Annotated in this window: 54 protein-coding genes (2 of these 54 only partly in view); 25 read left to right on the top strand and 29 right to left on the bottom strand. The window is 65.1% G+C overall.

What is annotated here, in order from left to right; genetic code table 11:
* The 4 genes from VGR99_RS34650 to VGR99_RS34635 form a co-directional block, all read right to left on the bottom strand.
* A protein-coding gene (locus tag VGR99_RS34650) for an SDR family oxidoreductase (RefSeq protein ID WP_326904443.1) crosses the window boundary here: on the bottom strand, positions 1 to 796 show its 5' portion. The gene continues 44 nt to the left of window position 1, outside the view; only the first 796 of its 840 coding nucleotides appear in the window; it begins with the start codon at positions 794 to 796; its stop codon lies beyond the left edge, outside the window.
* 57 nt (positions 797 to 853) lie between these two features.
* A complete protein-coding gene (locus VGR99_RS34645) occupies positions 854 to 1,273 on the bottom strand; it encodes an ester cyclase (RefSeq protein WP_326904442.1) in 420 nt (139 codons plus the stop codon).
* A gap of 67 nt (positions 1,274 to 1,340) precedes the next feature.
* Positions 1,341 to 3,584, bottom strand: a complete 2,244-nt coding sequence (locus VGR99_RS34640) for a xanthine dehydrogenase family protein molybdopterin-binding subunit (RefSeq protein ID WP_326904441.1) — start codon at positions 3,582 to 3,584, stop codon at positions 1,341 to 1,343.
* A 10-nt stretch (positions 3,585 to 3,594) separates the two neighbouring features.
* Entirely contained in the window at positions 3,595 to 4,065 is a 471-nt protein-coding gene (locus VGR99_RS34635; protein ID WP_326904440.1) for a (2Fe-2S)-binding protein, read from the bottom strand.
* 117 nt (positions 4,066 to 4,182) lie between these two features.
* Between VGR99_RS34635 and VGR99_RS34630 the strand changes: the two genes are divergently transcribed.
* Positions 4,183 to 5,076: a LysR family transcriptional regulator gene (locus VGR99_RS34630; protein WP_326904439.1), complete on the top strand. Its 894-nt coding sequence runs from the start codon at positions 4,183 to 4,185 to the stop codon at positions 5,074 to 5,076.
* A gap of 159 nt (positions 5,077 to 5,235) precedes the next feature.
* Here the strand turns inward: VGR99_RS34630 and VGR99_RS34625 are convergent, their stop codons facing one another.
* The 3 genes from VGR99_RS34625 to VGR99_RS34615 form a co-directional block, all read right to left on the bottom strand.
* Complete coding sequence (locus tag VGR99_RS34625) at positions 5,236 to 6,459, bottom strand: GGDEF domain-containing protein (RefSeq protein WP_326904438.1); 1,224 nt, start codon at positions 6,457 to 6,459, stop codon at positions 5,236 to 5,238.
* Positions 6,460 to 6,544: 85 nt separating this feature from the next.
* Positions 6,545 to 8,047, bottom strand: coding sequence for a class I adenylate-forming enzyme family protein (locus VGR99_RS34620; RefSeq protein WP_326904437.1), 1,503 nt, complete (start codon positions 8,045 to 8,047; stop codon positions 6,545 to 6,547).
* Between the two features lie 4 nt (positions 8,048 to 8,051).
* The gene (locus VGR99_RS34615) at positions 8,052 to 9,911 is read right to left on the bottom strand and encodes an extracellular solute-binding protein (protein ID WP_326904436.1); all 1,860 of its coding nucleotides are present in this window, start codon (positions 9,909 to 9,911) and stop codon (positions 8,052 to 8,054) included.
* Between the two features lie 259 nt (positions 9,912 to 10,170).
* On the opposite strand from VGR99_RS34615, the gene VGR99_RS34610 reads away from it, so the two are divergent.
* Entirely contained in the window at positions 10,171 to 11,001 is an 831-nt protein-coding gene (locus tag VGR99_RS34610; RefSeq protein WP_326904435.1) for an invasion associated locus B family protein, read from the top strand.
* Positions 11,002 to 11,105: 104 nt separating this feature from the next.
* On the opposite strand, the gene hspQ is transcribed toward VGR99_RS34610, so the two are convergent.
* Positions 11,106 to 11,438, bottom strand: coding sequence for a heat shock protein HspQ (hspQ, locus tag VGR99_RS34605; protein WP_326904434.1), 333 nt, complete (start codon positions 11,436 to 11,438; stop codon positions 11,106 to 11,108).
* A 106-nt stretch (positions 11,439 to 11,544) separates the two neighbouring features.
* Between hspQ and VGR99_RS34600 the strand changes: the two genes are divergently transcribed.
* Positions 11,545 to 12,498, top strand: a complete 954-nt coding sequence (locus VGR99_RS34600; RefSeq protein ID WP_326904433.1) for an AEC family transporter — start codon at positions 11,545 to 11,547, stop codon at positions 12,496 to 12,498.
* Positions 12,499 to 12,504: 6 nt separating this feature from the next.
* On the opposite strand, the gene VGR99_RS34595 is transcribed toward VGR99_RS34600, so the two are convergent.
* Complete coding sequence (locus VGR99_RS34595) at positions 12,505 to 13,689, bottom strand: UbiH/UbiF family hydroxylase (protein WP_326904432.1); 1,185 nt, start codon at positions 13,687 to 13,689, stop codon at positions 12,505 to 12,507.
* A gap of 87 nt (positions 13,690 to 13,776) precedes the next feature.
* Between VGR99_RS34595 and pcsA the strand changes: the two genes are divergently transcribed.
* From pcsA to VGR99_RS34580, 3 genes are all read left to right on the top strand, one after another.
* On the top strand, positions 13,777 to 14,544 hold the full coding sequence (pcsA, locus tag VGR99_RS34590) for a phosphatidylcholine synthase (protein ID WP_326904431.1): 768 nt from the start codon (positions 13,777 to 13,779) through the stop codon (positions 14,542 to 14,544).
* Positions 14,541 to 15,275, top strand: coding sequence for a TerC family protein (locus tag VGR99_RS34585; RefSeq protein WP_326904430.1), 735 nt, complete (start codon positions 14,541 to 14,543; stop codon positions 15,273 to 15,275). Before pcsA ends, VGR99_RS34585 begins: the two co-directional genes overlap by 4 nt.
* Positions 15,276 to 15,350: 75 nt before the next feature.
* Positions 15,351 to 16,325, top strand: coding sequence for a quinone oxidoreductase (locus VGR99_RS34580; protein ID WP_326904429.1), 975 nt, complete (start codon positions 15,351 to 15,353; stop codon positions 16,323 to 16,325).
* Positions 16,326 to 16,498: 173 nt separating this feature from the next.
* On the opposite strand, the gene VGR99_RS34575 is transcribed toward VGR99_RS34580, so the two are convergent.
* The 3 genes from VGR99_RS34575 to VGR99_RS34565 all read right to left on the bottom strand — a co-directional run bounded on the left by VGR99_RS34575 (position 16,499) and on the right by VGR99_RS34565 (position 19,802).
* Positions 16,499 to 17,695 carry an acetylornithine transaminase gene (locus tag VGR99_RS34575; RefSeq protein WP_326904428.1) on the bottom strand — a complete coding sequence of 399 codons (1,197 nt, stop codon included), beginning with the start codon at positions 17,693 to 17,695 and terminating at the stop codon, positions 16,499 to 16,501.
* 267 nt (positions 17,696 to 17,962) lie between these two features.
* Entirely contained in the window at positions 17,963 to 18,604 is a 642-nt protein-coding gene (locus VGR99_RS34570) for a hypothetical protein (RefSeq protein WP_326904427.1), read from the bottom strand.
* Positions 18,605 to 18,710: 106 nt separating this feature from the next.
* Entirely contained in the window at positions 18,711 to 19,802 is a 1,092-nt protein-coding gene (locus VGR99_RS34565; RefSeq protein ID WP_326904426.1) for a tetratricopeptide repeat protein, read from the bottom strand.
* A 181-nt stretch (positions 19,803 to 19,983) separates the two neighbouring features.
* Between VGR99_RS34565 and VGR99_RS34560 the strand changes: the two genes are divergently transcribed.
* Complete coding sequence (locus tag VGR99_RS34560; protein ID WP_326904425.1) at positions 19,984 to 20,925, top strand: hypothetical protein; 942 nt, start codon at positions 19,984 to 19,986, stop codon at positions 20,923 to 20,925.
* A 41-nt stretch (positions 20,926 to 20,966) separates the two neighbouring features.
* Here the strand turns inward: VGR99_RS34560 and VGR99_RS34555 are convergent, their stop codons facing one another.
* Both VGR99_RS34555 and rimO read right to left on the bottom strand, forming a co-directional pair.
* Entirely contained in the window at positions 20,967 to 21,167 is a 201-nt protein-coding gene (locus VGR99_RS34555; protein ID WP_326904424.1) for a hypothetical protein, read from the bottom strand.
* 105 nt (positions 21,168 to 21,272) lie between these two features.
* Positions 21,273 to 22,592 (bottom strand): 30S ribosomal protein S12 methylthiotransferase RimO, encoded by a 1,320-nt coding sequence (gene rimO, locus VGR99_RS34550; RefSeq protein ID WP_326904423.1) that lies wholly within the window; start codon positions 22,590 to 22,592, stop codon positions 21,273 to 21,275.
* Positions 22,593 to 22,849: 257 nt separating this feature from the next.
* Here rimO and VGR99_RS34545 point away from each other — a divergent pair, with 257 nt between their 5' ends.
* The 6 genes from VGR99_RS34545 to VGR99_RS34520 all read left to right on the top strand — a co-directional run bounded on the left by VGR99_RS34545 (position 22,850) and on the right by VGR99_RS34520 (position 29,603).
* Complete coding sequence (locus VGR99_RS34545; protein ID WP_326904422.1) at positions 22,850 to 23,413, top strand: hypothetical protein; 564 nt, start codon at positions 22,850 to 22,852, stop codon at positions 23,411 to 23,413.
* 234 nt (positions 23,414 to 23,647) lie between these two features.
* Positions 23,648 to 24,238: an ANTAR domain-containing response regulator gene (locus VGR99_RS34540; RefSeq protein WP_326904421.1), complete on the top strand. Its 591-nt coding sequence runs from the start codon at positions 23,648 to 23,650 to the stop codon at positions 24,236 to 24,238.
* Entirely contained in the window at positions 24,235 to 25,398 is a 1,164-nt protein-coding gene (locus VGR99_RS34535) for a CmpA/NrtA family ABC transporter substrate-binding protein (protein ID WP_326904420.1), read from the top strand. The genes VGR99_RS34540 and VGR99_RS34535 overlap by 4 nt, the downstream gene beginning before the upstream one ends.
* Positions 25,399 to 25,732: 334 nt before the next feature.
* Positions 25,733 to 27,514, top strand: a complete 1,782-nt coding sequence (locus VGR99_RS34530; RefSeq protein ID WP_326904419.1) for a NirA family protein — start codon at positions 25,733 to 25,735, stop codon at positions 27,512 to 27,514.
* The gene (locus VGR99_RS34525) at positions 27,511 to 29,118 is read left to right on the top strand and encodes a sulfite reductase subunit alpha (protein ID WP_326904418.1); all 1,608 of its coding nucleotides are present in this window, start codon (positions 27,511 to 27,513) and stop codon (positions 29,116 to 29,118) included. Before VGR99_RS34530 ends, VGR99_RS34525 begins: the two co-directional genes overlap by 4 nt.
* 332 nt (positions 29,119 to 29,450) lie before the next feature.
* The gene (locus VGR99_RS34520; RefSeq protein WP_167561251.1) at positions 29,451 to 29,603 is read left to right on the top strand and encodes a hypothetical protein; all 153 of its coding nucleotides are present in this window, start codon (positions 29,451 to 29,453) and stop codon (positions 29,601 to 29,603) included.
* Here VGR99_RS34520 and VGR99_RS34515 read toward each other — a convergent pair whose 3' ends face one another.
* The 3 genes from VGR99_RS34515 to pxpB are packed head-to-tail and all read right to left on the bottom strand — an operon-like array spanning position 29,604 to position 32,166.
* Entirely contained in the window at positions 29,604 to 30,374 is a 771-nt protein-coding gene (locus VGR99_RS34515) for a 5-oxoprolinase subunit PxpA (RefSeq protein ID WP_326904417.1), read from the bottom strand. It lies immediately after the preceding gene.
* A gap of 26 nt (positions 30,375 to 30,400) precedes the next feature.
* Positions 30,401 to 31,438 carry a biotin-dependent carboxyltransferase family protein gene (locus tag VGR99_RS34510; RefSeq protein WP_326904416.1) on the bottom strand — a complete coding sequence of 346 codons (1,038 nt, stop codon included), beginning with the start codon at positions 31,436 to 31,438 and terminating at the stop codon, positions 30,401 to 30,403.
* On the bottom strand, positions 31,435 to 32,166 hold the full coding sequence (gene pxpB, locus VGR99_RS34505; RefSeq protein ID WP_326904414.1) for a 5-oxoprolinase subunit PxpB: 732 nt from the start codon (positions 32,164 to 32,166) through the stop codon (positions 31,435 to 31,437). Before pxpB ends, VGR99_RS34510 begins: the two co-directional genes overlap by 4 nt.
* A gap of 247 nt (positions 32,167 to 32,413) precedes the next feature.
* Here pxpB and VGR99_RS34500 point away from each other — a divergent pair, with 247 nt between their 5' ends.
* A complete protein-coding gene (locus VGR99_RS34500; RefSeq protein ID WP_011087336.1) occupies positions 32,414 to 33,112 on the top strand; it encodes a ribonuclease activity regulator RraA in 699 nt (232 codons plus the stop codon).
* Positions 33,113 to 33,135: 23 nt separating this feature from the next.
* The gene (locus tag VGR99_RS34495) at positions 33,136 to 33,540 is read left to right on the top strand and encodes a (R)-mandelonitrile lyase (protein WP_326904413.1); all 405 of its coding nucleotides are present in this window, start codon (positions 33,136 to 33,138) and stop codon (positions 33,538 to 33,540) included.
* 79 nt (positions 33,541 to 33,619) lie between these two features.
* Here VGR99_RS34495 and VGR99_RS34490 read toward each other — a convergent pair whose 3' ends face one another.
* The 3 genes from VGR99_RS34490 to VGR99_RS34480 all read right to left on the bottom strand — a co-directional run bounded on the left by VGR99_RS34490 (position 33,620) and on the right by VGR99_RS34480 (position 36,124).
* The gene (locus VGR99_RS34490) at positions 33,620 to 33,976 is read right to left on the bottom strand and encodes a hypothetical protein (RefSeq protein ID WP_326904412.1); all 357 of its coding nucleotides are present in this window, start codon (positions 33,974 to 33,976) and stop codon (positions 33,620 to 33,622) included.
* A gap of 180 nt (positions 33,977 to 34,156) precedes the next feature.
* Positions 34,157 to 35,074 carry a DUF2147 domain-containing protein gene (locus VGR99_RS34485; RefSeq protein ID WP_326904411.1) on the bottom strand — a complete coding sequence of 306 codons (918 nt, stop codon included), beginning with the start codon at positions 35,072 to 35,074 and terminating at the stop codon, positions 34,157 to 34,159.
* Positions 35,075 to 35,341: 267 nt separating this feature from the next.
* Positions 35,342 to 36,124 carry a transporter substrate-binding domain-containing protein gene (locus VGR99_RS34480; RefSeq protein WP_326904410.1) on the bottom strand — a complete coding sequence of 261 codons (783 nt, stop codon included), beginning with the start codon at positions 36,122 to 36,124 and terminating at the stop codon, positions 35,342 to 35,344.
* Between the two features lie 125 nt (positions 36,125 to 36,249).
* Here VGR99_RS34480 and VGR99_RS34475 point away from each other — a divergent pair, with 125 nt between their 5' ends.
* The gene (locus VGR99_RS34475) at positions 36,250 to 36,747 is read left to right on the top strand and encodes a DUF1993 domain-containing protein (RefSeq protein ID WP_326904585.1); all 498 of its coding nucleotides are present in this window, start codon (positions 36,250 to 36,252) and stop codon (positions 36,745 to 36,747) included.
* 41 nt (positions 36,748 to 36,788) lie between these two features.
* Here the strand turns inward: VGR99_RS34475 and VGR99_RS34470 are convergent, their stop codons facing one another.
* The 6 genes from VGR99_RS34470 to VGR99_RS34445 form a co-directional block, all read right to left on the bottom strand.
* Positions 36,789 to 37,313, bottom strand: a complete 525-nt coding sequence (locus tag VGR99_RS34470) for a hypothetical protein (protein ID WP_326904409.1) — start codon at positions 37,311 to 37,313, stop codon at positions 36,789 to 36,791.
* A 256-nt stretch (positions 37,314 to 37,569) separates the two neighbouring features.
* Complete coding sequence (locus VGR99_RS34465) at positions 37,570 to 38,559, bottom strand: hydroxyacid dehydrogenase (RefSeq protein WP_326904408.1); 990 nt, start codon at positions 38,557 to 38,559, stop codon at positions 37,570 to 37,572.
* A 34-nt stretch (positions 38,560 to 38,593) separates the two neighbouring features.
* Positions 38,594 to 39,694: a sn-glycerol-3-phosphate ABC transporter ATP-binding protein UgpC gene (locus tag VGR99_RS34460; protein ID WP_326904407.1), complete on the bottom strand. Its 1,101-nt coding sequence runs from the start codon at positions 39,692 to 39,694 to the stop codon at positions 38,594 to 38,596.
* Between the two features lie 6 nt (positions 39,695 to 39,700).
* On the bottom strand, positions 39,701 to 40,606 hold the full coding sequence (locus VGR99_RS34455; protein ID WP_326904406.1) for a carbohydrate ABC transporter permease: 906 nt from the start codon (positions 40,604 to 40,606) through the stop codon (positions 39,701 to 39,703).
* Positions 40,606 to 41,547 carry a sugar ABC transporter permease gene (locus tag VGR99_RS34450; RefSeq protein ID WP_326904405.1) on the bottom strand — a complete coding sequence of 314 codons (942 nt, stop codon included), beginning with the start codon at positions 41,545 to 41,547 and terminating at the stop codon, positions 40,606 to 40,608. The genes VGR99_RS34455 and VGR99_RS34450 overlap by 1 nt, the downstream gene beginning before the upstream one ends.
* 146 nt (positions 41,548 to 41,693) lie before the next feature.
* Entirely contained in the window at positions 41,694 to 43,034 is a 1,341-nt protein-coding gene (locus tag VGR99_RS34445) for an ABC transporter substrate-binding protein (RefSeq protein WP_326904404.1), read from the bottom strand.
* A 505-nt stretch (positions 43,035 to 43,539) separates the two neighbouring features.
* Between VGR99_RS34445 and VGR99_RS34440 the strand changes: the two genes are divergently transcribed.
* Positions 43,540 to 44,367, top strand: a complete 828-nt coding sequence (locus VGR99_RS34440) for a Spy/CpxP family protein refolding chaperone (protein ID WP_326904403.1) — start codon at positions 43,540 to 43,542, stop codon at positions 44,365 to 44,367.
* A gap of 111 nt (positions 44,368 to 44,478) precedes the next feature.
* Complete coding sequence (locus tag VGR99_RS34435; RefSeq protein WP_326904402.1) at positions 44,479 to 44,856, top strand: response regulator; 378 nt, start codon at positions 44,479 to 44,481, stop codon at positions 44,854 to 44,856.
* Positions 44,857 to 44,949: 93 nt separating this feature from the next.
* Here VGR99_RS34435 and VGR99_RS34430 read toward each other — a convergent pair whose 3' ends face one another.
* The 3 genes from VGR99_RS34430 to glk all read right to left on the bottom strand — a co-directional run bounded on the left by VGR99_RS34430 (position 44,950) and on the right by glk (position 46,566).
* Complete coding sequence (locus tag VGR99_RS34430; protein ID WP_326904401.1) at positions 44,950 to 45,105, bottom strand: hypothetical protein; 156 nt, start codon at positions 45,103 to 45,105, stop codon at positions 44,950 to 44,952.
* A gap of 146 nt (positions 45,106 to 45,251) precedes the next feature.
* Entirely contained in the window at positions 45,252 to 45,455 is a 204-nt protein-coding gene (locus tag VGR99_RS34425) for a hypothetical protein (RefSeq protein WP_326904400.1), read from the bottom strand.
* Between the two features lie 136 nt (positions 45,456 to 45,591).
* A complete protein-coding gene (gene glk / locus VGR99_RS34420; RefSeq protein ID WP_326904399.1) occupies positions 45,592 to 46,566 on the bottom strand; it encodes a glucokinase in 975 nt (324 codons plus the stop codon).
* A 255-nt stretch (positions 46,567 to 46,821) separates the two neighbouring features.
* Here glk and pncA point away from each other — a divergent pair, with 255 nt between their 5' ends.
* The 7 genes from pncA to VGR99_RS34385 form a co-directional block, all read left to right on the top strand.
* Positions 46,822 to 47,466 carry a bifunctional nicotinamidase/pyrazinamidase gene (gene pncA / locus VGR99_RS34415; protein ID WP_326904584.1) on the top strand — a complete coding sequence of 215 codons (645 nt, stop codon included), beginning with the start codon at positions 46,822 to 46,824 and terminating at the stop codon, positions 47,464 to 47,466.
* Between the two features lie 46 nt (positions 47,467 to 47,512).
* Entirely contained in the window at positions 47,513 to 48,628 is a 1,116-nt protein-coding gene (locus VGR99_RS34410; protein WP_326904398.1) for an alpha/beta fold hydrolase, read from the top strand.
* Between the two features lie 166 nt (positions 48,629 to 48,794).
* The gene (locus VGR99_RS34405; RefSeq protein ID WP_326904397.1) at positions 48,795 to 50,828 is read left to right on the top strand and encodes an NAD(+) synthase; all 2,034 of its coding nucleotides are present in this window, start codon (positions 48,795 to 48,797) and stop codon (positions 50,826 to 50,828) included.
* 498 nt (positions 50,829 to 51,326) lie between these two features.
* Entirely contained in the window at positions 51,327 to 52,142 is an 816-nt protein-coding gene (locus tag VGR99_RS34400; protein WP_326904396.1) for a sugar phosphate isomerase/epimerase family protein, read from the top strand.
* Between the two features lie 30 nt (positions 52,143 to 52,172).
* Entirely contained in the window at positions 52,173 to 53,810 is a 1,638-nt protein-coding gene (locus VGR99_RS34395) for an ABC transporter substrate-binding protein (RefSeq protein WP_326904395.1), read from the top strand.
* Between the two features lie 3 nt (positions 53,811 to 53,813).
* Complete coding sequence (locus tag VGR99_RS34390) at positions 53,814 to 54,797, top strand: ABC transporter ATP-binding protein (RefSeq protein WP_326904394.1); 984 nt, start codon at positions 53,814 to 53,816, stop codon at positions 54,795 to 54,797.
* Positions 54,794 to 55,633, top strand: the 5' portion of a protein-coding gene (locus VGR99_RS34385) for an ABC transporter ATP-binding protein (RefSeq protein WP_326904393.1). It continues 153 nt past the right edge of the window; only the first 840 of its 993 coding nucleotides appear in the window; it begins with the start codon at positions 54,794 to 54,796; its stop codon lies off the right edge, out of view. Before VGR99_RS34390 ends, VGR99_RS34385 begins: the two co-directional genes overlap by 4 nt.

The raw sequence follows: 55,633 nt of genomic DNA, 5'->3' as shown, positions 1-55,633 counted from the left end.
CTCGCACTTCTCGCAGGCGGGCTTCGAGGGCCGGCTGGACCACCGCAAGCGCGTCGCTGCCGGCCACGAACTGCTTGGGCGGATTGTCCATCCCGGCGATGCTTACCAGGACGTCGCCGAGTTTGGCCGGATCGCCCTGCTGGGCACCGTGATAGCCTGACCACATGTTTTCCGCGGTGCCTTCCGCGGCGTAGTCCTCGATCGTGCTACTGGCATATTTGGCGTTGTGAGCTTCGAGAAGGTCCGTCCGGAAGAAGCCGGGTTCGATCGCCGTGATCTTGATACCGAACGGCTCGACCTCGTGAGCCACCGATTCCGACAGGCCTTCGACCGCGAATTTCGCGGCGCTATAGGCTCCGCAGTGCTTGAACCCGACGACACCCGCGAGCGAGCTGATATTGATGATCCGGCCCGACCTCTGCTTCCGCATCACGGGAAGCACTGCGCGCATTACGTACATCACGCCGTAGAAGTTGGTCGCCATCAATTGCTCGATTTCGGCCGTGCGCAACTCCTCGAAGTTGCCTAGCAGGCTGTAGCCGGCATTGTTGACGAGAACGTCGATGCGCCCGAACGCGCTGATCGCCGCGTCGACCGCAGGCTTTGCTTGTGCCTCGTTGGCGACGTCCAGCGAGACGAGTGCGAGGTTGTCGCCCGCGACGTGGTTCAGGGCCTTGCGGACCTTGTTGAGGTTGCGGCCGGTCGCAACCACGCGATCGCCGGCCTCCAATGCCGCCGTGACGGTCGCCGCGCCGATACCGCTGCCTGCGCCCGTGATGAACCAGACCTTGCTCATGCTTAGTTCCTGTTCTCGATATTGAAGGGGCTGGTGCCGTGGATCGCCGCTTAGCCGCTAGTTTGCGGGGACGGCGCCGATTTGCTGGAGCAATCCGAGGAGGTCGGGTTGCCCCGTTTCTTCGATGATCTGCCCGTGAGACAGGCGATAGATGTTCAGGGCCTGGACCGCGATTTTCTTCCCGGTCGATGAGGTGCCGAAGAAAGTGCCGAGGTGCGTGCCTCGCATGGTGAAGCGGGCAGCCACTTTGTTACCTTCGGCAACCATCTCCTCGAGCGTCCATTGAATATCCGGGAAACCGCCTCGCATCATCTGGATGATGGCGAGATAACCCGCTGGTCCACGCACAGGCTCGCTGCGTGCGGGCACATGGAAGATCGCTTCTGGCGAAATCAGTTCTGCGGCCAGAGTTTCGCTGGCTGTGTTGATGAAGTCCGTGAAACGGATCATAACTTGCTTGCTCGCTTCGGGTGTCATGACGTCAATTCTCGATTCATTGATGATGTGATCGTCGGAAAGTCTGCCGAGCCAGCTGCGATCCGGGTCAGGCCAGTTTGAACGGCAACTGACGCAGCGACTTGCCGGTCAGCCTTGCGATGGCGTTGGCGAATGCGGGGGCGAGGGGCGGCAGGCCGGGCTCGCCCATGCCCGTGGGCGGCTCGGCGCTGGGGACGATGTGCACATCGAACTCGGGCATGTCGGTGATGCGCGCGACGGTGTAGCCATCAAAGTTGCTCTGTTCGACCACGCCGTCCCTAAGCGTGATCGCCGAACCCGGCAGGCACATCGACAGGCCGGTGACGGCTGCGCCCTGCACCTGGGCCTCGACCGTGCGCGGGTTCACTGCGAGATTGCAATGCACGCCGGCAGTCACGCGGTGCAGCACTGGCCGGCCGTCTTGCACCGAGGCTTCCACCACATAGGCCACCACGGAATCGAAGGATTCGTGCACGGCCACCCCCCAGGCCCGTCCCTCGGGCAAGCGCGTCTTGCCGTAGCCGCTCTTGTCCACTGCCAGTTGCAACGCGTCCTTGTGGCGCTGGTGCTTGTCGCCGAACATCCGCATGCGATAGGCGACCGGGTCCTGCTGCGTCGTGCGGGCGATCTCGTCGAGCAAGGTCTCCATCACGAAGGCCGTGTGGGTGGAGCCCACGCTTCGCCACCACAGCACCGGCACGTTGAGCTTGGGATGGTGCACGGTCAGGCGCATCGGCAGCGGGTAGGGATCGCGCATCCCTTCAGTGGCCGTGCCGTCGATGCCGTTTTTCACCTGGAACTGCTCGAAGACAGAGCCCGTGGTGATGGACTGACCGACGATGACGTGATCCCAGGCCAGCACATTGCCGTGTTCGTCGAATCCGATGCGGGCGTGGTGCAGATGCATCGGCCGGTAGAATCCACCTCGCATGTCGTCTTCGCGGCTCCACAGCGTGCGCACCGGAGCGCTCAGCCCGGCGGTACGCGCGGCCTTCGCGATCTCGCAGGCTTCGACCACCATGTCGCTCGTGCTCGAAAAGCGCCGGCCAAACCCGCCGCCCGCCATTTGCACATTGAGGGTCACCTGGTCGGGCTTGAGATTCAGCACGCGTGCCGCGGCGCCTGCGTCGAGGCCGGCACACTGGCTGCCGACCCACAGCGCGGCGTGGCCCTCGGTGAGGGCCACGGTGCAGTTCAAGGGCTCCATGGCCGCATGGGCGAGGTAGGGGAATACGAACTCGGCTTCCAGTTGTCTGGGGGCGGTGGCGAGCGGTGCCACATCGGCGTCGAATTTGCGTGGCCCGGGGCGGCCGGCCAGCTCGCGATACTGGGCGAGCTGCCGTTCGCTGTCGACCTTCTCTACCTTCGCGGTATCCCACGTTAGCTTCAGCGCGTCGCGGCCCTGCGTGGCCTGCCAGTATCCGTCGGCGACCACCGCGACGCCTTCGGCGCCGCCATCCAGCGGCACGCGCAGCACGGCCTTGACGCCCTTGACGGCGCGCGCGGCGCTGTCATCCACGGAGGCAAGGCGCGCGCCGAACACCGGCGGACGCGCCACGACGGCGGTCAACTGACCGGGCAAGCGCATGTCGATGCCGAAATCCTGTCGCCCGCTGCTCTTGGCCCGCGCGTCCAGGCGCGGCGTGGGACGGCCGATGATGCGAAAGTCCTTCGGGTCCTTCAGCGTAAGCTTCTCTGGCACCGGCTGCGCCATGGCGGCTTCGGCCAGTTCGCCGTAACCGAGCTGGCGGCCGCCGGGGCCGAGCACCATACCGGCCTGTGTGCGCACGGTCGTCACATCCACTTTCCAGCGCGCCGCTGCAGCACCGAGCAGCATGGCGCGTGCGCGTGCGCCGAGCTCGCGATACTGCGCAAAACTGTTCTTGATCGAATGGGAGCCGCCGGTCAGATGAATGCCGAACATCGGATCGGCGTAGGCAGCGTCGTTGGTACCGTGCCGGCTGCGCACCAGGCTCCAGTCGGCGTCGAGCTCCTCCGCCAGGATCATCGGCAACGCGGTGTGCACACCCTGTCCGAATTCCAGCCGGTTGATGGTCACCGTGACCTCGCCATTGTCGGCGATCTGGACGAAGGCCGACGGTTGCTGCGTCGGCTTGAGGGCGCTGGCAGCCCTGCCGCCACCGGCGGCTTGCGCCATCGCGGTGTGAGGAAAGGCGCCGAGCGCCAGCCCGCTGGCCCCGGCCAGTTTCAGGAAACTGCGGCGCGGCAGTGTCCTGATCGCGGTCTGGTCCCGTTCCAGCATGTGCTGAAGCGCACGCGGCAATTCGCTGCAGTCGATATTGTGCAACATGGCAGCTCCTTCAGGCGAGCGCGCGGGCGGCATCGGCCACGGCGACGCGGATGCGGGCGTAGGTGCCGCAGCGGCAGATGTTGCCGGCCATCGCCTCGTCGATTTTGTCGGCGGTCGGTTGCTGTCCAGCGGGCAGGGACTTGAGCAGGGCGATGGCGCTCATGATCTGGCCACTCTGGCAGTAGCCGCACTGCGCCACGTCGTGCTTGACCCACGCTGCATGCACGGCGGCTCCGATGCGATCGGTGTCGTCGGTCGCGGCTTCGATGGTGGTGAGCTTCCGACCCTCGGCATCGGAGACGGGCGTGATGCAGGAGCGAATGGCCTCGCCATCCATGTGCACCGTGCAGGCGCCGCACTGCGCGGCGCCGCAGCCGAACTTTGTGCCCGTCAGCCCGATGACGTCGCGCAGCGCCCAGAGCAGGGGCATCGCGGGATCTGCATCGATCGTGACCTCCCGGTTGTTCACCATAAGCTTCATGGGTTCGCTCCTTACGGACCATCGAGCAGGCCAGCGCCCGCCGACGACCACATAACCCTGGCCGGCGATTCCGATTAGGCGCTATAATCCGCATGAGCTTATGTATATGGTGCATGAATGAAGCGGGACGATCTGTACGACCTCGCCGCCTTCGCCGTCGTCGCGGAGCACGGCAGTTTCACTCGCGCGGCGGCCGAGCTCGGCATGTCGCAGTCGGCGTTGAGCCATGCCCTGAAGGCCCTGGAGGAACGGCTCGGGGTGCGGCTGCTGTCGCGGACCACGCGCTCGGTGTCGACGACAGAAGCCGGCGAGACGCTGCTGCGTTCGCTGCGTCCCGCGCTGGACGAAATCTCCTCAGGCGTGAGCGCGCTGGGCGCGCTGCGCGGCAAGCCGTCCGGCACCGTTCGCGTCACGGCTACCAAGCATGCGGTCTCGTCCGTCGTGATGCCGGTCTTGCCGCGCTTCCTTGCATCGCATCCCGATATCCGACTGGACATCATCGTCGACGACAATCTGACCGACATCGTTGCGGATCGTATCGACGCCGGCATCCGTTTCGGCGACATCGTCGAAAAGGACATGATCGCGGTCCGCATCGGGCCGGACATCCGGATGGCCGTGGTCGGCGCGCCCTCGTATTTCGCCGATCATCCGGTGCCGAAGACGCCCCGCGATCTCGCCGCCCATCGCTGCATCAACTACCGACATGTCAGGTCGGGTGGTCTTTACGCCTGGGACTTCGAGGAGAAGGGGCGGCCGCTCGAGGTTCGCGTCGAGGGGCCGCTCGTGTTCAACAACGCCGAACTGACTCGAGAGGCTGCCCTGGCGGGGCAAGGCATTGCGTATGTCTATGCGGATGAGGTGGCGGCGGACGTCCAGGCTGGACGGCTGAAGCGAATTCTGGAGAAATGGTGCCCGATCTTCCCCGGCTACTATCTCTATCACCCCAGCCGGCGGCAGACCCCGCCCGCATTGGCTGCGCTCATTGCTGCGCTTCGTTACAAGCCGTAGGCGCGCGCGTTCAATTCTTCGATGAAGCCATTACGCCGCTGTTGTGCCCGACGGGTCAAACGGCTTCGTAGAATGTGACAACTGACGCTGCCGGCAGCCGTCGGCTACTGTGCATGGGGTTGTTTTCCACATTTTTCGGATCGTCGGCCGAACGGATGGTTAGGATGCCGCCCGCGACGCATCCGCCGACAGCCGGGCCAGCAGCGACCTTGCTGTGTCCGACGGCGACAGCGAATCCACGCTGACGACGGGATCGCTGCGCATCTCGTGCTTGCCGTTCGAGGTATGCCGCATCACCGCGGACAGTCGGCGCGCGATCATGTGAGCCGTGCGGAAATCCGTCTCCGCGAACACCACGATCACCGAGCCGTCCTTCTGCGCCGTGCCGAAATCCATCTGCCGCATCAGGCGGCTGAGAATACGCGCGGCGTCCAGCTGGGCGCGGGAATTGCCGGGATCGAACGCGAAGCGCGCCACCGACAGGCCGCCGCCGCGGGCCAGCGCCTGCTCGACTGCCTTGGCAAAATCGCGGGCAAAGGCTTCCGTCGTGAGCAGGCCGCTGCGCGGATCGAGCCAGCCGCCGGCATCGATCGAGCGCAGCGTGCGGCTCAATTGCGCTTCCATCGCGTGCTGGCGGATCAGCGGCAGCGCGTTGGCGGCGATCCTCGCCGGCTCGCCCGGAATGAGCTCGAGATTGGGCAGGTCGTAGGTCTGCACGAGCTGGTGCGCGGTGACGACCACGGGCAGGCTGCGGAAGCGGGTGTCCTCGGCCAGCACCGTGAGGAAGGCATCGGTGACACGTGCGGTAAAACCCTCGGCGAGCACGACGCCGTCGAGGTCGCGGGTGTTGAGATGTTTTGCCGCGGCCTCGATCGAGAGCGCGCCGACGACGCCGACGCGCTCACCGAGGGCGACGGAGAGCGCGGGATAGGCGGCGCCGCGGCCGATCAGCAGCACCGTGGCATCGCGCGACGGATCGGCCTCCGGCAGCGCGATCTTCGCCTCCGGCAGGCGGCGCAGCACGGTCGCATGAAGCGTGCGGATGCGCAGCGCGGCGCGCAGCCGCGCGCTCAGGCGATCGGGATGGCCGGCGCGCGAGGCGAAGGGCAGGGCATTCGGAGGCAGCATGCCCGGCGCATCCAGCGCGACGAAGGGAAGGTAGGGCGATTGCTCGGCGATCTTTTTGGCGAGGACGGCCAGATACGGCTCATGTCCGGAATGCATCGCGGCGAGAACCGCGGCCGGCTGTACCTGCTCGACCGCGCGCGCCGCGCTGGCCCAGTCGGTATCGACCACGGGAAAGAGACGAGCCTCGTCCAGCGCCGCAACGAAAGCGGGGCGCTCGGCATCGGACACAAACAGGATCGGGCCCGCCTGGGACATTGAAAAGCTCTGATCACGCAACAGGTGCTGCGCAATCTAGTCCGGCCGCCTTAATGCAGCGTCAATGGTTCCGTCGAAAATGCGCCTAGACCGGCCCGGAACGGTCGCGAAAAGCCTCAACCATCAGGGGGTTAAGCCCAAGCTCGTTGAGTGCCTCGCGGGCCCGGGCATTGTCCTGGGCCCGGCCTGCCAGCCGGTGACCGGAGAGCCGGTCGGGCAGCGCGGTGAGCAGGGCGCCCTGGCCGAGCCGGCGTGCCCATTCCTGCAGGTCGTTGGAGAGGAAGCGGTAGCCGCCGACGGCCATGATGCCCGAGGGCGGCGCCGTGATGCAGATCGCCCCGCTCGGACGGTCGAGCCGCGCCGCATAGCCGGTGTCGACATAGTCGCGCGGCGGCTGCGCGATCAGGCTCTCGCCGACCGGCTGCGGCGGCGCATAGGCCGCGATCGGCACCATCGGCCCGCGCAGGCCGAGCGTGCCCTTCGGCGTCAGCAGGATCTCACCGGCGATCGAGGAGCCGGACTGCTCGCGCGGAGCACCATGCGGCCCGGGCATCACCGCAACGGCCATGCCGTCCTCGCCGCGACGGGCGCCGAACAGGCCGGCCTCGCCGAACAGATAGACGTCGGTGAGCGGCGCATGCGGCGCGATCCAGGCATCGCTCGCCGCCACCTGCTCGGGCGCGCGCCACAGGCCGATGACGTTGCGCAAATTCGGCATCCGCGCCGCCAGATCGGAATCGCCGAGCCGCAGCGCGAGCTGCGCCGGCGCGATCAGCACCTCGCATTTGTGCTCGTTGATCTGCTGCTCCAGCACGTCGTTGTCGTAGGGGTGATGCAGCGCCAGCGTGCCGCCGCAGAGCAGCCACACCGCGAGCGAGGAGGCAAGGCCGGCGAACGACATCGGCGTGAACGCCGACATCACGGTCGCGCCCTGCCTGATGTCGGCTTCGAGCGACATCGCAAGGCCGCCGGCGATCAGGCTGAAATGCGGCCGCGGCACGGGGCGGAAACCTTCCGCGGTGACATCGAAGGAGATCATCGCCGCCTTGCGGCCGTCCTGGATCACGGTGCGCGCGGTGCCGGGCGGGCGGGCCAGCACATCGTCGAGCGAGGCCATGCCTTCGGGCAAATCGGTGCCGAAGCCACAGACATGGCGAATCGAGAACGCCTCCGCGGCGGCATGCATCGCGAGGTCGGCATAGCTGACGCCGTCGACCTTGCTCATGGTGACGATGGCGCGCGCCGCGGTGCGGTTCAGCGCGGCCGTCAGTTCGGCGTGGCGCCACAGCAGCGGCAGCACCGCGACGACGAGGCCGGCGCGATGGGCCGCGAGCACGGTCAGCACGAACTCGACCGTGTTGGGCAACTGGATCGCGATCACCGAATTGGTCGGCAAGCCCGATTCGACGAAATAGGCCGACAGCGCCTCGATGGCGGTATCGGCCTCGGCATAGCTCAGCCGCCGCGGCTGGTGCCCGGTGATGCGCACCTTGTTGATGGGATCGAGCAGGGCGGGTGCATGGGCCTGCCGCATCAGCGTGCGCTGGAACAGCGTGTCGAGCGTTGGCGATACGGCTTGCTGATTCACGGTGTCACTTCGCTTGGCTGGCTTGAGACTCACCCTTCGACCACCAGGTTTCCGGCAGATAGCCGGACAGCGCGGTGGCCTTTGGTCGTTCTATCCGATTCCAGCGCGCGATCCATTGCTCCGATACGTTAAACAGCGGGATTGTATAGAAGCCGGAGATCAGGGCGCGGTCGAGCGCGCGCACCGCCGAGACGAAGGCCGTATGTTCACGGGCCTCCAGCAGGGCGGCGATCATCGCGTCGACCGCCGGGTCCCTGGCGCCCATGTAGTTGCGGGTGCCCGGATTGTCCGCAGCCGCACTGCCCCAATAGAAATACTGCTCGTTGCCCGGCGAGAGCGACTGGTCCCAGCGGTTCTGGATCATGTCGAACTCGTAGGCGAGCCGGCGCTGGTCGAACTGCACGGGATCGACCGCGCGCACGCTCGCCTCGATACCGGCACGCTTGAGGTCGCGCTGGAAGGCGAGCGCGATCCGCTCCTGGTCGCGGGTCGTCACCAGCATCTCGAAGGTGAGGGGCGCCTTGGTGGTGCGATTGCGCAGCACGGTGCCGTCGAGATCGTAGCCGGCCTCCGACAGCAATTTGAGCGCGGCGCGCAGCGTGGTCCGGTCGCGCCCGGATCCATCCGTTACGGGCAGGCGATAGCTGCCGTCCATGATGTCGGCGGGTATTTGCGCGGCGAATGGCTTGAGCAGCTCGCGCTCGCGCGCGTCGGCCGGCTTGCCATAGGCCGACAGGTCCGAGCCTGCGAAATAGCCGGCGACGCGCGAATAGAGCGAGAAGAAGTAGTTGCGGTTGACCAGCTCGAAATCGAACAGCAGCGTCAGGGCCTTTCGCACGCGGATGTCGGCGAAGACGGCACGGCGGGTGTTGAAGACCAGGAATTCGGACGGCTGCGGCACGCCGGGCTTGACGGTGTCGCGGATCACCTCGCCACTCTTCGCCGCGGGAAAATCGTAGCCGTCGTGCCAGCGCAGCGGCTCGTTCTCGACGCGGAAATCGTAGAGGCCGCGCTTGAAAGCCTCAAACTGTCCGTTGGCCTCGCGGAAATAGTCGAGCCTGATCTCGTCGAAATTGTAGAGGCCGCGATTGATGGCGAGGTCGCGGCCCCAATAATCGGGATTGCGCGTGAGCGTCACGCTGGCGCCGGGCTTCACCGCCGTGACCCGGTACGGGCCCGAGCCGACCGGGCCTGTCAGCGTCGTCTCCTCGAAGGTCGCAACGTCGACGGCATGCTTCGGCAGGATCGGCATCAGGCCGAGGATCAGCGGCAGTTCGCGGTCGTTGGCGCCGGTGAGGTCGAAGCGAACGGTGAGGGGATCGGTCGCCTCGGCCTTCGCGGCCTTGGCGTAGTACTGCCGCAGGTTCGGACGGCCGTGGTCGCGTAGGAGCTGCCAGGAGAACAGCACGTCCTCGGCGGTGACAGGCTTGCCGTCGGCGAAGCGGGCGCGGGGATCGAGGTGGAACGTGACATAGGTCCGCTCCTCGTCGGTCTCTACGGTTCTTGCGAGCAGGCCGTAAAGCGTGAACGGCTCATCCTGGCCGCGCGCCAGAAGACTCTCGACGACGTAACCGCGCATCTGATGCACGGGCAGTCCCTTCACGATGAAGGGATTGAGGCTGTCGAACGTGCCGAGAAGGCCAAAGGTCAGCCGGCCGCCCTTGGGGGCATCGGGGTTGACGTAGGGCATATGGTTGAAATCGGCCGGCATCGCCGGGTTGCCGTGCATGGCAATGGCATGGGCCTCCTCGGCCCGTGCGCCGCTGACCGACAGCCCCACCGTGAGGGCCGGGATTGCGAGGGCCAAGGCGAGACTGCAAAGGCGGACACTGAGGCCCTCGAGCAGGCGCTGGAACATGAACATTCGGACACGTTGATTCGAGGGTCGGCGGCCCTGAATCCTATCACAGGGATTTCACTGGGCGCCCGCAAGGAAGGGGGCAAAGACGCTTGTCGGCATTGATCTTTCCGTCGGCCACGCTAAGAAGGCACGCAATCGCGCAAGAGCGCCGAGACCGTCACTTAACTGCCTCAATTGACGGGGAGAGAGCCGCGCCCAAGGCGGCTTGGTTCGGTGTTTCGGAGCGGTTCGGGCACTTCCCGTTCAGAAAGGGTTTTCTGCAATGAATTTCCGTTATTTGGCCGCGTCCGTCCGGCCGCGCGGGCGCCTTCTCGCCCTGTTGACGGCGACGGCATTGGTCGTTCCGTTCACCGCCGAAGCCCAGACCCCCGCGCCGGCTCCTGGCGCCCCCGCGGCGCCCAAGGCGGCCCCGAAGGCGGCGGCTCCGAAGGCTGCCCCCAAGGCACCGGCTGCGGCGCCCGCACCGGCTCCCCAGGCCCAGCAGGCCCCGGCTCAGGGTGCCCCCGCCCAGCAGGCCGGCCAGCCGCCCGCGGATCAGCAGATCCAGCTCATCTACGCCCCCTGGACCAAGTTCTGCCTCAAGGGCCAGGACGCCAATGCCAAGCAGGTCTGCTTCACCGGCAAGGACGGCCGCATCGAATCGGGCCAGCCGGTCATCGCAGCCGTGATCATCGAGCCGGAAGGCGAGCCGAAGAAGATCCTGCGCGTGACGTTGCCGCTCGGCATGCAGCTCGTGCACGGCACCCGCATCATCGTCGACAACAATGCGCCGCTGCAGAGCCCGTACGTGATCTGCTTCCAGAATGGCTGCATGTCCGACTATGAAGCGACGCCCGAGCTTCTCGCCAACATGAAGAAGGGCCAGAACCTCGTGGTGCAGGCGATCAACGCTAACGGCGCGCCGCTGACCCTGCCGCTGCCGCTCGCGGGCGAATTCCAGAAGGCCTATGACGGTCCGCCGACCGATCCGAAGGTGTTCGAGGAAACCCAGAAGAAGCTCCAGGAAGAGCTTCAGAAGAAGGCCGACGAGCAGCGCAAGAAGCTCGAGCAGCAGGGCACGCCTCCCGGTGCGCCGCCGGCGGGCCAGAAGTAATCGGGCTCAAGTCCCGGACATGAAAAAGGCGCTCGGTTCGAGCGCCTTTTTTGCTGGCCGCTTGTTCGCGGAAACTCCGGAAACTCAGAGCGCGGAGCGAGAGCTCAGTTCAGCGACGGATTGCGCGGACGATAGCCGCCGTCCTTGTTCTTGATGAAGATCTCGGCGACCTGGGAATGCCGGATCGGCTCGCCGGACTCGTCGGGCACGAGGTTCTGCTCGGAGACATAGGCGACGTATTCCGACTCCGCATTCTCCGCGAGCAGGTGATAGAACGGCTGGTCCTTGTGGGGCCGCACCTCCTCGGGGATCGACAGCCACCACTCCTCGGTGTTGTTGAATTCCGGATCGATGTCGAAGATGACGCCCCGGAACGAGAAGATCCGGTGGCGCACGACCTGTCCGATCTGGAATTTGGCGGTCCGCGCTTTAATCATTCCTCGTCGATAGACCAGGATTGTGGCCGATGCTAGTGCCCTCATCCGGAATTAACCTCCGCGTAAGGGGCGGATAGCCCCCAAATCTTCAGAAGAAACTTCATCAATGGGCGATATCCTCAATCTGGCACTACCTTATTTCGGTTTGATCTTCGTCGGCTTCGCCTGTGGCAAGGCCAAATCCCTGCCGGAATCAGGCCTCGCCTGGATGAACTTCTTCCTGCTCTACGTGTCGCTGCCGGCGCTGCTGTTTGCGATCATGTCGAAGACGCCGTTCGCGGAGCTGAACAACCCGCCGTTCCTGGTCGCGACCACGCTGTCGACCGTTGCCGCGTTCGCCCTAGCGCTGGTCGTCGGCAAGGTGCTGGGACGGCTGACCCTGCGCGAGGCGACGCTGGCGGGGCTCTCGGGCGGCTATGGCAACATCGGCTACATGGGCCCTGGGCTCGCGCTCGCCGTGCTGGGGCCGAAGGCGGCGGCGCCGACCGCGCTGATCTTCTGCTGCGACAGCATCTTCCTGTTCACGATCGTGCCGCTCCTGATCGAACTGTCCGACCGCGACCATCCCTCGATCGTGCACGCCTTCGGCGTGGTGCTGAAGCAGATCGTGCTCAACCCGCTGATCATGTCGGCCTGTTTTGGCGCGGCGGTGGCGGCGCTGCATATCGAGCTGCCGGTCGCGCTCGACCGCACCATCACTTTTCTCCAGAACGCTGCGGCGCCGACCGCGCTGTTCGTGCTCGGCGTGACCGTGGCGCTGCGCCCGTTCGACCGGGTGCCGTGGGAGGTGCCGGGCGTGGTCGCGGTCAAGCTCCTGATCCATCCGCTCACGGCGTTCGGCCTGATGCTGGCGTTCGGTCCGTTCGCGCAGCCCTGGGCCGCGACCGCCGTGCTGATGGCCTCGCTGCCGCCGGCGCTGAACGTGTTCGTCATCGCCCGGCAGAACGATGCCTGGATCGAATCCGCTTCCGTCGCGGTCCTGCTCGGGACATTCGCGTCGGTGGTCACGCTGACCAGCGTGATGTGGTTGCTCCAGACCGGACGGCTGGCGTTTCCCTGAGCGGGCCTACCTTCGCCAGGTCGGCGTCAGGCCCTCGCGCATCGCAAAGCGGCGCAGCGGGCCGATGGCGCCGAGCAGGTGCATGCCGACGGCACGGACCGGCTGCAGCGGCAGGAAATCGTTCAGCAGCGAGCGGTTGGCGATGTCGATCGCAAAGGTGCGGCTCAGGATGTCCGGACGACGCGCCCGGTCGTAGCGCTTGAGCACCTCGTCCGCGCCGGGATCCTCGCCGGCCGCGATCGCTTCGCCCGCGAGGCGGGCGATATCGGCAGCATCGCGCAAGCCGAGATTGAGGCCCTGGGCGCCGATCGGCGGGACCACATGGGCGGCTTCGCCGACCAGCGCGATGCGGTCGCGGCCGAACGATCTGGGACGCTCGATCGTCAGCGGAAACAGGTTGCGGCCGGGCTCGACCGTCATGCGGCCCAGAATGGAATGCGACTGCTTCTCGATCGCGACGGACAGCTCCTCGTCGCTCAGGCCGCGAAGCCGCTCGGCTTCCGCGGGCGCCGAGACCCAGACGATGCTGGAGCGGTTGCCGGGCAGGGGCACGAACACGCAAGGGCCGTGCGGCGTGTGGAACTCGGTCGAGACGTTGCGATGCGGCCGCGAATGGCCGACGTTGAAGGTCAGCGCGGTCTGCGTCAGCTCGCGCCGCGTCACCTCGATGCCGGCAGCCTCCCGGCACAGCGAATGCCGTCCGTCGGCACCGACCACGAGCCGGGCCGAGAGGAATTGTCCGGAGGCCGTGCGGATGGCGACATCATCAGCTTCGATGACGACGCTTTCGGCCTCGTCGTCGAACCGCACGATCTGCGCCAGCTCGGCGGCACGCTCTTCCAGCGCCAGCATCAGCGAGCGGTTGTCGATGTTGTAACCGAAGGCGTCGAGCGCGATTTCGTGACAGGAGAACCGGACCTCCGGCGCGCGGAACAGCCGGCCGGTGTCGTCCACGAGGCGCATGACCTCGAGCGCCGCCGCCTTGTCCTTGCAGCGCGGCCAGACGTCGAGGCTTTCCAGGAGATCGACGGAGGCGCCCAGCAGCGCGGTGGTGCGGTTGTCGGCGTAGGGCACGCGCCGCGCCACCAGCGCGGTCCGTGCGCCTGCCTGCGCCAGCGCGATGGCGGCTGCCAGGCCGGCCGGTCCGCCGCCGATCACGGCTGTGTCAAAGAGTGTCGATGCCTCTGTCATGGAACGACATTTGACACGCCCCGCGGCAAATTCAAGCCCACCTATATTTCCCTGATTTTATGACGAATTGTGCGACCGGGCGTCGCAATGGCTTATGTGCAAATCGGTCCCGTTCTGATAGCAGGAGCCATGGATAGCCAGCAGGATTCCCTGAAGCCGAGACCGGTGGTTCGCGCCGCCGCCTTCTCGGTGCATATCTTCACCGCGTTCGGCGCCGCCATCGCGCTGCTCGCGATGCTGGAGGCGGTGCGCGAGCACTGGGCGGGGATGTTTCAGTGGCTCGGCGTCGCCTTGATCATCGATGCGGTGGACGGACCGATCGCGCGCCGGCTCAACGTCAAGGACGTGCAGCCGAACTGGTCGGGTGACGTGCTCGATCTCGTGGTCGATTTCGTCACCTATGTGTTCGTGCCAGCCTATGCGATCGTGGCGAGCGGCCTGCTGCTGCCCGTTGCCGCGCCGCTGCTCGGCATCGCCATCATCGTCACCAGCGCATTGTATTTCGCCGATTTGCGCATGAAGGCCGACGACAATCATTTTCGCGGCTTTCCGGCGCTGTGGAATGCGGCAGCGTTCTACCTGTTCCTGCTGCACTGGCCGCCGCTGTGGTCGACGCTGCTGGTCGCCGCCCTGGTGGTGCTGACCTTCATGCCGTTCCACGTGCTGCACCCGGTCCGCGTGGTGCGGCTGCGCTGGCTGACGATGTCGCTGATTGCGATCTGGGCCGTGCTCTCGCTCTACGCGCTGGACATGGACTTTCGCGTCGGCACCGGCGTGACGGTTGCGCTGTGCGCGATCGCGCTCTGGATCAGCTTCAGCGACGCATTGATCCGCCTGGTCAGATCCTTCGCATGATGCACCTCCTCACCAGCCCCGAAGCCTGGGCCGCGCTGCTCACCTTGACCGCGCTCGAGATCGTGCTCGGGATCGACAACGTCATCTTCCTGTCGGTGATCGTCTCGCGCATCCCCGAGAAGCAGGCGCATCGCGCCCGCCAGATCGGCCTCGCGCTGGCGCTGATCTTCCGCATCATCCTGCTCAGCGTGCTGGTCTGGCTGATCGGCTTGACCGCGCCGGTGTTCTCGTTCGCGGGATACGACTTCTCCTGGCGCGACCTGATCCTGATCGGCGGCGGCCTGTTCCTGATCGCCAAGGCGACGCACGAGATTCACGCCGAGGTCGAAGCCGATGACGGCGAGGGCGATCAGAAGTCCGCCGGCAACGCCTTCTTCTGGGTGATCGTCCAGATCGTGATCATCGACATCGTGTTCTCGCTGGACTCGATCATCACCGCGATCGGCATGGCGCAGGACATCGAGATCATGATCGCGGCGGTCGTGATCGCCTGCCTGATCATGTACATTTCGTCCGGCCCGGTGTCGCGCTTCGTCGCGGAGCACCCGACCACGAAGATGCTGGCGCTGGCCTTCCTGGTGCTGATCGGCGTCGCGCTGGTTGCCGACGGGCTGCACTTCCACATCCCGCGCGGCTACATCTATTTCGCGATTGCGTTCTCTGCGGCGGTGGAATTCTTCAATGTGCTGGCCAAGCGCAATCGCAGGAAAGCGAGCAAGCCGTCCGCCTAGCGGGTCCAGCTTGCGTCGAGTTGACAAGGCGGGCGCGATGCCTTTCGCTGGCCTTGAGGAAGAGGAGGTCAGGTGATGACCAAAGCCGTTCGTGTGCACAAGGTCGGAGGCCCCGAGGCCCTGGTCTATGAGAGCGTCGACGTGCCGGCGCCCGGACCCGGCGAGGTGCGCATCCGCCAGCATGCGGTCGGCCTGAACTTCATCGACGTCTATTACCGCACTGGTCTCTACAAGGCGCCGGGGCTGCCCTTCATCGCCGGCAACGAGGCCTCGGGCGAGGTCGTCGCCGTCGGGCCGGGCGTGACGCATTTCCACCCCGGCGACCGCGTCGCCTATTACCACAATCTCGGCGCGTATACCGGCGAGCGCAACATCCCCTGGGAGAAGCTGGTCAAGCTGCCCGACCACATCACGCATGAGCAGGGCGCCGTGCTGATGCTGAAGGGGCTGACCGTCTGGTATCTCCTGCACAAGACCTTCAAGGTCGAGCCGCATCATCGCGTGCTGGTCCACGCCGCCGCCGGTGGCATCGGCCTGCTCGCCTGCCAGTGGGCGAGGGCGCTCGGCGCGCATGTCATCGGCACCGTCGGCTCGCGCGAGAAGGCCGAGCTTGCGGAGGCCAATGGCTGCGACCACGTCATCCTCTACAACGAGGAAGATTTCGTCGCGCGCGTGAAACAGATCAGCCGCAACGAGGGTTGCGACGTCGTCTATGACGGCGTCGGCAAGGCGACCTTCCCGGGCTCGCTGTCCTGCCTCAAGCCGCGCGGCATGTTCGTGTCCTTCGGCAATGCGTCTGGCCCGGTGCCGCCGTTCTCGATCGCCGAGCTCAACAATCACGGCTCGCTGTTCGCAACCCGCCCGAAGCTCAACGACTACATCGGCACCCGCAAGGAGCTGCTGGAAGGCGCCGACACGCTGTTCGCCGCCGTCATCAACGGCAAGCTACACGTGCCGATCAACCACGCCTACGCGCTGAAGGACGCCGCGAAAGCGCATATCGATCTCGAAAGCCGCAAGACCACGGGCGCGTCGATCTTGAAGCCGTAGGTTCTTCCGCCATCGTCGTCCGGTCTCGTGTCCCGGACGCGCTGCAGCGTTCTTACGCTGCTGCGCAGAGCCGGGACCCAGAAGGCGGCGCGAGATGTTGCGGAGAGTGGGCCCCGGCTCTGCAGCGCACCGCCGAAGGGGCGCTGCGCTGCGTCCGGGACACGAGCCTGGGTTTACGCCACCCGCCGTGCCGCGCCGGCCTTGGTCAAGATCCCGTCGAGACAATCGATCATCTCGGCGATCTCGGCGCGCGTGACGTTGAGCGCCGGCATGAAACGCAGCGTGTCGACCTGCGGCGCGTTCAGCAGCACACCGGCCTCGAACGCCTGCGCGACGATGCCGGGCGCGATCGGCAGCTTGAGGTCGAGCGCGAGCAGCAGCCCGCGTCCGCGCACGCCGCCGAGCCCGTGCCGGGCCGAGACCTTCTGCAGCTCGCTTTCGAGCAGCAGGCCGGTTTCAGCGACCGACTTCAGGAAGTCCGGCTTGCCGACCTCCTCGAGCACCGCAAGTCCCGCCGCACACATGATCGGGTTGCCGTTGAACGTGCCGCCCTGGTCGCCGTGCTCGAAGCAGGAGGCGCGTTCGGTCGCAAGCAGCGCTGCGAGCGGCACGCCGCCGCCGATACCCTTGCCGAGCGTCATGATGTCAGGCGCGATGCCCGTGTGCTCGTAGTGGAAGAGCTTTCCGGTCCGGCCCATGCCGGTCTGGATCTCGTCGAAAATCAGCAGCAGGCCACGCGCCTCGGTGAGCGCGCGCAGCTCCTGCAGGAACGCGTCGGTCGCAGGCCACACGCCTGACTCGCCCTGGATCGGCTCGAGCATCACCGCGACGGTGTTGTCGTTGATCAGCTTCTCGACCGAGGCGATGTCGTTCAGCTTCGCCTTCTTGAAGCCGGCGACTTTCGGCTCGAACAGCGGCTCGAACGCCTTCTTGCCCGAGGCCGACATCGTCGCCAGCGTCCGGCCGTGGAAGCCGCCTTCGAAGCTGATGATCTCGAACGCGCCGCCCTTGTGGAGGCTGCCATATTTGCGCGCGAGCTTGATCGCGCCCTCATTGGCTTCCGCACCCGAATTGGCAAAGAACACCTGGTCGAACGCACTGTTCGCGACCAGCTGCTCGGCCAGCTTCAGGCTCGGCTCGTTGTAGAAAGCCGGGCTCGGCGTGAGCAGCCGCTTGGCCTGCGCGGCGAGCGCATCGGCGATCACGGACGGGGAGTGGCCAAGGCAGTTCACGGCCCAGCCCTGCACGAAATCGAGATAGCGCTTGCGGCTGTCGTCCCAGAGATAGGAGCCGGCGCCACGGACGAACACGGCCTTGGGCCGTGCGGTGATGTCCATCAACGCGTCATACGGATGGGTGGCGGTGGTCATGTCGAACTCCTCTGGAGGCGGGTGGAAAAGGGACGCGAAAAGCAAGAAGGCCGCACTTTGCGGGTGCGGCCTTCTCGAAAACTGTGCTGATGTCAGGAGATCAGCGGCGTCGTCGGACATGGCGCAACCCATCATCGTCGCGGGTGCGACGACGGAAAGCTGCGCGGCGGTGGGTCCGAGAGTTGATCATGGGGCGCGTCCCTACAGCCGAAGGGCAGGGCTTGTCAAGCGGGCGTTTTGCGAGACGCCCGCCGGACGTTGCATCCGTCAGGCCGAATGCGGCGCTTCTTCCGCGTCTTCGTCGCCCCAATCGGCGTCCGCGATCGACGTGTCGATCAACTCGCCGCGCATCAGCTTGAGCGGCGATGACCAGTACAGCGCGATGTTGTGGAAGGGATCGGTCAGCACCTTGAACACCCACACCAGACCCGTGGTGACGTCGCGCGTCGCAAACAGCTGGACCATGCGCGCAAGTCCGCCGCCGATGCCGATCGCGAGCCAGAGCGCGCCGACATGGCGGACGACGTCGAAGCGGTCGGCCGGCGGATCGAACAGACCGAACAGCGTCGGATAGAAGTACAGCGCAATCGGCGCGCTGCCCCAGACCAGCAGCAGAATGATCTTGCGGGTCTGGTTGTAGCCGACCTTGACCGCTTCCTTGTAATCATTGCTGACGTCGTTGACGGCGTCGTAGCCGTTCGGCTCGAAGAAGAAATGCCCGGTCTGCCGCGTCAGCATCGCGAGCCAGCCGACGAGTCCGGCCAGCGCCGGATCCCTGAACAGAAGTGCGTAGCAGCCGAGGAAGATCACGGCGCTGACGAGGTGCAGCGTCTGGTTGACGGTGCTCTGGTGGTAGAAGCGGTAATCGTCGAAGCGCTGCGTGCGCAGCATGTCTGAGAGACGGCTCATCCTCGTTCCTCGCTCGCGTTGAAAGCGAGCGAGAGTTAGGACGAGTCCGTGACCCCTGCGTGAATGCACTATAATGTCACATTGCGCGCGACGCTGCGGCCACGGCTTACTCGATGCCGTAATGCGCGAACTCGTCAGCGATCTTGGCGTTGATCGCTTTCGCCGCAGCGATGTCACGCTCGGCGGCTTCGTTGTCGCCCTTCTTCCGCTTCGCAAGCCCGCGGCCATAGAGCGAACTGTCGTATGCAGGCTTGGCGCTCAGCGCCGCGTCGTAGTCCGCAATTGCAGCATCGAGATTGCCAAGCTTGAGATAGGTGAGGGCGCGACTGTCCAGTGTGTATGGATCGTTGGGAGCCATCTTCAGCGACTGCTCGCAATCAGCCAGCGCCTCCTGCAGGCGGCCGACGATCGCGCGCGTCATGCAGCGCGAGTTGAACACGGCGGCATAACTCGCATTGGCCTTGATCGAGCGGTCGTAATCCTCCAGTGCCCGCGCATAGTCGTGCTCATCGAAATACATGCTCGCGCGAGCATAGAAATCGAGATCGTTGTTCGAAGAGAGCTGAAGCGACTTGTCGAAATCGGCTAGCGCGCGGGCGCGGTCGCCGCGATCACGATAGATGCGTGCACGGTTGCCATAGGCCGGACCGTATGTCGGGTCGAGCTTGATCGACAGGTCGAGATCGGCGAGCGCTCGACTGGCCTCGTCGTGCTCTCGATAGGCGGAGCCGCGGTTGTAATAGGCCAGTGCGAATTTCGGATCGAGCTTGATCGCCTGATCATAGTCGGCGAGCGCATGCGCGTAGTCGTCTTTGCCGGCGTAGGAGTTGCCGCGGTTGTTGTAATAGGATGGATCGCCGGGCCTGAGGCGAATCGCGCTGGTATAGTCGGAAATGGCGTGGTCGCGGTCGCCGAGATCGTCATAGACGATGCCGCGATTGTACCAGGCGATGGCGTCCTTGGGATCGAGGTCGATCGCGCGATTGAGATCGGCCAGCGCCCGCTCCGTTTCGCCCTTGCGACGGAACATCTCGCCGCGGTTGGCAAGCGTGACCGCATTGGAGGGATTGGCCTGCAGCACCGCGGAGCAGCCGGCGAGACGCTGGTCATCGCCGAGCTTGCTGGTGGCGAAACACCATTGCCGTGCCCGCGCAGGCGAGGGGGATTGCGCGGCCGCGGGAAGTGCTAGCAGGATCAACGCTGTGCCGATTGTGCACAGCCCGCCCCGGATACCAACCTTGTGATTGTAAGACATCGAATGTCGCACAGAAACCATTGAGCCTCTAGCGCGTTTGTGATCAAGGGACGCAGATAGGTTCGAACCGGACGCCGGACGGTCGAGACCAAAAGTTGCGGGACCAACCAGACAGTTTTCAGCCTTGTCCGATACCCTTTACCCGATCGACCTTGACAGCATTCGCGGCGCGTTTCCGCCGGGAATCGAAGCGCCGCCGCTGCTGGTCGATTTTGCGGGCTGGCTCAGGGGCCGCCCCTGGGGCAGCGTCGGCTGCTTCTCCCTGCAGGGCCAGTTCTCGGATCAGGCACCGATCTTCGATGGCAGCCCCTTGCGTGACCGGTTTTCGCTGTTCATGCGATTGCCCGACGGCTCGGCCGTCGGCGGCTGGTATGGCGCCGGGCTCGACCGCGACAATCCGCCCATCGTCGGTCTCGGCTCCGAGGGCAACTATGAGCTGCTGGCGCCCAGCCTCGATGCGCTTCTCGCAAGACTCACCTCGCAGGCCTTCGACAAGGCCTGGAGCGATCTGAAGCCGCTTGACGAGGTCGAGCCTCAAACGGTCGAGCTCGCGCAATGGCTCGCCGAACGGCCGACCGGCGAGGCGGCCGCGCCCGACGACGCATCGTCGGAGCTGCCTGACTTCCGCGGTTTCGTGGAAAAATGGAGCCGGGATCGCGAAGACTATTGGGCCAATCACCGGCTGATGGCCGAGCTCGGCTGGCGGCTGGCGGCGCATCTGCCGAAGGGCAAGAAACCCTGGGACAAGACGCGCTTCGAAGTGGCGATCGTCGGGACGCAATACCAGGCGCGCGTCCTGAGCCATGGTCCGCAGCCGTTCGAGGAGGCGTCTTCGATCGAGTCCCTGCTGCGCGACTTACGCGAGGGGATGCGGCGCGCGCAGCCCGAGCTTGGCCTGTGGTACGCGATGAATTTCGGCCTCTATGCCGACGGCCGGGTCATGCCGAACTTCGAATATGACAGGCGCCCGACCATCGATGGCGAGCCCGCGCTGCTGGCCGAAGCGAAAGCCGATCTCGCCCGCGCTCCGCGCCCGGAGCGCTGGGTGCCGAAATGGCTGGCGTGACCGCGCAACCGGCCCCAACCATCTGATCAATCCAGCATTTTCTAATTGTCGCATTTGCCGGGGTTGGCGCTGCACCAGCGACTGACCGCAGCGCTGTCCCAGCCGCGCGCCTTGTTGACCGCGACACACTGGTCGTAGGTGCAGGTTTTTCCCTTCGCTTGGGGTTGCGACGCCTTCTGCTGGGCGGAGGCCGGGCTGCCAACTGCGATGCCGAGAACAAAGGCCAGAGCAAATGCGCGCATGAAATTCCCCTGCTTGAAATGCGGGGCGAACTCTAATTGTGCGCCGACCTGCTGACAATTGGCTGACCGGAGATTCTGCCGACAGCGCGCACGGCGTCGCGGGATCTAGAATCCTGCGACGCTGCCGTGCAGATCGTACTGGTCGGCGCGCTCGATCTTCGCGGTGACGATCTCGCCGACGCGCAACGGGCGGCGGCTGGTCAGGTACACCGCGCCGTCGATCTCCGGCGCATCGGCCTTGGAGCGGCCCTTGGCCACGGTCGGGCCGACCTCGTCGATGATGATCTGCTGACGCGTGCCGACCTTGCGCTTCAGCCGGCGCGCCGAGATCTTCTGCTGGCGGGCCATCAACGCGTTGTAGCGCTCCTGCTTGACCTCTTCCGGCACCGGGTTCTCGATCGCGTTCGACGTTGCGCCCGCAACCGGCTCGTATTTGAAGCAGCCGAGCCGATCGATCTCGGCCTCGTCGAGCCAGTCGAGCAGGTAGGCGAAATCGGAATCGGTCTCGCCGGGGAAGCCGACGATGAAGGTCGAGCGCAAGGCGAGATCAGGACATTCCTCGCGCCAGCGCTTGATGCGCGCCAGCGTCTTGTCCTGCGCCGCCGGGCGCTTCATCGCCTTCAGCACCTCGGGGCTCGCATGCTGGAACGGGATGTCGAGATAGGGCAGCACCTTGCCCTCGTTCATCAGCGCGATGACCTCGTCGACATGCGGGTAGGGGTAGACGTATTGAAGCCGGACCCAGGCGCCGAGCTCGCCGAGCTCGCGCGCGATGTCGAGGAATTTGGCGCGGACCTGGCGGTCCTTCCACGGGCTCTCGGCATATTTGAGATCGACGCCATAGGCCGAAGTGTCCTGCGAGATCACCAGCAGCTCCTTGACGCCGGCGCCGACCAGGCGCTCGGCCTCGCGCAGCACGTCGTTGGCCGGACGCGAAACGAGATCGCCGCGCAGCTTCGGGATGATGCAGAAGGTGCAGCGGTTGTTGCAGCCTTCGGAGATCTTCAGATAGGCGTAATGGCGCGGCGTCAGCTTGATGCCCTGCGGCGGCACCAGATCGACATGCGGATTGTGGGCGGGCGGCAGCGCGCGGTGCACGGCATCCAGCACGCTTTCGTACTGCTGCGGGCCGGTGATCGAGAGCACGCCGGGATAGGCCTCTTCGATCTGCTCGGGCTCGGCGCCCATGCAGCCGGTCACGATCACCTTGCCGTTCTCGGCCATGGCCTCGCCGATCGCCGAGAGCGATTCCTGCTTGGCGCTGTCGAGGAAGCCGCAGGTGTTGACGATGACGATGTCGGCCCCGTCATGCTTGCGGGCGAGCTCGTAGCCCTCCGCGCGCAGGCGCGTGATGATGCGCTCGGAATCCACCAATGCCTTGGGACAGCCGAGTGACGTGAATGAAATGCGGGGCGCTCTGTCCATGGTATCGCCTGGAGCCTAGATCTGAATTGTCCGGATTTAGCGATCCAACTAATTGAACCGATGGCGAAATTCAACAACTAACCTATGCGGTGCGATGCTTAAAGCAGTACTCGCGCGTATATGATGTGATCGGCCAGTCATCTGATGTGGGAAGCCGGTTCCGATCGTGCGAGTGGAGGAGCCGGGATGAATTGCCTCCGACGTGCACGTTCTTGTTGTTATTCTGTTCTTGCGTAATTCCACGGAGCTAGACTGCGATGCGCCGTTTCATCTTCGGCATGGCTTTCGTTACCGCTGCCTGCGGCACGATGTTTCCGGTACGGGCTGAAGTCGATAAGATCATCCATGTCTGCGATCGGCAAGAACGGGTGTGTCCGGAATTCAGGCCACGCGTGAAGGCACCCGATGGGTGGACGAGGGACGAGGCCGCGAGTCTCAAGTACGGCGCCTCGATGTTCGTGCCCAACGGGAAGAGTTTCGGCAAAGCCGATGCGATCATCTATGCCGACGGCCGCTACAACAAGGATCGGACCGAATTGGTTCAATGGGTCGCAACGAGCGACAGGGATTGGGCGACGACATCCGGCAAGAATGCCAAGATCACCACGCTTCCCTCGGTGAACCCCAAGGTCATTATCAACCGCTACGACAATCCGTCCCTGAAGGACCAGCCGATTGAAGTGATCGCGCATTACGCCGATCTCGACAAGGACGGCAATTCCTACGTCGTGCGGCTAGCGGTCTCCGGCCTTAACGAGACAGCGGTGCTGGCCGCCGTACCACTTCTCGACAAGATGATCGCTGGCGCGAGGATTCCGTGAGCGCGTAAACCCAGATGGCAGCTGCCGTCGGGCGGGAGTGGGCGGCTTCGAAAGTTTGCATTCGTTGTCTCAGGGACAACCGAGCGACACGAAGCTGACCTTGGGCGCAGCCGTCTGATCCATCTCCAAATCTGCCTGATCGGCAGGCTTGAGCTAGTCCCAATTGCCCATAATTACAACCCTTTGCATCGCCTTCCGGCGTGCTATGGATGAATCGCGGGTGGTGAGTGAGCAATGAGCGCCGAACAGTCGCCTAAAATCGTGATTGTCGACGAAAGCCCGATCCGGGCCGCAATCCTCGAGGAAGGGTTGCGGGAGGCCGGCTTCACGCAGGTCGTCCATATCCGCGAGATGCAGAGCCTCCTGGCCCGTATTTATGCGGTGGACCCCGACATCATCCTGATCGATCTCGAAAACCCCAGCCGCGACGTGCTGGAGGCGATGTTCCAGGTCAGCCGCGCCGTGAAGCGGCCGGTTGCCATGTTCGTCGACCAGAGCGATTCCGCGTCGATCCAGGCGTCCGTCGAGGCGGGGGTATCCGCCTACATCGTCGACGGGCTGAAGAAGGAGCGCATCAAGCCGATCCTCGATCTCTGCGTCTCCCGCTTCAACGCTTTCGCCAAGCTGCAGGAGGAGCTGGAGCGCACCAAGTCGCAGCTCGAGGACCGCAAGATCATCGAGAAGGCCAAGGGCATCCTGATGAGGGTGAAGGGTCTCAACGAGGACGAGGCCTATGTGCTGCTGCGCTCGACCGCGATGCGCGAGAAGAAGAAAATCGGCGAGATCGCCCAGTCGATCATCACCGCGTCGGAGATGCTGAAATGACCGCTCCCCTCCGCATCGGGTTCATCCCGCTGGTCGATGCCGCCGCGCTGATCGTCGCCGTCGACAAGGGCTTTGCCGCCGCCGAAGGCCTCGAGGTCGAGCTGGTGCGCGAGGTGTCCTGGTCCAACGTCCGCGACAAGCTCAATATCGGCCTGTTCGATGCAGCGCATCTGCTCGCGCCGGTCGCGATCGCGTCCTCGCTCGGGCTCGGCCACGTCAAGGTGCCGATCGCCGCGCCCTTCAATCTCGGTATCAATGGCAACGCGATCACAGTCTCGCCGGCGCTCCACGCCGCGCTGATGGAGGAGGTCGAGGGCGACCGGTTCGATCCGCTCGTCACCGCCAAGGCGCTGGCGAAGGTCGTTGCCAAAAGGCGCAAGGCCGGCGCCGATCCGCTGACCTTCGGCATGACCTTTCCGTTCTCGACTCACAATTACCAGCTTCGGTTCTGGATGGCGGCGGCCGGTGTCGATCCCGACGAGGACGTGCGCCTGGTGGTGCTGCCGCCGCCCTACATGGTCGACAGCCTCAAGAGCGGCCATGTCGATGCGTTCTGCGTCGGCGCGCCCTGGAATTCGGTCGCGGTCGATCTCGGCATCGGCCATATCCTGCATTTCGTCTCCGACATCCTGGTCCGCGCCGCGGAGAAGGTGCTGGCGGTACGCCAGGTCTGGGCCGACAACAATCCGGACGTGGTCGCCCGGCTGGTACGTGCGGCGGTGAAGGGCGCGGAGTTCATCGAGAGCCCTGCGAACCTGGCCGAGACGGCGCAGATCCTGGCGCAACCCGAACGGATCGGCGTTGATGCCGAAGTGATCCAGCGAACTCTCACGGGGCGCCTGAAGATCTCGCCCGATGGCACCTTCCGCGAGAGCGGCCGCTATCTCTTGGTCGGGCGTGAAGGGGCAGGGCGTCCGGAGCCGGTCCAGGCGGCCTGGCTCTATGCCCAGATGGTGCGCTGGGGCCAGACGGCGCTGACGCCTGACGGTGCGAAGACGGCGATGGCCGTGTTCAGGCCGGATCTGTACGACGCAGCCCTTGGCCGCAGCCCGCCCACCGAGGCACCTGCGCCGTTCGGCGCATTTGCGGGCCCCACCTTCGATCCCGACAACATCGCGGGGCATCTGGCGGCGTTCGAGGTCGGACGCTGGAAGGCCTGATTCGGCCCTGCATGGTTTTTGAGCGGCTCTGGTCCTCGTCTAAATTTTGGGCGGGCTGCTCGAATTTCGTGAGGGTGCCGCCGTCGAGGTTCTCCGGGGGCTGCCTCTAACCAACTGAAATCAGATTACTTTCCATTTTCATGAAGCTGGCACGCAACTTGTATGTTGCGGTGCGGCCAGCTTGTCATTGGTGCCTGCTGAGCCAAGTCCCACAGCAACGAAGCTGATTGGACCGTCGGGGTGCGAAGCTGGCTCAAGCCAGCCGAGTTCTCCGCGGGTCGCACAATTTTCCGTCGATACCACCCAGGTGGCCGCAGGAGCTTCGTTACCGACCATGAAAATCGATACCGTCTCAGTCGACTTTACCGACGAGCAGAAGCGCTATCTCGAAGGCTTCACGACCGGCCTCCAGATCAGCCGCGTCGGTCGCGGTCTCGGCGGCGGCGCCGGCAAGGCGAACGCCGAGCCGACCGGTCCCGATGCCGTACACATCAAGGCGCAGGACAAGGTGATCGCGTCGGGCAAGAAGCTCGCCGATCAGGAGAAGTTCAAGCGCGACGAGCATCCCTTCGATGCCTATCCGCGGCTGCGTCAGCAGGCGCTCGACAACGCGCCGCCGAGTCCGGCGGACAATTTCCGCTGGCGCTATTACGGCATCTTCTATGTCGCGCCGACGCAGGACTCCTACATGTGCCGCCTGCGCATTCCGAACGGCATCATGAAGCACTGGCAGATGTCCGGCCTTGCCGATCTCGCCGACGAAACGTGCGGGCCGTACAGCCACGTCACGACGCGGGCCAACCTGCAGCTTCGCGAGATCCCGCCGAAGCACGCGATCAAGCTGATCGAGGGCATCCAGGATCTCGGCCTGTGCTCGCGCGGCTCCGGTGCCGACAACATCCGCAACGTGACGGGCACGCCGACCGCCGGAATCGATCCGCAGGAACTGATCGACACTCGGCCCTTTGCGCGCGAGTGGCACTACCACATCCTCAACGACCGCTCGCTCTACGGCCTGCCGCGCAAGTTCAACGTCGCCTTCGACGGCGCCGGCAGGATCGCGGTGCTGGAGGAGACCAACGACATCGCCTTCACGGCCTATGAGGTGAAGGACGGCTTCGGCGTCGAGCCCGGCATCTGGTTCCGCCTCGGCCTAGGCGGCATCACCGGACACAAGGATTTCGCAAAGTACTCCGGCATCATCGTCAGGCCGGAGCAGGCGACGGCCGTCGCGGATGCGATCGTGCGCGTCTTCATCGACCATGGCGATCGCACCAATCGCAACAAGGCCCGGCTGAAATACGTGCTCGACGCCATGGGCCATGACGGCTTCCTCAAGCTGGTCGAGGAACGGCTGAAGACGCCGTTCACCCGTGTGCCGGAAGAGGCGTTCGCGCCACGGCCCGCGGCCGACCGCATGGCCCATATCGGCGTACACAAGCAGAAGCAGGACGGCCTGAACTGGATCGGCGTGTCGCTGACGCTCGGCAAGCTCACCTCCGACCAGATGCGGGGCCTCGCCAAGGTCGCGCGCGACATCGGCGACGGCGAGATCCGCCTGACGGTCTGGCAGAACCTGTTAATCCCGGGTGTGCGCGACGAGAATATCGAGCTCGCGATTGCCGCGATCAAGCAGATCGGGCTCGCGGTCGAGGCCTCGCATATCCGTGCCGGCCTGATCGCCTGCACGGGCAATGCCGGCTGCCGTTTCGCGGCTTCCAACACCAAGCGCAATGCCGCCGAGATCGGCGACTGGTGCGAGCCGCGCGTCGCCATGGACAAGCCGGTCAACATCCACGTCACCGGCTGCCATCATTCCTGCGCCCAGCATTACATCAGCGACATCGGCCTGATCGGCGCGCGCGTGCCGGTCAACGAGGAGGATACGGTCGAGGGTTATCACCTCTTCACCGGCGGCGGCTTCGGCCCCGACGCCGATGTCGGGCAGGAGGTCTATCACGACCTCAAGGCCGAGGACGCGCCGAAAACGGTCGAGGGGCTGCTCAAGGCCTATCTCGCCCATCGCTCATCGCCCGACGAAACCTTCCTCTCCTTTGCGCGCCGCCATGACGGCGAAACGCTGCGCAAGCTTGCCGATGCACAGGTGTCCGCATGAACCAGATCACGCCTCCGCCGAAACTCGACATCATTCCCGCCAGCGCGCCGTTCTCCGACGCGCAGCGCTCCTGGCTCAACGGCTTCTTTGCCGGGCTGCTGTCGCCTGATGTGGCGACGCCCTTGTCGGCGGAGCAGGGCGCGGCCGTCATGCAAGCCGGCGACGGCGACGACGGCGAAGCGCCATGGCACGACCAGACCATGCCGATCGCCGACCGGATGAAGCTCGCCGAGGGCCGTCCCGTGCGCCGCAAGATGATGGCGGCGATGGCGCAGCAGGATTGCGGCCAGTGCGGCTACAATTGCCACGACTATTCGGAGGCGATCGCGGGCCGCAGCGAAGCGCGGCTCAATCTGTGCGTCCCCGGCGGCAAGGAAACCGCGCGGATGCTGAAGTCGCTGTACGAGGAGCTGGACAAGGCGCCAGCGGCGAAAGCGCCCGAGAAGGCGGACACGGTGGCCGCGCCGGCGGTGACCGTGACCATCGCCGAGCCGGGCCGCTCGCGCGACAATCCGACCGAAGCCACCTTCCTGTCGCGCCGTCTCCTCAACAAGGGGAAGTCGGAGAAGGAAACCTATCACATCGAGTTCGATCTCTCCGCGAGCAAGCTCGACTACGTGGTCGGCGACAGTTTCGGCGTGTTTGCGCGCAACGATGTCGGCCTGGTCGACCAGATCATCGCACTGCTCGGGGCGTCCCACACCACCAAGGTCAACGGCAAGACGCTGCGCGAGGTGCTGATCGACGACGTCTCGCTGTCGCCGGCACCGGACTCGCTGTTCGAGCTGATCTCCTTCATCACCGGCGGCGCGCAGCGCGAGAAGGCGCGGGCGCTGGCGCAGGGCGAGGATCCCGATGGCGATGCCGCGACGCTGGACGTGATGGCGGCGCTGCAAAAATTCTCCGGCACGCGTCCGCATCCCGAAGCCTTTATCGAGGCGCTGGAGCCGTTGCAGCCGCGGCTCTATTCGATCTCGTCCTCGCACAATGCGACGCCCGGAAAGCTGTCGCTGACGGTCGATTCCGTGCGCTACGTCATCGGCAAGCGCAAGCGCATCGGCGTTGCCTCGACCTTCCTCGGCGAGCGCATCAATGAGGGCGAGAAGCTCAAGGTCTATGTGCAGAAGGCGCACGGCTTCGGCCTGCCGGAGGACCCGAAGACGCCTGTCATCATGATCGGTCCCGGCACCGGCATTGCGCCGTTCCGCGCCTTCCTGCTCGACCGCAAGGCGACCGGCGCGCCAGGCAAGAACTGGCTGTTCTTCGGCCATCAGCGCAGCGATTGCGATTTCTTCTACCAGGAAGAGCTCAACGCGATGAAAACGTCGGGTCAACTGACGCGGCTGTCGCTGGCCTGGTCGCGCGACGGCGAGAAGAAGTTTTATGTTCAGGATCGCATGCGCGAAGTCGGCCGCGAATTGTGGACCTGGCTCGCCGACGGTGCGCATCTCTACATCTGCGGCGATGCCAAGCGCATGGCCAAGGATGTCGAGCGCGCGCTGGTCGACATCGTCGCCCAGTTCGGCGCGCGGTCGACCGACGAGGCCGTCAGTTTCGTCGCCGAGCTCAAGAAGACCGGCCGCTTCCAGGCCGATGTCTACTAAGCCGAAGCGGGGTCAGCGTGAATCGTCTCGGCGGAGCAACCGCCGGGCCTCATGCTGGAAGCCTGCTTCTACTGTGCATGGGGTTGTTTTCGACATTTTGGTTTGGGCAGAGCCCCGGCGCCTTGAGTCCGACTGTCATCCCACTGTCATCGGTGCCGGTTCCAGCTGGCTCGGATCTTAACGAATAAGATTCTCGGAACCGGGACTTGAGCAGAATTTGCGCCTGCAATCGGGCCGTTCCAGAGAACCCGCATCGCTATTTCCGCGAGTGTCTTGCCCGACACCCCCGTTGATCCTTCATACTCCCGCAAATGGGGCGTTGGAGATCGACCATGCGCGAACTATCGGCGGAAGCCAGGCTGCACTTCTACGCGCGCTCGCTCTCGCGTCGGACCGGGGCGAGCATGCACCACGTCGCGCTCTACAGCGCCTTCGCCGTCATCGCCGCGATCGTGTTCGGCACGCTGTCGGTGCACCCGTTCTGATCACGCTCCGCGCTTGAACGGCGCGACCTCGATCCCGGCATCCTTCAAGGCCTGACGCAAGGTCCGCGCGATGTCGACCGCGCCGTGCGTGTCGCCGTGGATGCACACCGTGTCCGTGCGCATCTTGATGACCTTGCCGGTCACCGAGACCACCGCGCCGTCCTGCACCATGCGCACCACGCGATCGGCGATCGCCTTGGCGTCGTGCAGCACCGCGCCGGGCTTCTTGCGCGAGACCAGGTTGCCGTCGTCCTCATAGGCGCGGTCGGCGAACACCTCGTGCACCAGCGGCAGATTGGCGTCTTCGCCGGCCTTCACCAGCTTGGAATTGGCGAGCACGACGAAGATGAGATTGGGATCGACCGCCTTGATGCCGGCGGCGATGGCCTTCGCCGTCATGTCGTCCTCGCAGGCGACATTGGAGAGCGCGCCATGCGCCTTCACATGCGTGACCTTGTGGCCGGCGGCAGTCGCGATCGCCTGCAGCGCGCCGATCTGGTAGGCGACGAGGTTCTCGATCTCGGAGGCCTTCAGGCCCGCGATCGGATGCCGGCCAAAACCGTGCAGGTCGCGGTAGCCGGGATGCGCGCCGACCGAGACGCCGCGGGCCTTTGCCAGCTCCACCGTCCGCCGCATGATGTCGGGGTCGCCGGCATGGAAGCCGCAGGCGACGTTGACCGAGCTGGCGAGGTCGATCATCGCGGCGTCGTTGCCCATCTCCCACGCGCCGAAACCTTCGCCGAGGTCGCAATTGAGATCGATTGTGTTCATGGGTGCTCTCCGCCTCTTGTTGTGGCTTACGGCTCGGCCGTGACCTGCCAGGTCCCGGCATCCATGGCGCTCACCGCATAGCCCGCAACGTTAGCATCGCTGAGCGCCTCGATGTTGAGCTCGACGGTGTCGGAGGAGCGCAGGCGATCCGGCAGGTTGCGGATCAATTGCGCGAACTTGCGCGCCTCGTCCTGCGCCTCGGCCATCGTGACCTGCTGGAAGCGGAACGCGGTTCCCGCCGAGGTCTGCGCGAGGCGGCCGACGTCAGCCGTGATCACGGTTGCGATCTTGGGATAGCCGCCGGAGGTGCCGCGATCCATCATCAGCGCGATCGGCGAGCCGTTGCCGGGCACCTGGATGCTGCCGTTGACGGTGCCGTCGGAGACGATGTTGTGGCCGTGCAGATGCTTGATGGCGGGGCCTTCGAGCCGATAGCCCATGCGATCGGAGGTCGCTGATATCTTCCACTCGCTGTCCAGGAACAGCGCCTTGTTGGCGTCGTCGAACTCGTCGTCCTGAGGCCCCAGCAGCACGCGGATCGGGCCACTCACAGGCTTCGGCAGTTCGATGCGCAGCTCTGGTGCTCCGCTGGCGGCATCGACCGTGAACTCGTCGCCGGCTTGGAGCGGGCGCGGGTAGGGGCTGCCGAGCCCGGCGCGGGCGTTCACCGCGAGGCTGCCGAACACCGGCTCGCCTTTGATCCCGCCTTCGATCGCCAGATAAGTGAACGCGCCCCCGCGGGCAAAGCCCAGCGTCAGCGTCTCGCCGTCCTTCAGCGTGACGGAGGTGTCCATGGCCACCGGTTTCCCGGCGACGTCAGCATTGCGCGGCGCACCGGCGATGGCGACGCGCACGGCGCCGTCCTTCGCGGTGAACGTGGCGCCGAACGGGCCGATCTCCACAGTGGCTGCAAACGGATCGTTGCCGACCAGCGTGTTCGCGGCGGCGAGCGACAGGCGGTCCATGGCGCCGCTGACCGTCAGGCCGTAGCGCTGCGCGCCGTGGCGGCCGCCGTCCTGGACGGAGCTTGCAGGACCGATGCTGGCGACGATGAGCCGGCTCATGACGTTACCTGCTCGGCGACGATCTCGCCGGCCTCCGCGGCACGGTCGAGCTCCTCGAAGGTCTTGTGGTCGATGGCGAAAAACGTCACGCGATCACCGGGTTCGGTGAGAAAGGTCGGATTCCGGTGGAGCTGATAGGTTCGCACAGGCGTGCGGCCGAGCAGGTGCCAGCCGCTCGGCGCCGCCAGGCACTGGATGCCCGCCTGGATGCCGCCGATCGAGATCGTGCCGGCCGGCGTGAACAGCCGCGGGCTCTGTCGCCGCGACATGTGCAGGGATTTGTCGAGGCCGCTGAGATAGGACCAGCCCGGCGTGAAGCCGATCATGGCGACGCGATAGTCCCCGCCTGAATGACGGGCGATGATGTCGTCGGGCGTGGTGTTGAGCGCCTTCGCGACATCCTCGAGGTCGATGCCGTGCTCGCCGCCATAGGCGACGGGGATGCGCCAGCGCCGCGCCTTGGTGGCCGGCGGCAGCGGCTGGCTGGCGATCGGGAGCAGCTTTTCGCCGAGCGCGTCGAAGCCGATCTTGCCGGGATCGTAATGCACCAGCAGCGAGCGATAGGTCGGCACCGTCTCGGTGATGCCATCGATGGGGCTTGCCGCGAGCGCCTTGTCGAGCGCGAGCACGCGCTCATTGGCGGCGTCGTCGATGGTGCGGCTGAACTCGACCGTGACGGCACTGTCGCCACTGGGCAGGAGGCGGGGCGGGGGAAGCGTCGCGGCCATGAGCTGTCGAAATCGGGCTTCTCAGGAAACGCGGGCTCAGCTTTGAGTTCCGCTGGTCCCTGCTTCGCGTAAATGCGCCCGCAAGTCCAATAAATTAATGCAGGGGGAAACGATAAAGCCTTGTTATCGCGGCGCATAACAGCGTTGCGGCCCTGCGTTTCCGCACCCCTTTTGGCCCTTGACGGCAAGCGCCCGGCTCGCAAGATGCGCGCGTTCTTTCCCGCCCATCCGGAGCTCGTTCTCGTCCATGTCGCTGTCCCCCGAAGCCCGCAAGACCCTCGCCGGCATCACCACTGCCACCATCACCACGGTCCTGCTGAAGAAGGGCCTGCGCAATGTGTGGATGCGCGGTGCGCGTCCGCTGCGTCCGGGCCTGCCGCGCCTGGTGGGGCCGGCCTTCACGCTGCGCTTCGTGCCGGCGCGCGAGGATCTGGCGACGCCGGAATCCTGGTCGTCGCCGATCTCGACCCGCACCGCGATCGAGGCGATGCCGGAAGGCTGCATCGCCGTCGTGGACGCGATGGGCATCACCGATGCCGGCATCTTCGGCGACATCCTTTGTGCGCGCATGATGAAGCGCGGCGTCACTGCGCTCGTCACCGACGGCGTGGTGCGTGACGTCGAGGGCGTGCTCGGCACCAACCTGCCGGTGTGGTGCGACGGCTATGCCGCGCCGCCGTCGGTTGCGGGCCTCACCTTTGTCGGCTGGGGCGAGCCGATCGGCTGCGGCGGCGTCGCCGTGTTCCCGAACGACATCGTGGTCGCCGACCAGGACGGCTGCGTTCTGATCCCGCAGGCGATGCTCGACCACGTTCTCAATGAGGGCGTCGAGCAGGAGCGGATGGAAGCCTGGATCGTCAACGAAGTGAACAACGGCGCGGTACTGCCGGGCCTCTATCCCATGAACGCCGAAACCAAGGCGCGCTACGCCGCCAGCAAGAAGTAACAGGCAAGGAAACGAGGTACCCCATGGATATCACGCTCGCCGGTGCGCGGCCGACCCGCCGCGCGCCGAAGGAACACTTCACCGGCACTGTGCTGCAGGACCCCATCAACATGGCGCCCGCGCCGGCGCGGCTGAACGTCTCGCGCGTCTCGTTCGAGCCGGGTGCCCGCACCAACTGGCACCACCATCCGCTCGGGCAGACCCTCTACGTGATTTCGGGCGTCGGCCGCGTCCAGACCAAGGGCGGTCCGGTGCAGGAAATTCGTCCCGGCGACACCGTCTGGATCCCGCCGGGTGAAGTGCACTGGCACGGCGCCTCGCCGGGCAACAGCATGTGCCACATCGCCATGCAGGAAGCGCTCGACGGCGTGTTCTCGACCTGGCTCGAGCCGGTGACAGACGCGGAATACGGCGCGCCGCTGGGCTAGCTCTTCGCTCAAGACTTCTCGTGTCCCGGCTCAGCGGCGCAGCGTTACACGCTGTACCGCGTCCGGGACACGAGAACGACTACATCCGCTCCGCCGTCCACGTGCCCGTGCACATCGCGCCGCGCCAGGTGCCGGAGCCGGACGTGCCGCTGAGCCGGCCGAAGCCGACCGCGCGCTTGATGCCGGTGCTCAGCGTGACGTTGATGCTGCCGGCATCCGCGACGCGGCCCGATGCCGTCACCGCAGCACTGCTCGAAGCAATCTGACCATTGTTGATGCCGATCGCGACGGTCGCGCCGTTGCCGCAGGTTTCGCTCGAGGACGAGATGCGGACATTCCACGTGCCGTCGAAGGTGGAGCCCGCGGCATCGGCCTGCGCGAGCGGGAAGGCGATGGCGACAATGGTGACGAGGAGACCTTTGCGAAATCCGTTCATGACGCGCCCCTTGGGGTTGACCACGCGAGGATCGTGTCACGGCTGCTGATGCCGTGATGTGAGGGCTGTCACGCGTGCAAGATGCTGTGTGAGGTGGCGCACCTCGCGATCGTGCAGCGGGCAAAAGCAAAGGGGCCCTCCTGGGGCCCCTTTGTCTTCGTCAGTTTGTCGCGCCCGAACTCAGTTCACGCGCGTCCAGGTCTGGCCGCCGCAGAACATGCCGCCGAAGGCGCAGCCCTGCACGCGGAGGCGGTCGGTGCCCTTCATCGCGATCGTCGAGTCGTAGGTCGAGCCGGTGTTGGGATCGAGGATGCGGCCGGACCATTTCTGGTCCTTGTTCTGATCCTTGGCGGGCTTCATGTTGATCAGGACCTGCTCGCCGTTCTGGTTCGATTTGCTGTCGACCGAATAGCCGCAGAGATTGTTGCCGCACTGCTCGATGCGGACCTTGCCTTCCTTCTCCTCGGTGAGCCAGACGCCGAGCGGCGAATTGGGATCGCGCGCGGCTACTGCCGCAGGGGCCGGCGGAGCGACGGCGGCTGCCTGAACGGGGGCGGGGGCAGGCGCCGGTGCGGGCGGCGGAACTGGTGCCGGGGGCGCGGCCGCTACGGTCGGAGCCGGCGGTGGAGGCGGAGCGGGCGGCACCGCAGCCACCGACGGGGCGGCGCTTGGAGCCGGTTGCGGTGGCGGCACCATCATATCTTCGGCCGGAGCGTCGTTCGCAGTCGCGGCCGGCGGTGGCGGAGCGGGAGGCGCCGCGGCCGCGGGCGTCTGGACAGGGGCCTGCTCGGCTGCCGGAGGCGCGGCGACGGGTGCGGCCGGCGCCTGCGGATCAGCCTTGGCTTGTTGCGGCGCCTGCGGTTCGGCCTTGGGGGTTCCCTTGGTGTCGTTCTTCGTGTCGTTCTTGGCGTCGTTCTTGGCGTCGTTCTTGGCCTTCTTGGCCTTGCCCTGGCCGGTGTTGTCGTACACGCCGGGAATCTGCACGGTGCCGCGGTCCGGATCGATCCGGATGGTACGTCCGCCATATTCGAAGGTGTACTGCGCCTGGGCGGCGGTGCTCGCCAAAAGGAATGCGGCCGTGGCCAACAGCTTCCTCATTTCGGATCTCCTGAACGATTGGTCCCCGGACCGACGCTTACGCCCCGGCGCGATCGCAAAAAGTGATCTAGATCACTGTCGTTCGTATGAGTCGTCCTCCAGCGGTTCCGGGTTCAATAACGCTCTGAACCGGTCCACAATTTGGCCGAGGCCGGCGACAGGAGGACGCGCCTGGAGCCCGTTCCGCTGAAATCGGAACGGGCTCCAGATTCTCGCATGATCGCGTTTTCTTCGCGCGAACCGGTACCCGCTTCGCTTGAAAACGCTCTAGTCGAACCAGGCGGCGTAGATCTTCTTGTAGCTGCCGTCTTCCATGGAGATGTGCAGCCACTGATCGACGAAGGCCTTGAAGGCCATGTCGCGCTGGAGCCAGTAGGCCTTCTCGGAGAAGTCGAACGGCTTGTCCGGATGCACCGCGCAGAGCACGCCCGAATGCTGCTTCTGCTGGTAGCGGGTCTCGGAGGCGTCCGTCATCATCAAATCGGCATTGCCCTTGGCGATCTCGTCGAAGATCACGGTGTTGTCGGGGAAGACGGTGATCTCGGCGTCCTTGATGTTGGCGCGGGCGAAGCGCTCATTGGTGCCGCCGGGATTGACGATGACGCGGGTGCCCTTCTTGTCGATGTCGGCGATGCTCTGGTACTTGCCGACGTCGGCACAGCGCGTGATCGGCGTCTTGCCCTCGCGCATGATCGGCGTCGTGAAGAGGCCCTTCTTCTGCCGGTCGAGCGTGACCGAGACGCCGCCCATGGCGATGTCGAACTGGTCGGCCTCGAAATCCTTCATCAGCTTCGGCCAGGCCGTAGCGACGTACTCGACCTTGACGCCGAGCGCCTTGCCGAGCGCTTCCGCCATGTCGACGTCGAAGCCCGAGAACTGCTGGGTGGTCTTGTCGAGATAAGTGAAGGGCTTGTAGTCGCCGGTCATGCCGACACGCAGCGTGCCGCGCTTCATGATCTCGTCGAGGCGCGAGGGCGCCGCCTGCTGCGCGTGAGCCGAAAGGTTTGCCAGCGCCATCACGGCCAAGGCCGCCAGGATTCGACCAGTCATTCGAACGATCATCTCTTTTCCACCCATGCCCGAGCTGTCATTGTACTGCTCGTCAGGGTGGATTTAGACCAGATGCCAGTCGCTGGCGAGACGGAATTGAAGGGAATTGTGACGTGACGATCTCGATGTACGAGGCCTCGGTCGGCCTCTTCGTGCCTTACCTGCGCAACCTGTCCGTCTTGCTGGACAAGGGCGTCGCCTATGCGGAGGCCCGCAAGTTCAACCCGACGGTCCTGCTCGGCATGCGCATGGCGCCGAACATGTACGATCTGGCGCAGCAGATCGGCGAGGCCTGCCGTCACGCCACGGTCGCGCCGGCCTTGCTGGCCCAGTGCGAGCCGGTGGCGCTGCCGCCGCTGGAGCACGACATGGCCGGGCTTCAGGCGCGCATCGCGACGTCAATCGAGTTCATTGAAAGCTTGCCGCGCGCCGAGATCGATGCGGCCGCGGAATTGAAGGTCTTCTTCAGGCTGAAGAACGGGACCGAGCTGCCGTTTACGGGGCGGACGCTGCTGCTCACCAACAGCATCCCGCAATTCTTCTTTCACGTCACGACCGCGTACGACCTGTTGCGGCACGCGGGCGTCGAGCTCGTGAAGAAGGATTTTCTGGGCAGGAAGTAGAGCATGATCCGACCCGGGCTCATGCTCAGGCTTAGGGCTGCTTACGCTTCGCCCTTGCGCTCGTAATCGGCGAGCGAACTGCGGCCGGCGATCTCGCTGCGCAGCAGCTCGAAACGCCTGTGTGCCTCGTCCTCGTGCTCGTCGACGAAATGCACGGCGGCTTCGCTGGTCATGGGTCCGCTGACCACGGGAGCCGACTGCTCGCCGATGGTCTCGTGGACGTAGTACTGGCCGTCGTCGCCGCGATGAACCGTCCATTTGAGGCGGATCGCGACCATCGGACCGGGGCCGACCTTGCTGTAGCCGTCGGCGTCGGTGTGGTCAGGCACCAGCGGCTGCTCCTCGACCACCGGATGCTCGTCATGTTCGTCGACCAAGTCATGCTCATCGACCAAGTCATGCTCGTCGACCACATGATGTTCTTCGTCGGCCGGATGCTCACCGACAACGACGATCTCGGTCTCGCGAATGATCTCGGTTTCGCGGACGACGAGGGCCGGCTCGGGGTTCTCCAGAATGCTCGCGATGGTCGCCAGCGTTTGGTCGGTCGGGTCGATCTCTGACAAGGGTCCATCCTCCAGCTCGACGCGGCCGGCTAGTCTGTCCCACTGCCGCCGCGGCCGGATATATTACGCGGGTTTGATTAAGGCTGAGTTGGGGCCCGATCTGCACCAAAATGGGACGCTTTCTGGCGTTCCGAAGGCGCGCGGACCAGGCATGCTCCGGAAAAGTACGCAGCGGTTTTCCGAAAAAGTCATGCTGAAACAACAAGCTAAAGCGCGATGAGGTTCATCGCGCTTTAGCCGCCCGCACTTCGGTTTTTCAGCCCAACACGTCCTGATTGATGATGTTCTGGCGGATCGGATCTCCGTCCAGCACACTCAGGATGTTGCGCGCGGTCTGCTCGCTCATGCGGCTCACGGCCTCGACGGTGACGCCGGCGACGTGCGGGGCCATGATGACGTTGGGCAGTGCGAACAGCGCGTTGCTGACCGGCGGCGGCTCGACCTCGAACACGTCGATGCCGGCGCCGGCGAGCTTGCCGGACGTCAGCGCGTCGTAGAGCGCGGCTTCCTTTACGATGCCGCCGCGCGCGGTGTTGATGAGGTAGGATTTCGGCTTCATCCGGCCGATCCGCGCCGCATCGAACAGGCCGACCGTCTCCGGCGTCTTCGGGCAGTGGATGGTGACGAAGTCGGCGTTCGGCAGCGATGCGTCGAGGTCGCTGACCGGCTCGCAGCCGGCGGCCTTGATGTCGGCGGCGGGCTTGTAGGGATCGTAGACCTGCACATTCATTTCCATCGCCAGGCAGCGCTTGGCGGTACGGCTGCCGATACGGCCGAAGCCGATGATCAGCACGGTCTTGCCGTAGAGGTCGAACGGCAGCATGCCGAGCCGGTTGGCCCATTGGCCATCCTTGACGCAGGCGTGCATCTCGTTCGCGCGCTTGGCCAGATTGAGCATCATGAACAGCGCCTGCTCGGCCACGGACGGCGAGTTCGCGCTGCCCGCGACCATCAGCGGCACCTTGCGGCGGGAGAGGGCGGGCACGTCCACGGCGTCGTAGCCGACGCCGATGCGGGTCACCACCTTCATGTCCCTGGACGCCTCGAGCTCGGTCTCGCCAAAGGCGGTGGCGCCGAGCGCGACGCCGTGGACCGGCGCATGGCTCTTGAGCAAGGCCTCGAAATCCTTGGCCGAGATCAGGTTTGGAAACTCGACGAGCTCGATATCGTCCCGCTGGGTGAGGAGGGCGCGTGCCCCTTGCGACAAAGTTTGTGTAACGAAAATCTTCTTCTTGTTGGTCGCCATCGCTCCCTGCCTGCTAGCGTTTCTTGAGCCGGCGTCACAGCACGACGCCGGTCTCTTCGTTTAGCAGGTGCATATTGTTGAGGTCCATCGCCAAACGCATGGGAGCCCCGTCCGTAGCGCCGGCATTGGGATCGACGCGGCCGCAGACCGGCGTGCCGTCGAGCCCGAAATAGACCAGGGTCTCCATCCCCATCGGCTCGGTGACATCGAGTACGGTGTCGAAGGTCTCGACCCCCGGGCCCAGATGGGCATGCGCTTCGGTGAGATGCTCCGGCCGGAGGCCGAGCAAAAGCTTGTCGGTGCGCGGCAGCGCGTTGTAGCGGGCCGCGCGGGCCGGCGGCAGCGCAAAGGCGATGCGGTCGGTGAGGCGGATCTGCAGCGCGCCACCGGCGTCCTCCAGCCGGCACGGAATGAAGTTCATCGCTGGCGAGCCGATGAAGCCCGCGACGAAGCGCGTGGCCGGCTTGTGATAGAGCTCGTTCGGCGTGCCGATCTGCTCGATGCGGCCCTTGTTCATGACCACCACGCGGTCCGCGAGCGTCATCGCCTCGACCTGGTCGTGGGTGACGTAGACCGTGGTGGTGCGCACCTTCTGGTGCACCTTCTTGATCTCGATCCGCATCTGCACGCGCAGCTTGGCGTCGAGATTGGACAGCGGCTCGTCGAACAGGAAAACCTTCGGATTGCGCACGATGGCACGCCCCATCGCGACGCGCTGGCGCTGGCCGCCGGAGAGTTGCTTCGGCTTGCGGTCGATCAGATCGGTGATGTCGAGCAGGCGGGCCGCCTCCGTCACCCGCGCCTTGATCTCGGCCTTGGGATAGTGCTTCAGACGCAGCCCGAACGACATGTTCTCGGCGACCGTCATGTGCGGGTAGAGCGCGTAGTTCTGGAACACCATCGCGATGTCGCGATCCTTCGGCGGCACGTCGTTGACGACGTCGCCGCCGATCATGATGTCGCCGTCGCTGATGTCCTCGAGGCCCGCGATCATGCGCAGCGTGGTCGACTTGCCGCAGCCGGAGGGGCCGACCAGCACGATGAACTCATGGTCGGCGATATCCAGGTCGATGCCGCGCACGGCCTCGACATCGTCGTAACGCTTGACCACCTTCCGCAATGCAACGTCAGCCATGAGACATCAACCCTTTGTCGCGCCGGCGGTCAGGCCGGCAATGTAGTAGTCCATCAGGAAGGCGTAGATGATCAGCGGCGGCGCGGCGCCGAGCAGCGCGCCGGTCATGATCTGTCCCCAGTTGAACACGTCGCCCTTGATCAGCGTGGTGGTGATGCCGACCGGCAGCACGAGCTGGTCGACCGACGTCGTGAACACCAGGGGATAGAGGAACTGGGCCCAGGACACCGTGAAGGCGAAGATGGTCGCGGCGATCAGCCCGGGCAGTGCGACCGGAATGAAGATCCGCGTCAGCGTCTGCAGCCAGGAGGCGCCGTCGATGAGGGCGGCTTCGTCGAGCTCCTTCGGGATCGAGGCGAAATAGCCGATCATGATCCAGGTGCAGAACGGCACCGTCAGGGTCGGATAGATGAACACCAGCACGTACCAGCGGTTGAGCAGGGTGATGCCGGTGAACTCCTGGACGACCGCGAGCATCTTGAACAGCGGAATGAACAGAAGGCTGTCCGGGATCAGGTAGGTCAGGAACACGCCGGTCGCGAGCGTCGCCGAGCCCCAGAACTTCATCCGCGCCAGCGCGAACGCCGCAGGGATGCTGATCAGCATCGTGACGATCACGACCGTGATCGAGATGATCGCCGAATTCCAGAAGAAGCGCAGGAACTGGTTCGAGGTCAGCAGCTCGACATAGTTCGACAAAGTGGGGTGAAACACCCACCATGGATTGGTCGCCGCCGAAATCTCCGCGCTGCTCTTGAGCGAGGTGATCAGCATGTAGGCCGGCGGCGTCAGGAAGAAGATCGCGAACAGCACCAGGAAGAAATAGGACCAGCGCAGCGCCCAGGTGCGGTCCCGGCTCATGCTGCCGAGTTTGCGGGTTGGTCCGGCCTTGTCGATTGCGAGCGTGCTCATCAGGCTTCGTTCCCACGTTTATTGACATCGCGCAGGATGAAGATCGCCGCGACAGCGAGGATCGGCACCATGAACAGCGAGACGCAGGCGCCGAGCGGAATGTCGCTGCTCTGGATGCCGACCTGGAATGCCCAGGTGGCGAACAGATGCGTCGTATCCAGCGGTCCGCCCGAGGTCAGGATGCGCACGATGTCGAAATTGGCGAAGGTGACGATCAGCGAGAACAGCGTGGTGATGGCGATGATGTTGCGCATCATCGGCAGCGTAACGTACCAGATCCGCTGCCACCAATTGGCGCCGTCGATCGCGGCCGCCTCGTAGAGCTGGTCGGGGACCGATTTCAGCGCGGCGAGATACATGATCAGGAAGAACGGCGCGCCGTACCAGACATTGACGAGGATGACGGAGAAGCGCGCCCAGAAGGTGTCGCCGAGCCAGGGGATCGGACCGACGCCGAAGAAGGAGAGCGTGTAGTTGAAGGCGCTGTAGGAGGGATCGAACAGCCACAGCCAGGCCAGCGTGCTCATCGCCGGCGGAATCACCCAGGGCACCAGCAGCATGCCGCGCCATTTGCGCTGCTTCTTGCCGGGAATGTTGTGGACGAAATGCGCGACGATGAAGCCGATCAGCGCCTTGAAGATCACGGCGGTGATCGCAAAGATGCAGGATTGCTTCACCACCATCCAGAACGTTTCGCGCTTGAACAGGAAGGTGAAATTGCCGAAGCCGACGAATTTCGTCATCGCCTTGTTCAGCGTCGCCAGATAGAGCGAATAGAAGGCGGGATAGAGCACGAGCATCGCGATCAGGATGATCAGCGGCAGCGTCAGGAAGAACGCCACGGTCGATTTCCGGCCCAGCACATTACGCAGGCTGGAGCCTTTCTTGCGCGAACGGGCAGCACGGGCGAGACGACCTTGCTCAACGACGACTTCGGCCATGAGTCAAACCTTCTGAATCAAGCTCTCTTGCAGAAGCGAAAGATGAGGCCGGCGACCCGGTCGGCCTCACTGCCATGCGGACGGAATCGGGATGCGCCCCGGCGGCTCACGCCCGAAGGCATGAACCGCCAAGGCACACACCCGGTTCAGGTCCGCATGAAGCCCTCGCACTCGCCTTCGGCCCAGGCGAGCGCCGTTTCCATCTTCTCTCCTTGCGCAAAGCGCAGCGCCATCTTGGTCAGCGTGGCCTGGAAGTAGATCTGCTGTGCGATCTTGGGCGGTGCCGGTGACGCAGCGATGGACAGCGTCTGACGCTTGTAGGGATCCGGATAGTGGAACAGCGTACCCTTCGGGGGCCCTTCCTCGGCCCAGGTCTTGAACTTGGTCATGTTCGCGTAGGCCGGGAGATCGTACCCGCCGCTCGCCACCACGAACTTCTCAATTGCCGCGGGCGACGACAGATGGATGAGCAGGCTCTTGGCCGCCTCCTTGTTCTTCCCGAAACTCCAGACGCCCCAGAAATAGGGCAGGAACGGCGCGAAGCGGCCCTTTGGACCTGAGGGCATGCCGTGCGTCCAGCACTGCTCGGCGACCTGCGGCGCGTCGCGCTTGGCAACCGCCCAGGCGCTCGGCGGGTTCAGGATCAGCGCGCCGCGGCCCGAAATGAGCCATTTGTTGTTGGAGGCGTCGTCCCAGGACGGCGCATCCGGCGGCAGCACGGCGATCAGCTTCTTGTAGAATTCGAGTGCCTGCCGCACAGCGTCGGTCTTGACCGTAACGTCGCCCTTGGCATTGACGAGCTCGGCGCCGAACGACTGGAAGATCGCGCCCGCGGTGTCGACGCTGTCGGTGGTCTCGCCGAGACCGATGCCGAACGGGAAGCCGGCCTTCTGGCAGGCTTCCGCCGCCTTCAGGAAGGTTTCCATGGTCCAGGTGTCGTCCTTTGGCGGGCCGCCGGCCGGATACATCTCCTGCACGTCGATCCCTGCGTGCTTCTTCATGAGATCGATGCGGGAGCAGGGGCCCTTGATCTGGCTTCCCGGCGTGGCCGGCACCGCGAGCCATTTGCCGCCCGCCTGTCCGAGATATTTGACGGTGCCGTTGACTTCGCCGTTCTGCTTGATGAGCGGCTCCATGACGTCGTTGAGCGGCTCGAGATTCTCCGAATATGCGTGCGGCCACCAGCTCGGCATCTGGAGAATGTCGTGACCGGACTTGGCCTGGGCTTCGGCCGCCGCGGTGAGCTCGATCTTCTTGTTGTTGCTGGTGATGTAGTCGATCGAAACTTCGACCTTCTCCTTCTCGCCCCATTCCTTGACGAGGGCCGTGGAGGCGTCGTTGGCGCCGGGCACCCAGTGGTCCCAGAAACCGATCGAGAGTTTGCCGGCGGCGTAGGCGCCCCGGACATAGGGCGCTGCGATCAGCGCCGTGGAGGACATTGCAGTGGCAGCTACAAATTGACGTCGCGTCAGTGTCTTGCGTGACATCTCGTTTCCTCGCCTTGGTGTGTTTTATTGTTCTGTCGTTTCCTCTTGCATTCCCTGAGTTTGTTTTTGGATTTTCTGGTTGGCGTTTCTTCGGACGTCTCTTGTTGATGCCGTCTGCTGAGATCGCAAGTCACGCGACGCGCGGCAAATTGGTAGCGCGATCAGATCATGATTGATCGCGTCTGTCGAGAAAACCGAATGGCGAACGTCTAGAACTAACGTTGTGCTCGAAAACCGTGGCTGGGCCCTGAACGTCGTCCGCCGGACAGGAGCCCGCGCGTGTCTCTTTTGCGACGCACACATCGCGCGAGCCCGCGAGGAACAGTCCGTGCGCAATTACGCCGCAGTTTCGAATAAGCCTTGCATAACCGCTTCGCGCGAAAGACTTTTCGGGCGTGGACAGCAATTGACTGCGGCTGGACCTTCGCGCGGCGGAAACGATAGAGTTGCAACCAGCGGGTGGCTTCCACCCGAAAGACCAATCAGATCGACGATGGAGACCCAAATGATCAACCCGGCGCCGCCAGTGCGGCTTCATCTGCGACGATGGCTCGCGCTGGGATCGGTGCTCGCGCTGTTGCTTGGCGCAGCCGCGGTGGCGAATGCTCAAGGCTTGGTCAAGGGCGTTCAGGACGGAGCGGCGGCCGGGAACAAGGCGGCGGGGCCGGTCGGCGGCGTGCTCGGCGGTGCGATCGGCGGCGTGGTCGGCGTCTTCACCGGCGTGCTCGGCGTCAACAACAATAGCGGCAACCAGGCGCAGCCGGCGGCCAAAGATGCCAGCAAGGACGCGAGCAAGGATGCGGCCAAGGACGCCAAGCAGGGCGCCGGCAAGGACAAGGGCGCCAAGGAGAACGCCAAGGAGAACACCAAGGCGGGCAAGGGCGCCAAGGCGACCAAGGAAGCCAAGAACGCATCGCCGCAGGACAGCAAGGACAACAAGGACGTCACGGTCCTCACTCAGCCCGGCGCGCCGCAGCAGACCGCCGAGCAGATCGTCGCCAACAGCGATTCCTATATCGAGCGGATCAAGACCGAGCTGAATCTCACGCCCGATCAGGAGAAGCACTGGTTCGGCTTCTCCAGCGCGATGCACTACCTGGGGCATAATGGTGCAGAGCGGCTCAACCTGCGGATTGCGCGCGCCAAGCGCGATCCGCCCGACGACATCATCGAGCAGATGCGCAACGAGTCGCAATTCCTGATCGACCGGGCCGCCGACCAGCGCAATGTCGCCGACGCCGCCGAGCCGCTCTATTCGAGCCTCGATGACAAGCAGAAGCAGGTCTTCATCCAGGAGATGGTCCGCCTCAGCCACGAGCGTGGCCTGGATTGATCAAGTTGAATCGGATTGCGGGCGCCTGAATTAACGGCGCCCGCCACGAATTCGTGAATCCTCCCCGCAATTCGGTTATGATTAGCTTCGCAAGCTGACTGCGGGGTTGATATGGCGGACGGACTCTCCGTTTTCCTGGTCGAAGACGAGGCGTTGATCCGGATGATGATGGCCGACATGGTGGAAGAGCTCGGCCACCACGTCGTCGCGGAAGCGGACAATGTCCGGGACGCGAGCGCCTTTGCGATGACCGCGCAATATGATTTCGCCATCCTCGACATCAATCTGATGGGACTCTACGTCGATCCCGTCGCCGATCTGATCGAGCGCCGCGGCAAGCCGTTCCTGTTCGCCACCGGCTACGGGCCGGAATTGCTGCCATCCTTGCTCCGCCGTCGGCCGATCCTGCGCAAGCCGATTTCGATCGACCAGCTCAAGGCGATGATCGATTCGCTGTTTCCGGAAGCCACCGCGAAGACGCCGCACTGAGCGACGGCCGCGCTGGCGATGGCGAGGACTGCCAACGAAAATGGCCGCCCATCAGGGGCGGCCATTTGATTCCTGGAGATATCCGAGATGGCCTTACATCAGGCCGGCGCTGAGATCGATGCCGCGCGCCATCAGGCCGAACGAGGCGACCAGGCCCGCGCAGCAGAGCAGCAAGATGGACTTGAACGAAGAATCAGCAATGCGCGTTTCGACGACAGCCGGCATCGCGGCGAGCGAAATCATGCTCATGTTCATTCCCCCCTTTGTGTTGATCCTGAATTGCATCAGGTGAGGGAACTCTTAGAGCAAAAAGTTTGACACGAGCTTGCGAGGGATCGTTAACGGAATCGCAATCGCTCCGCATCAACGGCGTGCCGCCGGGGCGGTCGCGCGTCTCAGCCGCGGCCGTTCTTCAGCACCCTGGCAATGGTGTGGGCCGTCATGGCGGCGCGATCCGAGGCACGCTGGGCGGCCAGCCGGTCCCGCGCCTTTTCCTCGATCAAGAGCTCGATCAGAGCGAGCCGCTTGCCCTCATCGTCCGCCTCGGACAGCAGGCGGTGATAGCGGTGATAGTCGAAACTCAGATCCTGCTTACGCATGCCACGCCCCCGCAACTACGCCACACACGCGTGGATTGTTTCTCATCGGAAACAATGGGGCAAGCACGATCCCGCGTGGAACCGCGTGCGCGCTGCAATGAGCTGTGAATTACTGGAACCGCAACGGGGGCGCGTCTCAATCCGGATTGTGGTCGGCGAACATCTTCAGTCCGAGAAAGCTCGCATCGGGTTTCGTCACCAGTCGGGTCGGGATGTTTCGCAGATAATCCTGGAAGCGTCCCTTGGCTTCGAAGCGGGCGCGGAAGGCGGAGGCTGCCAGGAATTCCGGAAAGCGCGGCGCGATTCCGCCGGCGATATAGACACCGCCGCGCGCGCCGAAGGTCACCGCGAGATTGCCGGCGACGGAGCCGAGGATGGCGCAGAACATCTCCAGCGCCGCGAGGCTGATCGGGCAGGTACCGTCCAGCGCCGCCTTGGTGATGGCGGCCGCGTCGCGGTGCGGCACCTGGGCGCCATCGACCTCCGCCAGTGCTTCGTAGAGGCTTTGAAGGCCTGAGCCTGACAGCGCGCCGCGCTCGATCGAGACATGGCCGGAGAAGCGCCGGCGCAGCCACGCAATCACGCGCTCCTCGCGCTCGTTCTCCGCCGGCAGGGTCGCGTGTCCCGCTTCAGTGACAACGGCCAGCCGCGCCCCGTGGCGTTCGACCAGGCAGGAGACGCCAAAGCCGGTTCCAGGCCCGACCACCAGGAGTGGTTCGCCGGGGAGACCGTCTTGCCCGCCGAGCGGAATGAGATCGGCGGGCTGCAAGGCAGGCAGGGACCAAGCCACCACCTCGAAATCGTTGAGCACGTGGACGCTGTCGAAGCCGAGCGCCGGCTGGAGTTCGTTGCCGTCGATGACCCAGGGGCTGTTGGTCATGACGCAGCGATTGTTGGTGACGGGACCCGCAACGGCCAGCACGGCGCGTTGAGGGCGCCCAGTTCCCGACCGGCGTGCCAGCACGTCGGCGATGGCTTCCCGGACGGTTGGGAAGTCGGCCACCTTCACATAGTCGATCGGTCCGATCTGGTCGCCTTGGCTCACCGCGAAGCGCGCATTGGTGCCGCCGATATCGGCGAGAAGAATTTGTCCTGTCTTGCCGATACTCATGCCTGTTCTTGGCCCTGTGGCTGCCGCGGCCTTGCCGGCCCTCGGGAACCTCCGCTCCTGATCCGATCCGCTGTTCGCGGACGGTTTGAGAATCCGCCCTTGGTTGCGCCTAGTCAACACGGACGAGGCCAAACCGTTGCATCCTGACGCCCCTTTGACCGGTAGCGCGGTCTCGCCGCACGCGGCAGGTGGTTGCGAAGCCGCGCCGGAAGATCAACATTGGCGGCAGCGTTCGGCGCGCCGCGTGCCGGGGCGATGAAGCGGGACCCTGCGATGAAGATTTCCGACCGCGACGTGCTGCTGGTGATCGACGTGCAGAACGACTTCTGCACCGGCGGGGCGCTCGCCGTTCCCGGCGGCGAGAAAGTCGTGCCGGCCATCAACCGCATCGCCCAAAAATTCACCAATGTGGTGCTGACCCAGGACTGGCATCCACGCGATCACGTCTCTTTTGCGCCGAACCATACGGATAGGCAGCCGTTCCAGACCATCGAGCTCGACTATGGCACCCAGGTGCTCTGGCCAACGCATTGCGTGCAGGGCACGGCCGGCGCCGCATTCCATGCGGAGCTGGACGTCACCCGGGCGAGCCTGGTGGTGCGCAAGGGCTTTCGCCGCGGCATCGATTCCTATTCGGCGCTGTTCGAGAACGACAAGACCACGCCGACGGGCCTGCTCGGCTATTTGCGCGAACGCGAGCTGAAGACCGTCTTCGTCGCGGGGCTGGCGCTCGACTTCTGCGTCCGTTTCTCGGCGGAGGACGCCCGCAAGGCGGGGTTTCAGGTCGTGGTGATCGAGGACGCCTGCCGTGGCATCGACCTCGGCGGCTCGGTGGCGGCGGCGCATCGCAGTTTTGCCGAGCTCGGTATTTCCGTGATCAGCTTCGAGGCATTCCTGTGAGAGTTGCGAGATAGACGTGGTGGACAAGGACTTGGCGGACAAGCACTTGGCGGACAAGACAGGCAAACAGCCGGGCAGAGCGGATCGCGTCCCTGACGACCCGATGCTGTGGCCGTTGACTGCGGCGCGGCTCGCCATGGACGCCTGTTTCTGGTGGATGGAGCGAGGACCGGTCGAGTCCTCCGACTGCTGCCTGCCGTGGACGACGCCGAGCACGGTGGCGCTCGAGCTTGCGACCATGCGCCTGCGCGACTGCGCGCGGACGCAGTCCGGCCAGCCGGCGCTGGTCTGCGCGCCCTTAGCGCTGCATCGCGCCTTGATTGCTGACTTCGCGCCAGGCCACAGCGTGGTGCAGTCGCTGCAGGATGGCGGCGTCGACCGTGTCTATCTCACCGACTGGCGCTCGGCGACGCCCGACATGCGCTATCTCTCGATCGACAGCTACCTGTCCGATCTCAACGTCGCCATCGACGAGATCGGTGCGCCGGTCGATCTCGTCGGTCTGTGTCAGGGCGGCTGGCTGTCGCTGCTCTACGCGGCGCGCTTTCCGGCCAAGGTGCGGCGGCTGGTGCTGGCAGGCGCGCCGGTCGACCTGTCGATCGATTCCTCGCTGTCTCGGCTCGCCCGCAATGCGCCCGAACTGGTCTACGACCAGCTCGTCGCGCGCGGCGGCGGCAATGTCAGCGGCGAGGAGATGCTGCGCGTCTGGTCGAAGGCGCCGAGCCGCGAGGATATCGCAGCCGCCTTGCAGAGGGAGCTTGCGGGCGAAGAGAGCGTGGCGCTGCTCGCGCGCTTCGACCAGTGGAATTTGGAGACGCTCGATCTGCCCGGCACGTACTATCTCGAGATCGTCAACCGGATTTTCCGGGAGAACCGGATTGCCGGCGGCAATTTCGTCGCGCTCGGCCGCCGGATCGACCTGAAGGACGTCAAGGCGCCGATCTTCCTGCTGGCCGGGCTCGACGACGACGTGGTCCCGGTGGCGCAGGCGTTCGCCACCGCCGGACTGGTCGGCACACCGCCCGCCTTCATTGCGGCGGCCTCCGAGCCGAGCAATCATCTCGGCCTGTTCATGGGCGCGCGGACCCACGCGCATGCCTGGCCCCGGGTCGCCGCGTGGCTGCGGGACGACCTGTCCGGCGTGCTGGCCCGCAGCGCCTGACATCGCAGGCGGGGGGTCGGCGAGAGCGCAATTCCGTTATGCATGATGGCGGATGGCCTGCACGGGGCGGGGCCCATGGGTTAGATATGATCCGGAACTGACGGCTGCGGCAGGCCGCCAAGAGATTGCCACCAGAGATCGCCGCCAGAAGATTTAAGGGTACTGGATGACTTTCCACTCGATCTACGCCCATGGATTTGCCCGCGTGGCGGCCTGCGTGACCACCTCTCATGTGGCCGATCCCACTGCCAACGCGACCGCGATCCTGGCGGCGGCCAATGCCTGCCACGAACAGTCGGTCGCGGTTGCCGTCTTTCCCGAGCTGTGCCTGTCCGGCTATGCGATCGAAGACCTGGTGAAGCAGGACCCGCTGCTCGATGCGGTCGAGCGCGGCCTTGCCAGGATCGTCGAGGTCTCCTCGGCGCTGATGACCGTGCTGATCGTCGGCGCGCCGCTGCGCTTCGGCCATCGCATCTACAATTGCGCCGTCGTGATTCATCGCGGCAACGTGCTCGGCGTCGCGCCCAAGAGCTATTTGCCGACCTATCGCGAGTTCTACGAGGGACGGCATTTCGCCTCCGGCACGGGCATCGCAGGCGAGACGATCGCGTTCGGCGGATTGCACGCGCCGTTCGGCACCGACCTGTTGTTTGCGGCCGAGGATGTCCCGGGCCTGACCATCGGCGTCGAGATCTGCGAGGACATGTGGATCCCGGTGACGCCGGCCTCGGAGCTGGCGCTCGCCGGCGCCAGCGTGCTGATCAATCTCTCGGGTAGCCCGATCACGATCGGCCGGGCGCGGTCGCGCGCGCTGTTGTGCCAGTCGACCTCGGCGAGGTGCCTTGCGGCCTACGTCTATTCCGCCGCGGGGGCAGGGGAATCCACCACCGATCTCGCCTGGGACGGCCAGACCTCGATCTATGAGAATGGCGCACTACTGGCCGAGGGCGAGCGGTTCCGCCAGGGCGGCCAGATCACCACCGCTGACGTCGATCTCGACCTGCTCAGGCAGGAACGCGCCCTGATGGGCACTTTCGACGACAATCGCCGGCAGCGTGAAGGTTTCTATCGACGCATCACCTTCGCCCTGAAGCCGCCCGCGGCCGACATCGGCTTCCTGCGCAAGATCGAGCGCTTCCCGTTCGTGCCGAGCGACGAGAGCCTCCTCGAGCAGGATTGCTACGAGGCCTACAACATCCAGGTCGCGGGCCTCGTGCAGCGCATGCGCGCGACCGGCACCAAGCGCGTCGTGATCGGCGTCTCGGGCGGCCTCGATTCCACCCACGCCCTGATCGTCGCCGCCAAGGCGGTCGACCTGCTCGGCCTGCCGCGCGAGAACATCCTTGCCTACACCATGCCGGGCTTTGCCACCGGCAGCGAGAGCAAGACCAACGCGCTGGCGCTGATGAAGGCGTTGCAGACGACCTGGCAGGAGCTCGACATCCGCACCACGGCGACGCAGATGTTGAAGGACATCGGTCATCCCTTCGGCAAGGGCGAGAAGGTCTACGACGTCACGTTCGAGAACGTGCAGGCGGGCCTGCGCACGGATTATCTGTTCCGGCTCGCCAACCATCATGGTGGCATCGTCATTGGAACCGGCGACCTCTCCGAGCTCGCGCTCGGCTGGTGCACTTATGGCGTCGGCGACCAGATGGCGCATTATAATGTCAATGCCGGGGTGCCGAAGACGCTGATCCAGCATCTGATCCGGTGGGTAATCGCCTCGAAGCAGTTCAGTGACGACGTCAACCGGACGCTGGCCTCGATCCTGTCGGCCGAGATCTCGCCCGAGCTGGTTCCGGTCAAGCCCGGCGAGAAGCCGCAGAGCACCGAGGCGTCCGTCGGTCCCTACGAACTGCAGGACTTCAACCTGTTCTACACGCTGCGCTTCGGTATGCGGCCGTCCAAGATCGCCTTCATGGCGCAGCATGCCTGGAAGGACGTCGCCAAAGGCGAATGGCCGCCGGCATTCCCGAACGACAAGCGCAGGGCCTACGATCTTCCCGAGATCCGCCGCTGGCTCGAGGTGTTCCTGCGCCGCTTCTTCGCGTTCAGCCAGTTCAAGCGCTCGGCGATGCCGAACGGGCCGAAGGTTTCGGCCGGCGGCTCATTGTCGCCGCGCGGCGACTGGCGTGCGCCGTCGGATTCGAGCGCGGCTGCGTGGCTCGAGGATCTCGAGCGGAACGTGCCGAGGTGATCTGACATGAGGTGATCTGACAAGATCGATCGGAAGACTGATCGGGCAGGGCGCCCAAAACGACTTCGCGCCGCGCGGCTGAGACAGCCGGCGGCGCGAAATTGCGTTCGATGTTGAAAGTTCCGAGGTCCGGAGTGCCTAGGAGTCCGGACCTCGTCACCTTGCCCCAGCCTTCAATCTCCCGCCCCATGTGGTCCCCCAACCCCGTGGTGCGCGATCAGAGGGTGATGCCCTTGGAATGGCCGCCGATCGATGTCCCGCGATGTACGCGAGATATGGTTAGGATTCCATTCCGGATCACTACGGACTTATCCGTGATCGTCTCTGCACGCTGATGCATTGGTTTGCATGAGCCGCGATCACTGCTGCCTGAATTCGATGCACGCGACCAACAGGATGTCCACATCTCGTCCGCACTGCGGAACGTGCATTTCACGGGCCTGTCATTGAACTGGTCTAGCGCTGCCCTTGTCATCGTTGACGGTCAAGGAGCAAGCCATGTCGAAGCCGGTGTTGGGCGCAGCACTATCCATCAAGTCGATCCCCGCCCACCGTGACTGGCTTCTCGAACGGCAACGCGACCTCGAAATCCAGGATTTCTTCCGCGCCGATCTGCTCGACGGCGACTGGCGGAGTGCCGCTGGCGAGATCAAGCAGATGCTCGCGGGCCATACCGGCCGGCTCGGCATCCACGGTCCGTTCTGGGGCTTCAAGATCGACAGCCACGATCCGATGATCCGCCAGGCGGTGACCAAGCGCCTGCTTCAGGGCCTGGACGCAGCCGAATTCCTCGGCGCCACGCAGATGGTGATCCACTCGCCGTTCACGACCTGGGACCACAACAATCTCGATCTCTATCCTGATAACCGCGCCAATATCGTCGAGCGCGTCAAGGCGACGCTGGCCGAAGTGATCGCGCGCGCTGAGACGATCGGCTGCGAGATCGTCATCGAGAACATCGAGGACAAGGATCCGCGCGATCGCGTGCGCCTCGCCAAGGCGCTCGAAAGCAGCAAGGTCCGCGTCTCGCTCGACACCGGTCATGCCAACTACGCCCACATCTCCACCGGCGCGCCGCCGGTCGATTATTACGTCGAGACCGCCGGCGACATGCTGACGCATGTGCACCTCCAGGACACCGACGGCTTTGCCGACCGGCACTGGGCGCCTGGCGAGGGCAACATCCCGTGGGTTGCCGTGTTCCGCGCGCTGGGCCGGCTGACCTCGAACCCGCGCCTGATCCTCGAACTTCGCAACCACGACCACGTTCTCGCCGGCGCAGCCCATCTCGCCGCGCTCGGTCTCGCCGAATAACCGACAGCACACAGGGCAGGGCTCTTTGTCATGACCAAACTTACCCGTCGCACCATTCTGAAGTCCGGCGGCGCCGCCGCGGGCACGCTGCTGCTGCCGCGCTTCGCCATCGGGCAGGCCGACAATCGTCCGTCGGTGACGATCGCCGTGCAGAAGGTCACCAACTCGAACGTGCTCGACGTGCTGCGTGAGCAGTCCAATGTCGGCGAGCGCGTATTCTTCTCCTCGATCTGGGAAGGCCTCATCTCCAAGAACTGGCGCGGCAGCCTCGAGGCCGTGCCGGGCCTTGCCACCGAATGGCGTCGCATCGACGACCAGACCGTCGAGGTGAAGCTCCGCCAGGGCGTCAAGTTCCACAACGGCGACGAGCTCACCGCCGAAGACGTCGTCTTCACCTTCAGCCGTGAGCGCATGTTCGGCGAGACCGAGGCCAAGAGCCGCTCGACCATCCAGGCCTTCGAGAAGATCCCGACGCCACGTCCGGGCAAGGAGCTGCCGCCTGACGTGCCCGCCGTCGCCCGCCGCATCTGGCCCGACCTCGTCCGCGTCGACGCCGTCGACAAATATACGGTGCGCTTCTACAACGCGACGCCCGACGTCACGATCGAGGGCCGGCTGTCGCGCTACGGCTCCGACATCATGAATCGCCGCGCCTGGGAGCAGTCCGCGAGCTATCTCGACTGGGCGCGCAAGCCTGTTACGACCGGTCCGTACAAGGTCGTCGAGCTCAAGCCCGACGTGTCGCTGACGCTCGAAGCCCATGACGAATATTGGGGCGGCCGTCCGCCGCTCAAGCGCATCCGTTTCCTCGAAGTGCCTGAGGTTGCGAGCCGCATCAACGGCCTCCTGTCGGGCGAATACCAGTTCGCCTGCGATATCCCGCCGGACCAGATCGCCGGCATCGAAAAGAACGCGGCATTCGAAGTGCAGGGCGGCACCATCCTCAATCACCGCCTGACCGTGTTCGACAAGAACCACGCCGTGCTCGCCAATCCCCTGGTGCGCCGCGCCTTCACCCATTCGATCGACCGCCAGGCCATCGTCGACAGCCTGTGGGCGGGCCGCACCCGCGTGCCGAAGGGCCTGCAGTGGGAATTCTACGGCGACATGTTCAACGCAGATTGGAGCGTGCCGGCCTATGATCCCAAGCTCGCGCAGGATCTGCTGAAGCAGGCCAATTACAAGGGCGATCCGATCCCGTATCGCCTGCTCAACAACTACTACACCAACCAGGTCGCGACCGCGCAGGTGCTGGTCGAGATGTGGAAGTCGGTCGGCCTCAACGTCCAGATCGAGACCAAGGAGAACTGGTCGCAGATCATGGAGCGCGCGCCGACCCGCGCCGTGCGCGACTGGTCGAACTCGGCCGCCTTCAACGATCCGGTGTCCTCGCTGGTTGCCCAGCACGGGCCGAACGGCCAGCAGCAGCAGATCGGCGAATGGACCAACGCCGAGCTGAACAAGCTCTCGGAGTTCCTGGAGACCTCGACCGACCGCGCCGCCCGCAAGAAGGCGTTCCACCGCATGCTGGAGATCGCCGAGCGCGAGGATCCCGCCTACACGGTGCTGCACCAGAACGCGACCTTCACGGCCAAGCCGAAGTCGATCAAGTGGAAGGCGTCGCCGGCATTCGCGATGGATTTCCGCGCCGGCAATTTCGAGGCTTGAGGCGTGGCGCCGCTGGTCAGCATCCAGGGTCTCAGCGTCGCCTTCAACGGCGTGCCGGTCCTGCGCGGCGTCGATCTCGCTCTTGGCAAGGGCGAGGCCTTGGGCCTCGTCGGCGAGTCCGGCTCCGGCAAGTCGGTGACATGGCTCGCCGCGCTCGGTTTGCTGCCACGGCATGCAAAGGTCTCGGGCTCCGTCCGTCTCGACGGACGCGAACTCCTCGGCGCACCGGCGTCCGAGCTCGACCAGGTCAGGGGCGGGCGGGTTGCCATGATCTTTCAGGATCCGGCGAGCGCGCTCAATCCGGTGCTGACCATCCGCAAGCAGCTTTGCGAGGCGCTGGCCTTGCATTGCGATCTCTCGGGCGAGGCGGTGAAGGCCGAGGCGCTGCAGCTGCTCAATCTGGTCGGCATTCCCGACGCGGCGCGGCGGCTTTCCGCCTATCCGCACGAATTCTCCGGCGGCCAGGTCCAGCGCATCATGATCGCGATGGCGCTCGCCGGAAACCCTGACGTGCTGATCGCGGACGAGCCGACCACGGCGCTCGATGCCACCATCCAGGCGCAGATCCTGGAACTGCTCTCCACCATCCGCCGCGAGATGAGCATGGCGATGGTTCTGATCAGCCACGATCTTGGCGTCGTCGCGGAAAACTGCGACCGCGTCGCCGTGATGTATGCCGGCCGCATCGTCGAGCAGGCGCCCAGCAACCAGCTCTTCGCCGATCCCGTGCACCCCTATGCGCAGGGCCTGATCGGCGCGCTGCCGCCGCTCGACGGCCCGCGCCGCCGTCTCACCGCCATTCCCGGCACCGTGCCCGACCCCGCGCACATGCCAAGCGGCTGCGCCTTCGCGCCGCGCTGCGCGCTGGCGGCCGAGCCGTGCGGCCTTGCGGCGCCAAGCCTTGCGCCCATTGCGGACGATCGCGCCGTTGCCTGCATCCGCGCTGAAGCTTCGCGCCGCGCGCTGCTCGGGATCGCCGCCGAATGAGCCCGCCGCTCGTCGAGGTGTCCTCGATCTCGCGCAGCTATTCCATGCGCTCCGGAATGTTCGGCCGCAGCACGGCCGTGCATGCCGTCGACGGCGTTTCGTTGACGATCCCCAAGGGCGAAACGCTCGGCCTTGTCGGCGAGTCCGGTTCGGGCAAATCGACCACCGGCCGTATCGTGCTCGGCCTCGAGCCGCCCGATCGCGGCGAGGTGCGGTTCAATGGCAAGCCGATGGCGGCGCTGGGGACGCAGGCCTGGCGCGCGCAGCGGGCACGCATGCAGATGATCTTCCAGGATCCGTTGGGTGCGCTGGACCGGCGTCTGCCGGTGGCAACCCAGATCCGCGAGCCCCTGGACATTCACGGCCTCGGCACATCGGCCGAGCGCGAGGACCGCGTGCGCGAATTGCTGCGTGCGGTCGAACTGACGCCGGCCCATGGCAGCCGCTATCCGGGTGCGTTGTCGGGCGGGCAGCGTCAGCGCATCGTGCTGGCGCGGGCGCTCGCGACACAACCCGATTTCCTCGTCTGCGATGAGCCGGTCAGCGCGCTGGACGTCTCGATCCAGGCGCAGGTGGTGAACCTGCTTTGCGATCTCCAGGCGCAGCTGTCGCTGACGCTGCTGTTCATCAGTCACGATCTCCGCGTCGTCAGGCAGATCAGCAACGTCGTCGCCGTGATGTATCTCGGCCGCATCGTCGAGGTTGGCAGCGCAGACGATCTCTTCGCGCGTCCCGAGCATCCCTACACGCAGGCGCTGGTCTCGGCATCGCCCGCACCGGGCCGTCGCAGCGCGGGCCGCATCGTGCTTGCTGGCGATCCGCCGAACCCGGCGGCG

It is taken from the genome of Bradyrhizobium sp., assembly GCF_035935975.1.
GTDB lineage: Bacteria > Pseudomonadota > Alphaproteobacteria > Rhizobiales > Xanthobacteraceae > Bradyrhizobium.
The sequence above is the reverse complement of the archived record's forward strand: the minus strand, read 5'-3'. Positions and strand labels throughout refer to the sequence as shown.

Coding starts and splice junctions, on each gene's coding strand:
- VGR99_RS34645 (WP_326904442.1), bottom strand. CDS start 1,273: ATGACACCCGAAGCGAGCAAGCAAGTTATGATCCGTTTCACGGACTTC.
- VGR99_RS34640 (WP_326904441.1), bottom strand. CDS start 3,584: ATGTTGCACAATATCGACTGCAGCGAATTGCCGCGTGCGCTTCAGCAC.
- VGR99_RS34635 (WP_326904440.1), bottom strand. CDS start 4,065: ATGAAGCTTATGGTGAACAACCGGGAGGTCACGATCGATGCAGATCCC.
- VGR99_RS34630 (WP_326904439.1), top strand. CDS start 4,183: ATGAAGCGGGACGATCTGTACGACCTCGCCGCCTTCGCCGTCGTCGCG.
- VGR99_RS34625 (WP_326904438.1), bottom strand. CDS start 6,459: ATGTCCCAGGCGGGCCCGATCCTGTTTGTGTCCGATGCCGAGCGCCCC.
- VGR99_RS34615 (WP_326904436.1), bottom strand. CDS start 9,911: ATGTTCATGTTCCAGCGCCTGCTCGAGGGCCTCAGTGTCCGCCTTTGC.
- VGR99_RS34610 (WP_326904435.1), top strand. CDS start 10,171: ATGAATTTCCGTTATTTGGCCGCGTCCGTCCGGCCGCGCGGGCGCCTT.
- hspQ (WP_326904434.1), bottom strand. CDS start 11,438: ATGATTAAAGCGCGGACCGCCAAATTCCAGATCGGACAGGTCGTGCGC.
- VGR99_RS34600 (WP_326904433.1), top strand. CDS start 11,545: ATGGGCGATATCCTCAATCTGGCACTACCTTATTTCGGTTTGATCTTC.
- VGR99_RS34595 (WP_326904432.1), bottom strand. CDS start 13,689: ATGACAGAGGCATCGACACTCTTTGACACAGCCGTGATCGGCGGCGGA.
- pcsA (WP_326904431.1), top strand. CDS start 13,777: ATGGCTTATGTGCAAATCGGTCCCGTTCTGATAGCAGGAGCCATGGAT.
- VGR99_RS34585 (WP_326904430.1), top strand. CDS start 14,541: ATGATGCACCTCCTCACCAGCCCCGAAGCCTGGGCCGCGCTGCTCACC.
- VGR99_RS34580 (WP_326904429.1), top strand. CDS start 15,351: ATGACCAAAGCCGTTCGTGTGCACAAGGTCGGAGGCCCCGAGGCCCTG.
- VGR99_RS34575 (WP_326904428.1), bottom strand. CDS start 17,695: ATGACCACCGCCACCCATCCGTATGACGCGTTGATGGACATCACCGCA.
- VGR99_RS34570 (WP_326904427.1), bottom strand. CDS start 18,604: ATGAGCCGTCTCTCAGACATGCTGCGCACGCAGCGCTTCGACGATTAC.
- VGR99_RS34555 (WP_326904424.1), bottom strand. CDS start 21,167: ATGCGCGCATTTGCTCTGGCCTTTGTTCTCGGCATCGCAGTTGGCAGC.
- rimO (WP_326904423.1), bottom strand. CDS start 22,592: ATGGACAGAGCGCCCCGCATTTCATTCACGTCACTCGGCTGTCCCAAG.
- VGR99_RS34545 (WP_326904422.1), top strand. CDS start 22,850: ATGCGCCGTTTCATCTTCGGCATGGCTTTCGTTACCGCTGCCTGCGGC.
- VGR99_RS34540 (WP_326904421.1), top strand. CDS start 23,648: ATGAGCGCCGAACAGTCGCCTAAAATCGTGATTGTCGACGAAAGCCCG.
- VGR99_RS34535 (WP_326904420.1), top strand. CDS start 24,235: ATGACCGCTCCCCTCCGCATCGGGTTCATCCCGCTGGTCGATGCCGCC.
- VGR99_RS34530 (WP_326904419.1), top strand. CDS start 25,733: ATGAAAATCGATACCGTCTCAGTCGACTTTACCGACGAGCAGAAGCGC.
- VGR99_RS34525 (WP_326904418.1), top strand. CDS start 27,511: ATGAACCAGATCACGCCTCCGCCGAAACTCGACATCATTCCCGCCAGC.
- VGR99_RS34520 (WP_167561251.1), top strand. CDS start 29,451: ATGCGCGAACTATCGGCGGAAGCCAGGCTGCACTTCTACGCGCGCTCG.
- VGR99_RS34515 (WP_326904417.1), bottom strand. CDS start 30,374: ATGAACACAATCGATCTCAATTGCGACCTCGGCGAAGGTTTCGGCGCG.
- VGR99_RS34510 (WP_326904416.1), bottom strand. CDS start 31,438: ATGAGCCGGCTCATCGTCGCCAGCATCGGTCCTGCAAGCTCCGTCCAG.
- pxpB (WP_326904414.1), bottom strand. CDS start 32,166: ATGGCCGCGACGCTTCCCCCGCCCCGCCTCCTGCCCAGTGGCGACAGT.
- VGR99_RS34500 (WP_011087336.1), top strand. CDS start 32,414: ATGTCGCTGTCCCCCGAAGCCCGCAAGACCCTCGCCGGCATCACCACT.
- VGR99_RS34495 (WP_326904413.1), top strand. CDS start 33,136: ATGGATATCACGCTCGCCGGTGCGCGGCCGACCCGCCGCGCGCCGAAG.
- VGR99_RS34490 (WP_326904412.1), bottom strand. CDS start 33,976: ATGAACGGATTTCGCAAAGGTCTCCTCGTCACCATTGTCGCCATCGCC.
- VGR99_RS34485 (WP_326904411.1), bottom strand. CDS start 35,074: ATGAGGAAGCTGTTGGCCACGGCCGCATTCCTTTTGGCGAGCACCGCC.
- VGR99_RS34480 (WP_326904410.1), bottom strand. CDS start 36,124: ATGACTGGTCGAATCCTGGCGGCCTTGGCCGTGATGGCGCTGGCAAAC.
- VGR99_RS34475 (WP_326904585.1), top strand. CDS start 36,250: ATGTACGAGGCCTCGGTCGGCCTCTTCGTGCCTTACCTGCGCAACCTG.
- VGR99_RS34465 (WP_326904408.1), bottom strand. CDS start 38,559: ATGGCGACCAACAAGAAGAAGATTTTCGTTACACAAACTTTGTCGCAA.
- VGR99_RS34460 (WP_326904407.1), bottom strand. CDS start 39,694: ATGGCTGACGTTGCATTGCGGAAGGTGGTCAAGCGTTACGACGATGTC.
- VGR99_RS34455 (WP_326904406.1), bottom strand. CDS start 40,606: ATGAGCACGCTCGCAATCGACAAGGCCGGACCAACCCGCAAACTCGGC.
- VGR99_RS34450 (WP_326904405.1), bottom strand. CDS start 41,547: ATGGCCGAAGTCGTCGTTGAGCAAGGTCGTCTCGCCCGTGCTGCCCGT.
- VGR99_RS34445 (WP_326904404.1), bottom strand. CDS start 43,034: ATGTCACGCAAGACACTGACGCGACGTCAATTTGTAGCTGCCACTGCA.
- VGR99_RS34440 (WP_326904403.1), top strand. CDS start 43,540: ATGATCAACCCGGCGCCGCCAGTGCGGCTTCATCTGCGACGATGGCTC.
- VGR99_RS34435 (WP_326904402.1), top strand. CDS start 44,479: ATGGCGGACGGACTCTCCGTTTTCCTGGTCGAAGACGAGGCGTTGATC.
- VGR99_RS34430 (WP_326904401.1), bottom strand. CDS start 45,105: ATGAGCATGATTTCGCTCGCCGCGATGCCGGCTGTCGTCGAAACGCGC.
- VGR99_RS34425 (WP_326904400.1), bottom strand. CDS start 45,455: ATGCGTAAGCAGGATCTGAGTTTCGACTATCACCGCTATCACCGCCTG.
- glk (WP_326904399.1), bottom strand. CDS start 46,566: ATGAGTATCGGCAAGACAGGACAAATTCTTCTCGCCGATATCGGCGGC.
- pncA (WP_326904584.1), top strand. CDS start 46,822: ATGAAGCGGGACCCTGCGATGAAGATTTCCGACCGCGACGTGCTGCTG.
- VGR99_RS34405 (WP_326904397.1), top strand. CDS start 48,795: ATGACTTTCCACTCGATCTACGCCCATGGATTTGCCCGCGTGGCGGCC.
- VGR99_RS34400 (WP_326904396.1), top strand. CDS start 51,327: ATGTCGAAGCCGGTGTTGGGCGCAGCACTATCCATCAAGTCGATCCCC.
- VGR99_RS34395 (WP_326904395.1), top strand. CDS start 52,173: ATGACCAAACTTACCCGTCGCACCATTCTGAAGTCCGGCGGCGCCGCC.